The organism is Bacteroides ovatus (assembly GCF_001314995.1).
GTDB lineage: Bacteria > Bacteroidota > Bacteroidia > Bacteroidales > Bacteroidaceae > Bacteroides > Bacteroides ovatus.
This window is the reverse complement of sequence record NZ_CP012938.1, coordinates 1,038,086-1,095,756: the sequence shown is the minus strand read 5'-3', so window position 1 is coordinate 1,095,756 and position 57,671 is coordinate 1,038,086. Positions and strand designations below refer to the sequence as shown.

General features: G+C 40.6%; 50 protein-coding genes and 1 tRNA gene (2 of these 51 running past the window's edge). 36 read left to right on the top strand and 15 right to left on the bottom strand.

The features are described from left to right. From Bovatus_RS04310 to Bovatus_RS04270, 10 genes are all read left to right on the top strand, one after another. A protein-coding gene (locus Bovatus_RS04310) for a polysaccharide biosynthesis/export family protein (protein WP_004308893.1) crosses the window boundary here: on the top strand, positions 1-210 show its final stretch. It extends 615 nt beyond the left edge of the window; only the last 210 of its 825 coding nucleotides appear in the window; its start codon lies off the left edge, out of view; the stop codon is at positions 208-210. A 9-nt stretch (positions 211-219) separates the two neighbouring features. Next, positions 220-2,661 carry a GumC family protein gene (locus Bovatus_RS04305; protein ID WP_004295816.1) on the top strand — a complete coding sequence of 814 codons (2,442 nt, stop codon included), beginning with the start codon at positions 220-222 and terminating at the stop codon, positions 2,659-2,661. A 246-nt stretch (positions 2,662-2,907) separates the two neighbouring features. Continuing rightward, positions 2,908-4,482 carry an ATP-binding protein gene (locus Bovatus_RS04300; protein WP_004295817.1) on the top strand — a complete coding sequence of 525 codons (1,575 nt, stop codon included), beginning with the start codon at positions 2,908-2,910 and terminating at the stop codon, positions 4,480-4,482. Between the two features lie 162 nt (positions 4,483-4,644). Beyond that, positions 4,645-5,169 (top strand): HU family DNA-binding protein, encoded by a 525-nt coding sequence (locus Bovatus_RS04295; RefSeq protein ID WP_004295818.1) that lies wholly within the window; start codon positions 4,645-4,647, stop codon positions 5,167-5,169. A gap of 68 nt (positions 5,170-5,237) precedes the next feature. Continuing rightward, positions 5,238-5,330, top strand: a complete 93-nt coding sequence (locus Bovatus_RS25440) for a smalltalk protein (protein WP_004295819.1) — start codon at positions 5,238-5,240, stop codon at positions 5,328-5,330. 253 nt (positions 5,331-5,583) lie between these two features. Further along, positions 5,584-7,911, top strand: coding sequence for a transglycosylase domain-containing protein (locus Bovatus_RS04290; protein ID WP_004295820.1), 2,328 nt, complete (start codon positions 5,584-5,586; stop codon positions 7,909-7,911). A 4-nt stretch (positions 7,912-7,915) separates the two neighbouring features. Continuing rightward, the gene (locus Bovatus_RS04285; RefSeq protein ID WP_004295821.1) at positions 7,916-8,302 is read left to right on the top strand and encodes a 2-amino-4-hydroxy-6-hydroxymethyldihydropteridine diphosphokinase; all 387 of its coding nucleotides are present in this window, start codon (positions 7,916-7,918) and stop codon (positions 8,300-8,302) included. Next, a complete protein-coding gene (gene kdsB, locus Bovatus_RS04280; RefSeq protein WP_004295822.1) occupies positions 8,303-9,055 on the top strand; it encodes a 3-deoxy-manno-octulosonate cytidylyltransferase in 753 nt (250 codons plus the stop codon). A gap of 4 nt (positions 9,056-9,059) precedes the next feature. Next, a complete protein-coding gene (locus tag Bovatus_RS04275; RefSeq protein WP_004295823.1) occupies positions 9,060-10,343 on the top strand; it encodes a M16 family metallopeptidase in 1,284 nt (427 codons plus the stop codon). 85 nt (positions 10,344-10,428) lie between these two features. Continuing rightward, the gene (locus Bovatus_RS04270) at positions 10,429-11,598 is read left to right on the top strand and encodes an MORN repeat-containing protein (RefSeq protein ID WP_004295824.1); all 1,170 of its coding nucleotides are present in this window, start codon (positions 10,429-10,431) and stop codon (positions 11,596-11,598) included. 197 nt (positions 11,599-11,795) lie between these two features. On the opposite strand, the gene Bovatus_RS04265 is transcribed toward Bovatus_RS04270, so the two are convergent. Beyond that, positions 11,796-12,734, bottom strand: a complete 939-nt coding sequence (locus Bovatus_RS04265) for a ribose-phosphate pyrophosphokinase (protein ID WP_004295826.1) — start codon at positions 12,732-12,734, stop codon at positions 11,796-11,798. A 153-nt stretch (positions 12,735-12,887) separates the two neighbouring features. Here Bovatus_RS04265 and Bovatus_RS04260 point away from each other — a divergent pair, with 153 nt between their 5' ends. The 9 genes from Bovatus_RS04260 to lacZ4 all read left to right on the top strand — a co-directional run bounded on the left by Bovatus_RS04260 (position 12,888) and on the right by lacZ4 (position 30,176). Beyond that, the gene (locus Bovatus_RS04260) at positions 12,888-17,207 is read left to right on the top strand and encodes a DUF5113 domain-containing protein (protein ID WP_081015844.1); all 4,320 of its coding nucleotides are present in this window, start codon (positions 12,888-12,890) and stop codon (positions 17,205-17,207) included. A 34-nt stretch (positions 17,208-17,241) separates the two neighbouring features. Then, positions 17,242-17,970: a DUF5932 domain-containing protein gene (locus tag Bovatus_RS04255; protein WP_004295828.1), complete on the top strand. Its 729-nt coding sequence runs from the start codon at positions 17,242-17,244 to the stop codon at positions 17,968-17,970. A gap of 35 nt (positions 17,971-18,005) precedes the next feature. Then, a complete protein-coding gene (locus tag Bovatus_RS04250; protein WP_004325842.1) occupies positions 18,006-19,460 on the top strand; it encodes an AbgT family transporter in 1,455 nt (484 codons plus the stop codon). A 99-nt stretch (positions 19,461-19,559) separates the two neighbouring features. Continuing rightward, positions 19,560-20,147, top strand: coding sequence for an RNA polymerase sigma-70 factor (locus Bovatus_RS04245; RefSeq protein WP_059365507.1), 588 nt, complete (start codon positions 19,560-19,562; stop codon positions 20,145-20,147). Positions 20,148-20,224: 77 nt separating this feature from the next. Next, positions 20,225-21,253, top strand: coding sequence for a FecR domain-containing protein (locus tag Bovatus_RS04240; protein WP_004295831.1), 1,029 nt, complete (start codon positions 20,225-20,227; stop codon positions 21,251-21,253). Positions 21,254-21,380: 127 nt separating this feature from the next. Next, a complete protein-coding gene (locus Bovatus_RS04235; protein WP_052587799.1) occupies positions 21,381-24,770 on the top strand; it encodes a TonB-dependent receptor in 3,390 nt (1,129 codons plus the stop codon). A 28-nt stretch (positions 24,771-24,798) separates the two neighbouring features. Then, positions 24,799-26,613: a RagB/SusD family nutrient uptake outer membrane protein gene (locus Bovatus_RS04230; RefSeq protein ID WP_052587800.1), complete on the top strand. Its 1,815-nt coding sequence runs from the start codon at positions 24,799-24,801 to the stop codon at positions 26,611-26,613. A gap of 73 nt (positions 26,614-26,686) precedes the next feature. After that, entirely contained in the window at positions 26,687-28,126 is a 1,440-nt protein-coding gene (locus tag Bovatus_RS04225; RefSeq protein ID WP_004295834.1) for a sulfatase, read from the top strand. A 52-nt stretch (positions 28,127-28,178) separates the two neighbouring features. Next, a complete protein-coding gene (lacZ4, locus tag Bovatus_RS04220) occupies positions 28,179-30,176 on the top strand; it encodes a beta-glucuronidase LacZ4 (protein WP_004295835.1) in 1,998 nt (665 codons plus the stop codon). A gap of 63 nt (positions 30,177-30,239) precedes the next feature. Here the strand turns inward: lacZ4 and Bovatus_RS24555 are convergent, their stop codons facing one another. Next, on the bottom strand, positions 30,240-30,638 hold the full coding sequence (locus Bovatus_RS24555) for a ribosomal maturation YjgA family protein (RefSeq protein WP_004295836.1): 399 nt from the start codon (positions 30,636-30,638) through the stop codon (positions 30,240-30,242). A 241-nt stretch (positions 30,639-30,879) separates the two neighbouring features. Between Bovatus_RS24555 and Bovatus_RS04215 the strand changes: the two genes are divergently transcribed. Beyond that, a complete protein-coding gene (locus tag Bovatus_RS04215) occupies positions 30,880-31,773 on the top strand; it encodes an OmpA/MotB family protein (RefSeq protein WP_004295837.1) in 894 nt (297 codons plus the stop codon). 199 nt (positions 31,774-31,972) lie between these two features. On the opposite strand, the gene Bovatus_RS04210 is transcribed toward Bovatus_RS04215, so the two are convergent. Together Bovatus_RS04210 and Bovatus_RS04205 are read right to left on the bottom strand one after the other, a co-directional pair. Then, complete coding sequence (locus Bovatus_RS04210) at positions 31,973-32,821, bottom strand: Arm DNA-binding domain-containing protein (RefSeq protein WP_004295838.1); 849 nt, start codon at positions 32,819-32,821, stop codon at positions 31,973-31,975. A gap of 152 nt (positions 32,822-32,973) precedes the next feature. Next, positions 32,974-33,047 (bottom strand) — tRNA-Arg (locus Bovatus_RS04205). A gap of 286 nt (positions 33,048-33,333) precedes the next feature. Between Bovatus_RS04205 and Bovatus_RS04200 the strand changes: the two genes are divergently transcribed. The 6 genes from Bovatus_RS04200 to Bovatus_RS04175 all read left to right on the top strand — a co-directional run bounded on the left by Bovatus_RS04200 (position 33,334) and on the right by Bovatus_RS04175 (position 39,252). After that, a complete protein-coding gene (locus tag Bovatus_RS04200; protein ID WP_004295839.1) occupies positions 33,334-34,068 on the top strand; it encodes a tetratricopeptide repeat protein in 735 nt (244 codons plus the stop codon). 129 nt (positions 34,069-34,197) lie between these two features. Continuing rightward, a complete protein-coding gene (locus Bovatus_RS04195; protein WP_004295840.1) occupies positions 34,198-35,205 on the top strand; it encodes an aminodeoxychorismate synthase component I in 1,008 nt (335 codons plus the stop codon). Then, complete coding sequence (locus Bovatus_RS04190; protein ID WP_004295841.1) at positions 35,189-35,785, top strand: aminotransferase class IV family protein; 597 nt, start codon at positions 35,189-35,191, stop codon at positions 35,783-35,785. Before Bovatus_RS04195 ends, Bovatus_RS04190 begins: the two co-directional genes overlap by 17 nt. Before the next feature lie 277 nt (positions 35,786-36,062). Next, positions 36,063-36,737: a DUF2461 domain-containing protein gene (locus tag Bovatus_RS04185; protein ID WP_004295842.1), complete on the top strand. Its 675-nt coding sequence runs from the start codon at positions 36,063-36,065 to the stop codon at positions 36,735-36,737. A 37-nt stretch (positions 36,738-36,774) separates the two neighbouring features. Continuing rightward, entirely contained in the window at positions 36,775-37,221 is a 447-nt protein-coding gene (locus Bovatus_RS04180) for a YhcH/YjgK/YiaL family protein (protein ID WP_004295843.1), read from the top strand. Positions 37,222-37,239: 18 nt separating this feature from the next. Continuing rightward, positions 37,240-39,252: an alpha amylase C-terminal domain-containing protein gene (locus Bovatus_RS04175; RefSeq protein WP_004295844.1), complete on the top strand. Its 2,013-nt coding sequence runs from the start codon at positions 37,240-37,242 to the stop codon at positions 39,250-39,252. A gap of 89 nt (positions 39,253-39,341) precedes the next feature. Here Bovatus_RS04175 and Bovatus_RS04170 read toward each other — a convergent pair whose 3' ends face one another. The 8 genes from Bovatus_RS04170 to Bovatus_RS04135 form a co-directional block, all read right to left on the bottom strand. Continuing rightward, positions 39,342-39,830: a PepSY-like domain-containing protein gene (locus Bovatus_RS04170; protein ID WP_004295845.1), complete on the bottom strand. Its 489-nt coding sequence runs from the start codon at positions 39,828-39,830 to the stop codon at positions 39,342-39,344. A gap of 138 nt (positions 39,831-39,968) precedes the next feature. After that, positions 39,969-41,666 carry an alpha-amylase family protein gene (locus Bovatus_RS04165; protein ID WP_052587817.1) on the bottom strand — a complete coding sequence of 566 codons (1,698 nt, stop codon included), beginning with the start codon at positions 41,664-41,666 and terminating at the stop codon, positions 39,969-39,971. A 53-nt stretch (positions 41,667-41,719) separates the two neighbouring features. Then, entirely contained in the window at positions 41,720-42,526 is an 807-nt protein-coding gene (locus Bovatus_RS04160) for a patatin-like phospholipase family protein (protein ID WP_004295848.1), read from the bottom strand. 166 nt (positions 42,527-42,692) lie between these two features. Beyond that, positions 42,693-44,237 carry a 4Fe-4S binding protein gene (locus Bovatus_RS04155; RefSeq protein ID WP_052587803.1) on the bottom strand — a complete coding sequence of 515 codons (1,545 nt, stop codon included), beginning with the start codon at positions 44,235-44,237 and terminating at the stop codon, positions 42,693-42,695. Positions 44,238-44,244: 7 nt separating this feature from the next. Continuing rightward, positions 44,245-45,180, bottom strand: a complete 936-nt coding sequence (locus tag Bovatus_RS04150; RefSeq protein ID WP_004295850.1) for a DUF362 domain-containing protein — start codon at positions 45,178-45,180, stop codon at positions 44,245-44,247. 14 nt (positions 45,181-45,194) lie between these two features. Next, positions 45,195-45,704, bottom strand: a complete 510-nt coding sequence (locus tag Bovatus_RS04145) for a hypothetical protein (protein WP_004295851.1) — start codon at positions 45,702-45,704, stop codon at positions 45,195-45,197. A gap of 349 nt (positions 45,705-46,053) precedes the next feature. Further along, on the bottom strand, positions 46,054-46,764 hold the full coding sequence (locus tag Bovatus_RS04140; RefSeq protein WP_004295853.1) for a DUF169 domain-containing protein: 711 nt from the start codon (positions 46,762-46,764) through the stop codon (positions 46,054-46,056). A 73-nt stretch (positions 46,765-46,837) separates the two neighbouring features. Then, positions 46,838-47,725: a polyphosphate kinase 2 family protein gene (locus Bovatus_RS04135; protein ID WP_004295854.1), complete on the bottom strand. Its 888-nt coding sequence runs from the start codon at positions 47,723-47,725 to the stop codon at positions 46,838-46,840. 202 nt (positions 47,726-47,927) lie between these two features. Between Bovatus_RS04135 and Bovatus_RS25435 the strand changes: the two genes are divergently transcribed. Continuing rightward, a complete protein-coding gene (locus Bovatus_RS25435) occupies positions 47,928-48,092 on the top strand; it encodes a hypothetical protein (protein WP_004295856.1) in 165 nt (54 codons plus the stop codon). Next, positions 48,089-48,376 (top strand): aldo/keto reductase, encoded by a 288-nt coding sequence (locus Bovatus_RS24550; protein WP_074726660.1) that lies wholly within the window; start codon positions 48,089-48,091, stop codon positions 48,374-48,376. The genes Bovatus_RS25435 and Bovatus_RS24550 overlap by 4 nt, the downstream gene beginning before the upstream one ends. Here the strand turns inward: Bovatus_RS24550 and Bovatus_RS04125 are convergent. Then, positions 48,306-48,881: a hypothetical protein gene (locus Bovatus_RS04125; protein ID WP_004295857.1), complete on the bottom strand. Its 576-nt coding sequence runs from the start codon at positions 48,879-48,881 to the stop codon at positions 48,306-48,308. The two genes, Bovatus_RS24550 and Bovatus_RS04125, sit on opposite strands and share 71 nt — an antisense overlap. A 206-nt stretch (positions 48,882-49,087) precedes the next feature. Here Bovatus_RS04125 and Bovatus_RS04120 point away from each other — a divergent pair, with 206 nt between their 5' ends. From Bovatus_RS04120 to Bovatus_RS04090, 7 genes are all read left to right on the top strand, one after another. Further along, positions 49,088-49,891, top strand: a complete 804-nt coding sequence (locus Bovatus_RS04120) for a DUF4846 domain-containing protein (RefSeq protein ID WP_004295858.1) — start codon at positions 49,088-49,090, stop codon at positions 49,889-49,891. Between the two features lie 128 nt (positions 49,892-50,019). After that, entirely contained in the window at positions 50,020-51,522 is a 1,503-nt protein-coding gene (locus Bovatus_RS04115; protein ID WP_004295859.1) for a glutamine synthetase family protein, read from the top strand. Between the two features lie 198 nt (positions 51,523-51,720). Then, positions 51,721-52,608: a DUF6268 family outer membrane beta-barrel protein gene (locus Bovatus_RS04110; protein WP_008998276.1), complete on the top strand. Its 888-nt coding sequence runs from the start codon at positions 51,721-51,723 to the stop codon at positions 52,606-52,608. A gap of 341 nt (positions 52,609-52,949) precedes the next feature. Then, positions 52,950-53,666, top strand: a complete 717-nt coding sequence (locus tag Bovatus_RS04105) for a histidine kinase (RefSeq protein WP_224440793.1) — start codon at positions 52,950-52,952, stop codon at positions 53,664-53,666. Beyond that, positions 53,663-54,724: a sensor histidine kinase gene (locus Bovatus_RS04100; RefSeq protein WP_004295862.1), complete on the top strand. Its 1,062-nt coding sequence runs from the start codon at positions 53,663-53,665 to the stop codon at positions 54,722-54,724. The genes Bovatus_RS04105 and Bovatus_RS04100 overlap by 4 nt, the downstream gene beginning before the upstream one ends. Beyond that, positions 54,721-55,443 carry a LytR/AlgR family response regulator transcription factor gene (locus Bovatus_RS04095; RefSeq protein WP_004295863.1) on the top strand — a complete coding sequence of 241 codons (723 nt, stop codon included), beginning with the start codon at positions 54,721-54,723 and terminating at the stop codon, positions 55,441-55,443. Before Bovatus_RS04100 ends, Bovatus_RS04095 begins: the two co-directional genes overlap by 4 nt. A 276-nt stretch (positions 55,444-55,719) precedes the next feature. After that, positions 55,720-55,965, top strand: coding sequence for an RNA recognition motif domain-containing protein (locus tag Bovatus_RS04090; protein WP_004295865.1), 246 nt, complete (start codon positions 55,720-55,722; stop codon positions 55,963-55,965). 62 nt (positions 55,966-56,027) lie between these two features. On the opposite strand, the gene Bovatus_RS25430 is transcribed toward Bovatus_RS04090, so the two are convergent. Beyond that, the gene (locus Bovatus_RS25430; protein WP_004303314.1) at positions 56,028-56,201 is read right to left on the bottom strand and encodes a hypothetical protein; all 174 of its coding nucleotides are present in this window, start codon (positions 56,199-56,201) and stop codon (positions 56,028-56,030) included. A 136-nt stretch (positions 56,202-56,337) separates the two neighbouring features. Here Bovatus_RS25430 and Bovatus_RS04085 point away from each other — a divergent pair, with 136 nt between their 5' ends. Beyond that, the gene (locus tag Bovatus_RS04085) at positions 56,338-57,117 is read left to right on the top strand and encodes a DUF4396 domain-containing protein (protein ID WP_004303313.1); all 780 of its coding nucleotides are present in this window, start codon (positions 56,338-56,340) and stop codon (positions 57,115-57,117) included. 110 nt (positions 57,118-57,227) lie between these two features. On the opposite strand, the gene sucD is transcribed toward Bovatus_RS04085, so the two are convergent. Further along, a protein-coding gene (sucD, locus tag Bovatus_RS04080; RefSeq protein ID WP_004295868.1) for a succinate--CoA ligase subunit alpha crosses the window boundary here: on the bottom strand, positions 57,228-57,671 show its 3' portion. The gene runs 417 nt beyond the window's last position; 444 of the gene's 861 nt are visible here — the last part of the coding sequence; the start codon falls outside the window, past its right edge; it ends in the stop codon at positions 57,228-57,230.

Sequence of the window (57,671 nt, the reverse complement as noted above, 5' to 3'; positions counted from 1 at the left end):
GGCAAACAGCAAATTGTAACCTTGGATTTGAATAAGGCCGAAACCATTCTTTCACCTTACTATTGGTTACAGCAGAATGATATTGTTTATGTAACCCCTAATAAAGCAAAGGCTCGAAATTCGGATGTGGGCAACAGTACCAGTCTTTGGTTCTCTGCTACTTCTATTTTGGTATCTATCGTCAGCCTATTAGTAAATATTTTAAAATAATGATTTGCAATGAAAGAAACAGATTTCAACGAAGCACAAGAATCTAAGGAAGAAAATATAGACGTTAAGGAACTACTGTTTAAGTATTTGATCCACTGGCCTTGGTTTGTGGGTGCGGTTGTGGCGTGTTTGATTGCGGCATGGGTCTATCTTTATATATCCACTCCCGTATATAATATTTCCGCTACGGTTTTAATAAAGGATGATAAGAAAGGTGGTAGTGCCGGAATGCTTTCCGGGTTGGAGAGTCTGGGATTGGATGGTATGGTCTCTTCTTCGCAGAATATTGATAACGAGATTGAAGTTCTCCGTTCCAAGACTATCGTTAAAGAGGTGGTTGAAGATTTGGGGCTTTATATTTCCTATACGGATGAAGATGAATTCCCTTCCAGAAACACGTATAAGACTTCACCGGTACAAGTGAGTCTGACTCCGCAGGAAGCTGATTTGTTGGAGGAACCGATGATTGTGGAGATGGCATTGCAACCACAGGGAAGTATGGATGTGAATGTGAAGATTGCCGGTAATAAATATCAGAAACATTTCGAAAAATTGCCGGCTGTTTTTCCTACCGGCAAAGGGACATTGGCTTTTTTCCTGACGCCGGACTCGGTATTATCTTCTAAAAGGACATTGGAAGAAATTACAGATCCGGAAAAGACTACACGTAATATTACAGCAACAATTAATAGGCCTTTGGCTGTAGCGAAATGGTGTTGTAAGAATATGACTATCGAACCTACTTCCAAAACCACTTCTGTAGCTGTCATATCATTGAAAAATTCAAATGTACAGCGCGGCAAGGATTTTATCAATAAGCTGTTGGAGATGTATAATATCAATACGAATAATGATAAGAACGAGGTGGCGCAGAAAACAGCAGAATTTATCAATGAACGTATTAGTATTATTTCGAAAGAACTCGGTAGTACGGAAAAGGATCTGGAAAGTTTTAAGCGTGGAGCGGGTATTACAGATTTAACCAGTGATGCACAGATAGCTTTGACGGGTAGTGCTGAATATGAAAAGAAACGTGTGGAGAATCAAACCCAGATTAATTTGCTGCAGGATTTGCAGAAATATATGCAAAATGAAGGTTATGAGGTTTTACCTAGTAATATCGGGTTGCAGGATTTGAATCTTGCTGCTGCCATCAATCGATATAATGATGTGCTTGTTGAGAGAAAACGTTTGCTGCGTACATCAACGGAGAATAATCCTACTATTATAAATCTGGATACAAGCATTAGTGCAATGAAAGAGAATGTACAAGTCTCTTTAGATAGGGTGTTGCGTGGATTGTATATCACAAAAGCGGATCTGGATCGTGAAGCGAATCGTTATTCCCGTCGCATCAGTGAGGCGCCTGGACAGGAACGTGAGTTTGTGAGTATTGCTCGTCAACAGGAGATAAAAGCCGGGCTTTATCTGATGTTACTTCAGAAGCGTGAAGAGAATGCTATAACTTTGGCTGCTACTGCCAATAATGCAAAGATAATAGATGACGCTATAGCGGATGATGCTCCTGTGTCTCCTAGAAGTAAGATTACTTATTTGATCGCTTTGATATTAGGTCTTGGAATTCCGGTAGGGGTTATTTATTTACTCGAATTAGCTAAATTTAAGATTGAAGGTCGTGCAGATGTAGAGAAACTTACCAGTGCACCTATTGTCGGTGATATCCCATTGACTGATGAAAAACAAGGAGCTATTGCTGTATTTGAGAATCAAAACAACCTGATGAGTGAAACCTTCCGCAATGTCCGAACGAATCTTCAGTTTATGCTTGGAAATGACAAGAAGGTGATTTTGGTTACTTCCACAGTCAGTGGTGAAGGTAAATCCTTTATCTCTGGTAATCTTGCTATCAGTCTTTCTTTATTGGGCAAGAAAGTAGTAATCGTTGGTCTTGATATCCGCAAGCCAGGTTTGAATAAGGTATTCAATATATCAAAAAGAGAACAAGGTATAACTCAATATTTGGCCAATCCGGAAAAGAACTTGATGGATTTGGTACAGCTTTCCGATGTCAGTAAGAATCTCTATATTCTTCCTGGTGGAACAGTTCCTCCTAATCCGACTGAATTGTTGGCCCGTGATGGATTGGATAAAGCGATTGAGACTCTTAAGAAGAATTTTGAATATGTAATTCTGGATACAGCTCCTGTTGGTATGGTTACCGATACTTTATTGATAGGACGTGTGGCTGATTTATCTGTTTATGTATGTCGCGCGGATTATACTCGTAAGAATGAGTATACTTTGATTAATGAACTTATTGATGGAAATAAGTTACCTAACCTATGTACTGTAATCAATGGTTTGGATTTGAAGAAAAGAAAATATGGTTATTATTACGGTTATGGTAAATATGGTAAGTACTATGGTTATGGTAAACGATATGGCTATGGTTACGGATATGGAGAAACTAGCGATAATAAAGAGAAATAGAGTGCTTCAAAGTACTTTTAGAAAAAGTGAGATGAAGAATGTGTAGGTCCCTAACTTCATGCTACACACATGAAGATCCCTACATTTTGTGGTCAGGAAATACACAGCGGTGTATTCCTGATCAACGCCCTCATGTCGGTGTAAATCCGATGTGATTTCTATAATATCAACTGTCTGTGAAGATAGTTGATATTTTTTTTGTAATGCAATGACTGATGGATAATTTTTAGTAGCTTTGTGAAAAATATGATTGATATGGAAGATTTGCAAAGATTATATCCTATCGGGATTCAGACATTCTCGAAGATACGGGAGGGGAATTACCTCTATATTGATAAAACAGCATATGTTTATCGGATGACTCATTCGGCTTCCAGTTATATGTTCTTGAGCCGTCCACGACGTTTTGGGAAATCATTACTTACTTCTACGCTGCATAGCTATTTTTCCGGACGCAAGGACCTGTTTCACGGATTGGCTATGGAGAAACTGGAGAAGGAGTGGACGGAATATCCGGTACTTCACTTCGATATGAGTATGGCGAAACATGTGGATAAAGGAGGATTGGAACGTCTTCTTGATTTTATGCTTGCTGAATATGAACGTACGTTTGCTATTAACACAGTAGAGGGGGATGCCAATCTACGCTTAGTCAATCTTATTAAGCGTGCTTATGAGCAAACAGGTAAGAAGGTGGTTGTGCTTATTGATGAATATGATGCTCCTTTGCTTGATGTAGTACATGAACGGGAAAATCTGGATGTATTGCGTAACATCATGCGTAACTTCTACAGTCCGTTAAAAGCTTGTGATCCTTATTTGCGTTATGTATTTCTGACTGGTATTACTAAATTCTCACAACTAAGTATTTTTAGTGAGTTGAATAATATAAAGAATATTAGTATGGATGAGCCATACGCTGTTATCTGTGGAATTAGTGAAGATGAGATACGTTTGCAAATGAAGGATGATTTGGAAGGATTGGCAAAGAAATTGGGGATAACACCTGAAGAGGCTTTGATGAAATTGAAAGAAAATTATGATGGTTATCATTTCACTTCTCCTTCGCCCGATATATATAATCCTTTCAGTTTGCTAAATGCTTTTGCAGATGGAAAATTTGGATCTTACTGGTTTGGTAGTGGTACGCCTACGTATCTGATAAATATGTTGAAGAAGTTTGGCGTAGAACCTTCCGAAATTGGAAATAATAAGGTTTCGGTCGAGGATTTTGATGCACCAACAGAAAGGATGACAAGTATTATCCCTCTGTTATATCAAAGTGGCTGTATCACTATTAAGAATTATGATGAGGAATTAGACTTGTATACATTGAATATTCCTAATAAGGAAGTGAGAATAGGCCTAATGAAAAGTCTTCTTCCACATTATGTCGGTAGTAAAGCTCCGGAAACCACGACAATGGTGGCTTATCTTTCCCGCGATATCCGTAATTGTGATATGGATACTGCATTACGCCGTTTGCAAACGTTCCTGTCCACTATACCGCAATGCGATAATACGAAATATGAAGGACACTATCAGCAGGTCTTTTATATCATATTTAGTTTATTAGGGCATTATGTGGATGTGGAAGTTCGTACTCCTCGTGGACGGGTAGATATAGTACTTCGTACGAAGACTACATTGTATGTGATGGAACTGAAACTGGATAAAAGTGCGGGTGAAGCGATGGAGCAAATTGATTTGAAAAATTATCCGGAACGCTTTGCTTTATGTGGATTGCCTGTCGTAAAGGTGGCTGTCAGTTTTGATAGCGAACGGTGTACGATTGGGGACTGGGAGATTATAAATGCTTGATTATATCATTGATTTATAAGTCGCTATATACTTGATTGAATATAAAGAGTTCCGCAAGGAGCTTTTTTCTTTTCTATCCGGAATAAAAGCTTCACCTTTGCATTGTTGATCAACAAAACGTGAATAAATAAACTTGAATTTAAATCTTTAAAAAAACGTAGTATGAGTGTAATTTACAAAGTCATTACGCGGCCAACAGATCCGCGTGTTCCCAATTCTCCTAAGAGATATTATCCGCATCTGATCACTTTAGGTCAGTCCGTCAACCTGAAATATATTGCACAGAAAATGCAGGATCGTTCTTCGCTGTCTATCGGTGACATCAAGAGTGTAATCCAGAATTTTGTGGAAAAAATGAAGGAGCAGTTATTGGAAGGTAAGTCTGTGAATATCGAAGGTTTGGGTGTGTTTATGTTGACTGCCCGTTCGAAAGGTGCGGAGTTGGCGAAGGATATTAATGCTAAGAGTGTGGATAGTGTTCGTATCTTTTTCCAAGCCAATAAAGAGTTGCGTGTCACCAAAACTGCTACCCGTGCAGATGAGAAGTTAGATCTGATCAGTCTGGATGAATATCTGAAGAAAATTAGCGTTACTGTATCTCCGGAAGATCCCGAGAAACCGGATGAAGGCGAAGGTGGCGGAGATGAAGGTGGCGGTAGCGGAGAGGCACCGGATCCCGCAGCTTAATGTCTCGTTGATTAATAGCTGACGGTTAGAGTGTTCATTTAGTGTTTAATTTAAAAAGAGAAATGTCTATGAAAAAAACGTGGAGTATTATTTTGAAAGTGATTATTGCTGTTGCCGGTGCGATTGCCGGAGTGGTAGGTGTGCAGGCAGCAACCTTGTAATTGATTATCTTATAAATAGGTATATTTATGAATGAATAACAGGCGGGATTTTTCCCGCCTGTTTGTGTTTAGATATAATAAGAGGGTTGCTTTCTTGAAAAATGCTCTTTTTTGTTTTGTTTCATGCTATTTGTTAGGAGTATCGCTCTATATTTTAACAAAATAGAAATTATAATCAAACTCGTTGGCTGAATAGCGGATTTTATCTACCTTTGCATCTTAATTAAATGCGTCATTTTAAGCGAGAAAAAACATGATTCGAAAAATAATAAAAGCTCTTTGGATATTCTTGGCAGTCATAGTATTGGCTATTGTTATAGTCTTTGTCTCCATTTCAAAGGGTTGGATTGGCTATATGCCTCCTGTAGAGGAACTCGAGAACCCGAGCTATAAATTTGCAACAGAGATTTTTTCTGAAGATGAGAAAGTGCTTGGTACATGGTCTTACAGCAAGGAAAACCGGGTGTACACGGCTTACAAGGATTTGTCACCCAGTATTATCAATGCTCTTATTGCAACGGAAGATGTTCGTTTTGTCGAGCATTCGGGTATTGATGCCAAAGCGTTGTTCCGTGCGTTTGTGAAACGTGGTTTGATGTTTCAGAAAAATGCAGGTGGGGGTAGTACCTTGTCACAACAGCTAGCTAAACAGTTGTTTACGGAAAATGTGGCGAGAAATACACTTCAACGTCTTTTCCAAAAACCGATTGAATGGGTGATTGCGGTGAAACTTGAACGTTACTACACCAAAGAGGAAATATTGAGTATGTATCTCAATAAATTTGATTTTCTGAATAATGCTGTTGGTATCAAAACTGCTGCATATACCTATTTTGGCTGTGAACCGAAGGACTTGAAGATTGAAGAAGCAGCTACATTGGTGGGTATGTGTAAGAATCCGTCACTTTACAATCCGGTTCGTTTCAACGAACGTTCCCGTGGTCGTCGTAATGTGGTGCTCGAGCAGATGCGTAAAGCCGGATATATCACAGATGCAGAATGTGATTCTTTGCAGGCTCTTCCGTTGAAACTGACTTACAATCGTGTTGACCATAAAGAGGGGCTGGCTACTTATTTCCGTGAATATCTCCGCGGCGTCATGACAGCACCGAAACCGGTAAGAAGTGATTATCGTGGTTGGCAAATGCAGAAATTCTACGAAGATTCCATCGCTTGGGAAACTAACCCGTTATATGGCTGGTGTGCGAAAAACAAGAAGAAAGACGGTACAAATTATAACATCTATACAGATGGATTGAAGATTTATACAACTATCAATTCACGTATGCAGCAGTATGCCGAAGATGCTGTAAAAGAGCATTTGGGTGATTATCTGCAACCTATATTCTTCAAAGAAAAAGAGGGAAGTAAGAATGCTCCGTATGCACGATCACTACCGGAAAAACGAGTGGAAGAGTTGTTGACGAAAGCAATGAAACAAACGGAACGTTATCGCCTCATGAAAGAGGCGGGAGCTTCGGAACAACAGATTCGTAAGGCGTTCGATACACCGGAAGAAATGACTGTCTTTTCCTGGAAGGGTGATAAAGATACGATTATGACACCGATGGATTCCATCCGCTACTACAAATCTTTCTTGCGGACGGGATTTATGTCAATGGATCCGGCAAACGGACACGTGAAGGCTTATGTGGGCGGACCGAATTATGTATATTTCCAGTATGATATGGCGATGGTGGGACGTCGTCAGGTAGGTTCTACTATTAAGCCGTATTTATATACATTGGCAATGGAGAACGGATTTTCTCCTTGCGATCAGGCACGCCACGTAGAGCAAACTTTGATTGATGAGAATGGAACTCCCTGGACACCACGTAATGCAAATGATAAGCGTTATGGAGAAATGGTAACTCTGAAATGGGGATTGGCAAACTCCGATAACTGGATTTCTGCATATCTGATGGGTAAGCTGAATCCGTATGATTTGGTACGTCTGATCCATAGTTTCGGTGTACGTAATAAAGCAATTGATCCGGTGGTTTCACTTTGTCTGGGACCTTGTGAAATTTCTGTCGGTGAAATGGTCAGCGCATACACGGCTTTTGCCAATAAAGGAATCCGGGTGGCTCCATTGTTCGTTACCCGCATTGAGGATAGTGATGGCAATGTCATTTCTACTTTTGCACCGCAAATGGAAGAAGTGATAAGCGCCTCGAGTACTTACAAAATGTTGGTTATGCTGCGTGCCGTTATCAACGAGGGAACGGGTGGACGTGTTCGTCGATATGGAATTACCGCTGATATGGGTGGAAAAACAGGAACGACCAATGATAACTCCGATGCCTGGTTTATGGGGTTCACTCCTTCACTGGTATCCGGTTGTTGGGTAGGAGGGGACGAACGTGATATTCACTTCGGTAGAATGACCTATGGACAGGGTGCTGCTGCAGCTTTGCCTATCTGGGCAATGTATATGAAGAAAGTGTATGACGATCCGACCTTGGGATATGACCAACAGGAGAGATTCAAACTCCCTGAAGGGTTTGACCCGTGTGCCGGTTCGGAAACTCCTGATGGCGAAGTGATAGAAGAAGGGGGATTGGACGATCTTTTCAATTAAAGAAGTGCACAAGTATATTGTTTGCATAGGGAGTAATTACAATAGGAAAGAGAACTTGACTTTTGCCAGGCAGAAGCTGACAGAATCGTTCTCTTCTATATGTTTTGCTCCCGAACTGGAAACTAAACCTTTGTTTTTTAAGAATCCGGCCTTGTTTTCCAACCAAGTGGTTCTGTTCTTTTCCGATAAGGATGAAGAGGTGGTGAGGAAAACGCTGAAAGATATAGAACGGAGGTCCGGACGTCGTCCGGAGGATAAGAAAGAGGAGAAGGTTTGTCTGGATATTGACATGCTTTTATATGATAACAAAATATTAAAACCGGAGGATTGGCAAAGGGGATATATACAACAGTCATTATCTGCTTTCCATTCTTCATTATTTATTAAGTAGATGAAATTTCTTGGAATTATACCTGCCCGCTATGCATCCACTCGTTTTCCTGCGAAACCGTTGGCTATGTTGGGCGGAAAAACAGTCATACAACGTGTATACGAACAAGTGGCAGGCGTTCTGGATGACGCTTATGTAGCTACGGATGATGAACGCATTGAAGCTGCCGTTAAGGCGTTCGGGGGAAAGGTTGTGATGACTTCCGTTGACCACAAAAGTGGTACGGATCGTTGTTATGAAGCCTGTACCAAGATTGGAGGTGATTTTGACGTCGTAGTGAATATACAAGGAGATGAACCTTTTATTCAGCCTTCACAACTGGATGCGGTAAAGGCTTGTTTCGATGATGCAACCACGCAGATTGCTACGCTGGTGAAACCTTTTACTGCTGATGAAGCGTTTGCCGTACTGGAAAACGTGAATTCACCGAAAGTGGTAGTCAACAAGAACTGGAATGCACTTTATTTCAGCCGTTCTATCATTCCTTATCAGCGGAATGCCGAGAAACAGGACTGGTTGAAGGGACATACCTACTACAAGCACATCGGATTGTATGCTTATCGTACAGAAGTGCTGAAAGAGATTACCATGCTTCCACAGTCTTCTTTGGAACTGGCCGAATCTTTGGAGCAGCTTCGCTGGCTGGAGAACGGATACAAAATAAAGGTCGGCATCAGTGAGGTGGAAACTATTGGAATCGATACTCCACAAGACTTGGAACGGGCAGAAGAATTTTTGAAGAATAGAATCTAATCTTATGGATCGTACGATACAACCTGAAATACAAACCCTGAAAAACTTTCGTATACTTCCTCCCGTTCGAATGACGTTGCCAAACGGTATTCCGTTGACGGTTATTAATGCGGGTGAACAGGAAGTGGTACGCATAGATGTGCTTTTTGCCGGGGGACGCTGGCAACAGTCGCAGAAACTGCAAGCTCTGTTTACGAACCGGATGCTGCGTGAAGGTACAAAAAAATATACGGCTGCCACCATTGCCGAAAAACTGGATTACTACGGCTCATGGCTCGAATTGTCCAGTTCGTCGGAATATGCATATATCACTGTTTATTCGCTGAATAAGTATTTGGCGAAAACACTGGAGGTGGTGGAATCTATGATTAAAGAACCGCTTTTCCCGGAGAAGGAATTGCATACTATCCTTGATACCAATATCCAACAATATCTGGTCAATACTTCTAAAGTTGATTTTCTGGCACACCGCAGTCTGTTACAGTCGCTTTATGGCGAACAGCATCCATGTGGCAGAATAGTGGTGGAGGAAGATTATCATGCCATCACTCCGGAAGTGCTCCGTGAATTTTATGAACGGTATTACCATTCGGGTAATTGTTCTATATTCTTGTCCGGCAAGGTGACAGAGGATATTATCAGCCGGGTGACAGATACATTCGGCACTTCTTTCGGACAACATCAACAGCAGGTGTCGAAATTAAATTTTCCTTTTACTGCTGTTCCCGAAAAGAGAATTTTTACAGAGCGTGGGGATGCTATGCAGAGTGCTGTAAAGATGGGGTATACAACCATTACCCGTGATCATCCTGATTATCTGAAACTCCGGGTCCTGATGACTTTATTCGGAGGTTATTTTGGCAGTCGGCTGATGTCTAATATCCGTGAAGAGAAGGGATATACTTATGGTATTTCGGCAGGAATCATGTTTTATCCGGATAGCGGACTGTTGGCTATCTCGACAGAAACGGATAATGAATATGTGGAACCGTTGATACAGGAAGTGTATCATGAAATAGACCGTCTGCATCAGGAACCTGTGTCGGCGGAAGAACTGACTATCGTGCGCAACTATATGTTGGGAGAAATGTGTCGTAGTTATGAGTCTCCTTTCTCACTTTCGGATGCGTGGATCTTTATTGCTACTTCCGGTCTGGATGATGACTACTTTTCACGTTCTCTGCTGGCTGTGAATGAGGTTACTCCGATGGAAATACAGGATTTGGCACAGCGCTATTTGTGCAAAGAGACATTAAAAGAGGTCATTGCAGGTAAAAAGTTGTCATAAATTGCTTTCCGAAAGTGGGCTGTTTGGGATAGAAATTGTATCTTTGTCCAAATTGTAATTCTAAAATGAGTAACGACTAAAACCAATGAGGAAATATCTATATACTACACTTTTATTGGCTCTTCTTGCACAAGAGGGAGTGATGGCACAAGAAAATGAAGGAAAAAAAGGCGGATTTTTCGGAAAAATTAAAGATACATTCTCCACTGAAATAAAGATTGGCAACTATACTTTTAAGGATGGCAGTGTCTATACAGGAGAAATGAAAGGGCGAAAACCGAACGGAAAAGGAAAAACGGTTTTCAAAAACGGCGATGTCTTTGAAGGTGAATATGTGAAGGGGAAACGTGAAGGATATGGTATTTATATGTTTCCTGACGGAGAAAAGTACGAAGGACAGTGGTTCCAGGATCAGCAGCATGGAAAAGGTATCTATTATTTTATGAATAACAACCGTTACGACGGTATGTGGTATCAGGATTATCAGCATGGTGAAGGAACAATGTATTATCATAACGGTGATTTATATGTAGGTCATTGGGTGAATGATAAACGTGAAGGCGAAGGTACATACACTTGGGCAAACGGTGCTAAATATACCGGTCACTGGAAAAATGACAAAAAGAACGGCAAAGGTACCATGAACTGGGACGACGGCTGTAAGTATGAAGGAGACTGGAAAGATGATGTCCGTCACGGAAAAGGGGTATTTGAATATACCAATGGAGATAAATACGATGGTGATTGGGCGGATGATATTCAACACGGAAGAGGTACTTACTACTTTCACACGGGCGATCGTTATGAAGGTTCTTATCTCTTAGGTGAACGCACCGGTGAAGGAGTTTATTATCATGCTAACGGCGACAAGTATGTAGGTAATTTCAAAAATGGCATGCAAGACGGAAAAGGTACTTTTACCTGGGCGAATGGTGCCGTGTACGAAGGAAGCTGGAAAAACAATAAACGTGATGGCAGAGGAGTCTATAAATGGAGCAATGGCGATGTTTATGACGGTGACTGGAAAGACAACCGTCCCAATGGACAGGGTACTCTGAAAACCGTTGCTGGGATGCAATATAAAGGTGGCTTTGTTGACGGATTGGAAGACGGACAGGGCGTACAAATCGATAAAGATGGTAATCGCTTCGACGGATTTTTCAAACAAGGAAAGAAGAATGGTCCTTTTGTAGAAACAGATAAAGATGGAAAAGTAATCAAAAAAGGAACCTATAAATTCGGAAGACTTCAATAGATGATAGGTGATAAATGATAGTGGGCTGCGCATTGCGTGGCCTATTTTTTTGCATGTATGTACCAGGTGATGGAATAATGATAAATGGTATGGTACAAAGAAAAATGGATAATAACCCAAAGCGGTCATTATCCATTTTATAATTTCCTGTTGAAAGTAACTTCAACTATCAACTATCATTTATCACCTATCATCTATTAAATGATGTATTGTGAACTGATAGATTCGTTATTCATCACTCGTTTGATTGTTTCTGCAAACATATCAGCAATGCTTAACTGTTTTACTTTCGGGCATTTCTTTGCGTAAGGGATGCTGTCGGTAAATACCATTTCGGTTAGGGCAGACTCTTGTACACGGAAAGAAGCCGGATCAGACATTACGCAGTGGCTGGCGATGGCCCGTACAGATTTGGCACCGGCATCCAGCATGATGTTGGCTGCTTTGGTGATTGTTCCTGCTGTGTCTACGATATCGTCGATCAATACGACGTTTTTACCTTCTACGTCACCGATGATTTGCATAGATGCTACTTCATTGGCTTTTTCACGTGATTTGTTACAGAGTACCAATGGTACACCGAGGTATTTGGAGAAAGTGCTGGCACGTTTTGAACCTCCTACGTCCGGTGTAGCAATAACCAGATTTTCCAGTTGCAATGACTGGATGTAAGGGAGGAATACAGCTGATGCGTACAGGTGATCTACCGGGATATTGAAGAATCCCTGAATCTGGTCTGCATGCAAGTCCATCGTAATCAGGCGGTCGATACCTGCAACAGACAGCAGGTCGGCTACCAACTTAGCGCCGATAGATACACGGGGTTTGTCTTTTCTATCCTGACGTGCCCATCCGAAATAGGGGACTACAGCTACAACGCTCTTTGCAGACGCGCGTTTTGCAGCATCGATCATCAGGAGAAGTTCCATTAAGTTGTCTGAGTTAGGGAAAGTGGATTGAACCAGGAATACGTGTGCGCCACGAATTGACTCCTCATATGAAACTGCAAATTCGCCATCGGCAAAATGGGTAATGTTCATATTTCCCAGAGGACAATCCAGGCTTGCGCAGATTTTTTCTGCCAGATATCTCGAGTTCGTTCCCGAGAATACCATAAAGGGTGCTTTTTCGCTCATTTTGTAATAGATGTTACCTATTTGTTAATTTGCCTGCAAAGGTAGGAATTTCTCTTATTATTTAGAAGGACTTATTGTATAAAAAATATTTTTCTCTCCAACTTATCGGAAATATTTGTAGATTTGCTTTCTGAAAACAGTTAATAGTCAAAAATGAGTTCACGCTTTCCTTTATATATAATAGGTATAGTGTTGTTTGCCTCTTTTTTTTCGTGCACTGATATGGTGCCGACCAAAGAGGTGCGCCTGATTGATTCATTAAACGGGAAAGCGTATGCTTATCGTTATCGAAGCCTGGATTCTTCTTATAAATATGCCAATGAAGCCTATAGACAGGTGAATTTCTACAAGTCGGGGAAAGCGGAAGCATCCAACAACCTGGGGTTCTGTGCTTTTATGGCTATGGACTTTGACCGGGCGGAAGCGTTGCATAAGGAAGTATATAAACTGACTAAAAATGAACTCGAACTGTTGATTGCCGACATCGGACTGATGAAAATCTGTCAGCGGACGGCTATGAACAAAGAATTTTATGATTATCGTAATAGTGCGCTCAAGCGCATGAAACGTATTCGTGAAGAGAGTGATTTGTTTGCCGACCGTCACGAGGCACTACGGCTGGATTATGCATTCACCGAATTTTTCATCGTTTCTTCTATTTATTATTACTATCTGCAGCAACGGCAGGAGGCCATCACATCTCTTAACCGGATTCCGGAAGATGAAGCTTTGACAGATACTAATCAGTTGCTTTATTATCATTATATTAAAGGTTCGGCCTCGTTGGTGGAAGCAACCAAGCCGGAAGACCGGAAAATGCGTGAGTTCGACCAACTTTATATTACCTGGCGGACAGCTGTTCAGACTAATCATCCTTATTTCGAAGGAAATGGTCTGCAAGGATTGGCTAATCTGATGGTTTCACCTAATAATTTCGAACTTTTTCGGACGAGAAGGGGATATGCGCTGGATCAGTTTGGGTTTCCCGTAGATTCGCTTTTGCCTTTGCGAATGGCACAGCGTGCGCTTGAAAAATTTCGTGAGTACAATGATTTGTATCAGATTGCTGGTGCGTATGTGTCTATCGGTAAATATATGAATGAGCACGGACGTTATACGGAGGCATTGGATACGCTTGCAAAAGCGTTAGATTGTGTGAATCAACATCACATGCTCTATTATCACCATGCGGCGGATACATTGGATAAACTACATGTTTTTGTAGAAGGAGATACGACTTATACCGGGGTTCCATGGATCATGCAGGAAGATGTGAGAACGGTACCTGAATGGATCTCAAGGATTCGGGAGCAATTGAGCGTGTCGTATGCGGGGCTCGGGATGAAGTATGCTTCTGATTACAACCGGAATATATATTTGGATATTTTAAATTATACCCGTCAGGATAAGGAGTTGGAGAGCCGCTATCTTTCATTGGAAGCCGATTCACGACAAATGACGCTTGTACTTTCTTTGGTTATTGTCGGACTTGTATTGGTGGTTATTCTTTGGTGGTTTTTCAATAAACGGTCTAAAATAAGGAATCAGGTAGACGTGGAGCGTCTGCAACGGATTCTGACTCTTTGCCGGGATATAACTTCGTCCATTCCGATGAATGTTCCATTAATTCAACAAGGTATCGATCAATTATTTGGGAAAGGACGTCTTCAACTGGAAATTCCGGAGGAAGGAAAAGCGGCACTGGTTCCTCTGCATCGGTTGAACCGTGATGAAAAAGCATTGGTGCATGTGCTTGAACCGTATATTGTTTGGGCTGCGGACAATGAGCAGATGGTGGAAGCGTTGAGTGACGAGCGGATGCAGTTGGAAAAGCAACGGTATGTTTACGAACAACATATTGCGGGAAATAAACGTCAGAATCTTATAAAGAAGGCTTGTCTGGGCATTGTCAATGGTATTAATCCTTATATTGACCGTATCTTGAACGAAGTGCATAAGTTGACGGAGCGGGGGTATATTGATAATGCGAAGATTAAGAAAGAGAAGTATCAATACATTGATGAGCTGGTAACTACGATTAATGAGTACAACGATATTCTGGCTCTTTGGATTAAGATGAAGCAAGGAACGCTTAGCCTGAATATTGAAACTTTCAGTCTCAATGAACTGTTTGAGCTGCTAGGCAAGGGAAGACGTGCTTTTGAAATGAAAAATCAGAAGTTGGAAATTGAACCGACTACGGTTATGGTGAAGGCCGACCGGGCACTAACTTTGTTTATGATTAATACGCTGGCGGAAAATGCCCGTAAATATACTCCGGAAGGAGGAACAATTAAAGTGTATGCCCGTATTACGGAGGATGCGTATGTCGAGATCTCTGTGGAGGATAACGGAAGAGGTATTTCCGAAGAGGATGTGGCGCATATCATTGGTGAGAAGGTGTATGATTCCCGCGTGATCGGAATGAAGAATGCAGCCGATCCGGAAGTGTTGAAAGAAAACAAAGGTAGTGGTTTCGGATTGATGAATTGTAAGGGAATCATTGAGAAGTATAAGAAAACGAATGATTTATTCCGGGGATGCGTTTTTGATGTGGAGAGTGAACTGGGGAAGGGAAGCCGTTTTTATTTTCGTTTGCCTTCGGGAGTGCGTAAAGCAATGGGGGTATTGTTGCTTTGCTTGTTGCTTCCGTTGGGGATGGTTTCTTGTCTGCATGATCCGATTCCTCCCATGTTGCAGGATGGCGATTCGATTGTAGTAGTTATGGATTCTGCGTATGAGGATTTGCTGGATGTAGCGTCGGATTATGCGAATGCTGCCTATTTTGCTAATGTGGATGAAAATTATGAGTTGGCTTTGCAATATATAGATTCTGCAATGCTTTTTCTGAATGAGCATTATGAAAAATATGCGCGTCCGGATCGTCCACATCGGTATATGAAGCTGGTAGGTGAGGGAACGCCTGCTGAAATCAGTTGGTGGAACGAATTGTTTGATTCGGATTATCATGTAATTTTGGATATCAGGAATGAGGCAGCGGTTGCTTTTCTGGCTTTGAAACAGTTGGATGCATATAGTTATAATAATTCGGCATTTACGGATTTGTATAAGTTGCAGGGAGAGGATCAAACTCTCGAAGCATATTGCCGGCAGTTGGAGCGTTCGAATACCAATAAGACGGTAGGGATTATTTTATGCTTTGTTTTATTGATTGTTTCGTTGGTTGGATATTATTTTCTGTACATGAGAAAACGTTTGCAGAATCGTTTGAATCTCGAACAGGTACTTGAGATTAACCAGAAGGTGTTTGCTGCATCTTTGGTGAGACCGCAGGAACAGGAAAATGCAGAGGCACTTCAACGGGAAGAGAGTACGCTTAAAGAAATTCCGCAGCGGATTGTGGATGAAGCATTTGGTTCGGTAAATGAATTACTGACGATTGACCGGATGGGAATTGCCGTTTATAATGAAACGACACACCGGCTGGAATATGCTTCTCGTCCCGGACAGGAAATGCCGGAAATGGTAGAGCAGTGTTTTAGTTCCGGGAAATATCTTTCTGAACAGCATCTTCAGGCAATTCCGCTGATGGTGGAAGCAGGGGGCGAGCATCAATGTGTCGGTGTGCTTTATCTGGAGCGCAGAGAAGGAACGGAACAGGAGACGGATCGACTGCTTTTTGAACTGGTAGCTCGTTATGTGGCTATTGTCGTGTTTAACGCAGTGGTGAAACTGGCTACAAAATATCGGGATATCGAGTCGGCACACGAAGAAACACGTCGGGCTTCCTGGGAAGACAGCATGTTGCATGTTCAGAATATGGTGCTTGACAACTGTCTGTCGACTATTAAACATGAGACGATTTATTATCCGAATAAAATCAAGCAGATTGTAGGGCGGTTGAATGCGCAGAATCTTTCGGAAACGGAGGAGCGTGAAGCGGTGGAGACTATGACGGAATTGATTGAATACTATAAGGGAATCTTTACGATTTTGAGCTCGTGTGCTTCCCGTCAATTGGAGGAGGTCACTTTCCGGCGTACGGTGATTCCGGTACAGGAACTTTTGGATGCTGCCGGAAAATATTTCAAGAAGTTGATAAAGAATCGGCCGGAGAGGATAGAATTGGAAATAGAGCCGATGGAGGCGAAGGTGATAGGAGACGTGAATCAGTTGCGTTTTCTATTGGAGAATTTGATTGATGAAGCATTGACTGTACGTGAAGATGGAGTGATACGTTTGCAAGCGCGCAAGGATAATGAATATGTTCGTTTCCTCTTTACGGATACGAGACGCGAGAAGAGTGTGGAAGAGTTGAATCAACTATTTTATCCGAATCTGGCACGTATGACTTCCGGTGAAAAAGGGGAGTTGAGGGGAACGGAATATCTGGTATGTAAGCAGATTATCCGTGACCACGACGAATTTGCGGGGCGTAGGGGATGCCGTATCAATGCCGAGCCGGCTGAAGGCGGCGGGTTTACGGTTTATTTCACTATTCCGCGCCGATAAAAGGAAAACACATAAAAGTTATTAGATAAGGAACATGGAAGAACAGAAGTTTAAAGTTATTATTGTAGAGGATGTAAAACTGGAGTTGAAAGGGACAGAAGAAATATTCCGTCATGAAATACCGAATGCAGAAGTGATCGGCACGGCAATGACGGAAAGTGAGTTTTGGCCGTTGATGGAGGCCCAGCTTCCCGATCTGGTATTGTTGGACTTAGGACTGGGAGGTTCTACGACCATTGGTGTTGATATTTGCAAGAATATATTCAAACGTTACAAAGGAGTTCGGGTATTGATCTTCACGGGTGAGATTCTGAACGAAAAGTTGTGGGTGGACGTATTGAATGCCGGTGCCGATGGAATCATCCTCAAAACGGGTGAGCTACTGACGAAAACAGATGTACAGGCTGTGATGGATGGAAAGAAATTGGTATTTAACTATCCGATTCTGGAAAAGATTGTAGATCGTTTCAAGAAATCGGTAGCCAATGATGCCAAGCGTCAGGAGGCTGTCATCAGTTATGATATTGATGAATACGATGAACGTTTTCTCCGTCATCTGGCTTTGGGTTATACGAAAGAGATGATTGCCAATCTGAAAGGAATGCCTTTTGGTGTGAAATCATTGGAGAAACGGCAGAATGATCTTATCGGACGTCTTTTTCCGAATGGAGAACGAGTGGGAGTGAATGCTACCCGGTTGGCAGTACGTGCATTGGAATTGCGTATTATTGATCTGGATAATCTGGAGCCTGACGAGGAGTAGTTGCTAAAGCAAACGAAAAATAATCCCGGAAAATGATGAAGAATAAATGGCGTATGCCCCATCCCGCTACGATGTTCCTTCTGCTAACAATGGCAGTGGTCTTTCTTTCATGGATATGCGATATCTATGGGTTGAAAGTGACATTGCCACAAACAGGTGAGGACATCCGTGTACAAAGCCTGTTGAGTCCCGAAGGAATCCGTTGGTGGTTGCGGAACGCTATTAAGAATTTCACGGGCTTTGCTCCGTTAGGTATGGTGATAATTGCTATGTTTGGATTGGGAGTGGCACAACATTCCGGTTTTATTGATGCATGTATCCGCATGGGGGTGGGAAACCGACAGGAAAAGAGGAAGATCGTCTTGTGGGTGATTGTACTTGGCTTGTTGTCGAATGCCATTGGTGATGGTGGATATATCATTTTATTGCCTATTGCTGCTATGCTGTTTCAATGGGTGGGGCTTCATCCGATTGCAGGGATTGTTACGGCTTATGTTTCCGTTGCATGCGGGTATAGTGCTAATATTGTATTGAGTACGATGGACCCGTTGTTGGCGCATACCACGCAAGAGGCTGCACTGGCACAAACGGGTTATCAGGGGAATACAGAACCTCTTTGCAATTACTTTTTTATGAGTGCTTCAACGGTGGCCATTACGGCTATTGTGTATTGGATTACTCAAAAATGGCTTCTTCCTACGTTAGGTAAGTATGAAGGCAGTATGAAGGTGGTGGCTTACCATCCTCTGTCTCGTAAAGAGCGGCGTGCCATTATGATTTCCATTGTTGTGGCAGCTATCTATGTGGCTCTTATCTTGTGGCTTACTTTTTCTTCTTATGGAATTTTGCGGGGTGTGAATGGTGGTTTGATGCATTCGCCTTTTATTGCCGGTATTTTGTTTTTGCTTTCTTTGGGAGCAGGTATTACGGGAATGGCTTATGGATTCAGTTCCGGACGGTATCGCACTGACAATGATGTGATTGAAGGACTTACGCAGCCAATGAAGCTTCTTGGAGTGTATTTCGTTATCGCTTTCTTCGCTGCGCAGATGTTTGCCTGTTTTGAATATTCCCATCTGGATAAATGTCTGGCGATTATGGGGGCTGACTTACTTTCTTCGTTTGAACCGGCTCCTTTGTCTGCTCTTGTTCTGTTTATTCTGTTTACGGCATTGATAAATCTGATTATGGTATCTGCTACCTCCAAATGGGCTTTTATGTCTTTTATCTTTATCCCGATGTTTGCACAGATGGGAATTGCTCCGGATATAGCACAATGTGCTTTCCGTATCGGAGATAGTTCGACGAATGCCATTACTCCTTTCTTATTCTATATGCCTCTGGTGCTTACCTATATGCGGCAATATGATAAGCAGATTACGTATGGTTCATTGCTGAAATATACTTGGAGATATTCATTAGGCATCCTGGTTGTCTGGACATTGCTGTTTATCGTTTGGTATTTGTTGAAAATACCGATGGGATTGTAGGGTTAAGGAATGATTGCCGGGCTCCGGTTTATCTGATTGGAATTTTGTTTTTCTGAATTAATCGCTATATTTGCACCGTTCCTTAAAGAAAGACAACGAATGAATCTACCAGAAATCTCTGAAAATCTAATTGAACAGTTAAATCACGGTAATACAAAAGCATTTGATAAAATCTATCATACCTACTACCTTTATTTGTGTGCGATAGCTGTTTATTATGTGCATGACAAGAGGGTGGCAGGGGAGATTGTGAATGATGTCTTTGTCGCTTTTTGGCAGAATCGCCACCATATCACTCACCCGGCTCTTCCGTACTTGCGGCGTGCTATTCAAAACGCAAGTATTAGTTATCTGCGTTCTTCCTACTTCAACGAAAAACAGATGACGGAACAGATGGAAGAAATCTGGGCTTTTCTCGAAAATCATATTCTTTCTTCCGATAATCCTTTGCAGGCATTGGAGCATAGCGAAATGAATACCATCATCATGAAGAAGGTGGAGGAATTGCCAGCCAAATGCCGTGCCATATTTAAAGCAAGTTTGTATGAGGGTAAGACATACAGTGAAATTGCCAAGGAGCAGAATATTAATGTGACCACTGTAAGAGTACAGATGAAAATAGCATTGACTAAGCTACGCGAATCACTGGGTACACCTTATATGATAGCTATTTTGATGTTTCTCTAAAAAAAATCGCTTTTCTTTTAAACGTTTCTTTTTTTATTGCGTATCTAGTTATATACACCCATAGAAAAAGTACGTTTATGAATGACTCTTATCATATAGAAGAATTGGAAATCCGGATAAGCAACTATCTGTCCGGTAACTGCACCGAAGAAGAGAAAGAAGCTCTGTTCGCTTATCTGGCTTCCAATGAAGATGCAGCTAAAATTTTCCGGGAGATGTCCGCAGTATGGGCTGTTTCTTCTGTGCCTGCATTTGCCAAAGTAGAGGATGCTAATTTATCACAGATAAAAGAAAAAATAGCCGCTGCTGAGATGAAACCTGTCCGTTCGCGGAAGATAGTTCCTGTGTGGCTGAAGGTAGCTGCTGCAATTATTTTGTTGTTGGGCTGTAATTACTTCTGGTACACTTATACTGAAAATCTTACGGAAGTATATACGAATGCGGATTCTCCTTATGAAATTAAAGTGCCAGCTGGTTCGCGGACGAATATTGTGCTTCCAGATGGAACAGAGGTTTCATTGAATGCGGGTTCTGTGTTACGTTATTGCCGTGGGTTCGGTATTCGTGAACGTGATGTAACACTTGATGGCGAAGGATATTTCAAGGTGGCGAAAAATGAGAAGATTCCTTTCTTTGTAAATACGAATGGTGTACAGGTAAAGGTGGTAGGGACTGTTTTTAATGTACGCGCTTATGATGACGATAATTATGTAATGGTATCTTTGTTGGAAGGTCGTGTCAATTTAGCCACTTTGTCCGGTTCGGTAATGAAACTATTCCCTAGCGAACAGGCTTTTTACGATAAGAATACGGGCCGCATGGAGAAAATGAAATCAAATGCTAGTTCTGCCTGTGACTGGTTGGATGGTGGCCTGACATTTGAAGATGCTCCGTTTGCCGACATCGCACACCGTCTGGAGCGCAAATTCCAGGTGAAGATCAGTTTAGAGAGTGAACGTCTGAAAGCGGAACGCTTTTCCGGATGTTTCAATAGTAATCAAAGTATCAATGATATATTGGGAGAAATCAACGTTGAGAAGCAATATACATGGAAAGTTAGTGGAGACACTATCTTTATAACTGACAAGAAAAAGGAGGTAAAATAAGAAAAAGTAAAGTATGATTGGGAACTTAGTCGATAGATATATCGGCGGTTCAGCGTTGTATAGAAAGATATTATGTTAACCTTTAATAGTGAAAAATATGAGATTAATAGTAAAAAGAATATTATTAATGCTTCTGCTTTTGTCTGTAGGAAACGTTTTGACTGGTGGTTTCCAGCTATCGGCACAGGAACAAAGTAAGCGATTCAGTGTGAAAGTAGATAATATTACTTTGAAAGAAGCCATTGAAGTAATAAAGAAGCAAGGCAATTACTCTTTCCTGATTCGTAATAATGACATTGATTTGAATAGGAAAGTCTCTGTGAATATAAATAACGGTACTATTAATGATGTGATGGGACAATTGCTGGCCGGTACGGACGTCAGTTATGAAGTGAACGGACCCCGGGTGATTATGTTCCATGCAGTGACGCCGCAGAAAGAACAGGAAAAAGCGTTTGTCTTAAAAGGTAGAATCACTGATCCTACAGGTGAAGGGGTGATTGGGGCAAATGTGAAAGTGGTCGATTCTACGGAAGGTACCATTACGGATATGGATGGCAATTTTTCTTTGATGGTTACTCCGAATGCCCGTTTATCCATATCGTATATCGGCTATGCCACACAGGAAGTGGTGGTGAAAGATCAACGTCCTCTCAATGTAACTTTGAAAGAAGATACTCGGTTAATAGACGAAGTAGTAGTTGTTGGTTACGGCGTACAAAAGAAAGCGAACCTGACAGGTGCGGTGAGCAGTGTGAAGATGGATGATGTTTTAGGTGACCGTCCGGTGGTGTCTGTGAGTGACGCTTTGAAAGGGGCAATGCCCGGCTTGCAGATTACAGGTAATTCAGGAAGACCCGGTGAAGAAATGAGTTTCAACATTCGTGGTGTCAACAGTTTGGATAAGAATGGGAAACCGCTGGTGCTGGTAGATAACGTGGAGATGGATATTAATATGCTCGATCCGAACGATATTGAATCGGTGACTGTTTTGAAGGATGCGGCATCTTCTGCTATTTACGGAGCACGGGCAGCTTTCGGTGTGATTTTGATTACTACAAAGAAAGGCTCGGATGCAACTAAACTCTCTATTAATTATTCAAATAACTTCTCTTTTAGCAGACCTGCCAATATGCCTCATAAGGCTACTCCGCTCCAAACGGTACAGGCTTATAAGGACATGGGGACAATCAATTATCAAAGTGGTCAGAACGTAGATACCTGGTTGGGACTTTTGAAGGAATATAATGCTAATCCGTCTGCATATCCGGATGGTTATGCAATGGTGGACGGGCTGCGTTATAGCTTGGCAGAAACTGATCTTTTCGATGATATGATGGAGACTGGTTTCCAGCAAACTCATAATATCTCGGTAGGTGGCGGTACGAAAGATATTTCTTATCGTTTCTCCTTCGGTATGGTGAATGAAAATGGGGTACTGGCTTCGGATAAAGATACGTACAAGCGTTACAACGTGTCTTCTTATCTCCGCTCGGATGTGTTTTCATGGATTACTCCGGAATTGGATATTAAATATACGAACTCGAACTCTTCATTGCCGGAAACTTCCGGAGGATATGGTATATGGGGAGCAGCAGTCGCATTCCCTTCTTATTTCCCTACTGGAACAATGAATATTGACGGCGAAGAATTACCGATCAATACTCCTCGTAACTTGATTGATCTGGCATATCCGACAACTATTCAAAAGAATAATCTTCGTATTTTCGGAAAGGTTACGATCAGTCCTTTGAAGAATGTGAAGTTGATTGGTGAGTATACATTCAATCATCTAAGTAACGAGAAAACGAAATTTGAGAAGAAGTTCTATTATGCACATGGAGGTAACTTTGTGAAAGAGGTTTCCACTGCCAATTCCAAGTATGAATATTCCAATGGTATTACGGATTATAATGCATTGAACTTCTATGCTAACTATAACAACTCATGGGGCAAACATGATGTAACGGTGATGGGAGGTTTCAATCAGGAGAGTAGTGATTATCGTTATGCTGAGATGTCGCGTATGAATATGATTAATGAAGATCTGCCGTCTATTTCGCAGTCGACAGGTGATTATTTTGCTAAAGACAAATTTGAACGTTATACGGTAAGAGGGTTATTCTATCGCATTAACTATTCGTTTGCCGGCAAGTATTTGCTTGAAACGAACGGACGTTATGACGGTTCTTCCAAATTCCCGAAGAATAGCCGTTTCGGTTTCTTCCCTTCGGTTTCCGCCGGATGGCGTATCAGCGAGGAAGCGTTTATGAAACCTTTGAACTCTGTTCTTTCGAACTTGAAATTGCGTGGTTCTTGGGGTAATATTGGAAATCAGAGCATCACTCCTTACGCATATATTCCCGGTATGGATGCGGAACAGGCTTATTGGACTGTTTCCGGTATTAAAGTTACTACTTTGAAACCAGCTGCTTTGGTTAGCAATAGCTTTACTTGGGAAAAAGTAACGACAATTGATGTCGGATTCGATCTTGGGCTATTGGATAACAGATTGAATATGGTGTTCGACTGGTATCGTAGAGATACTAAGGGTATGCTTGCTCCGGGCTCTGAACTTCCGGGTGTATTAGGTGCAAGTGCCCCTTTACAGAACACGGCTGACCTTCGTTCTAAAGGTTGGGAAATCTCGGTTGACTGGAACGATCAGATCGGAAAAGTGAAATATAGCATAGGCTTTAATCTTTACGATGCGAAAACAAAGATTACTAAATACAACAACGAAACAGGACTGTTTGGCAAGGACAAGAACGATAATGAAACATTTCGCGTAGGAATGGAACTGGGTGAAATTTGGGGGTATGTGACCGATCGTTTGTACACAGTGGATGATTTCGATGCAGATGGCAAACTGAAACCGGGTATTGCTAAAGTGGAAGGTTATAATCCGAATCCGGGAGATATATTATATAAGGACTTGGATGGTAATGATATTATCAACAGTGGTACCAGTACAACGAAAGATCCGGGAGACCGTAAAATCATTGGTAATAATACCCGGCGTTATCAGTATGGTATTCATGGTAGTGCAAGTTGGAACGGTTTTTCTCTGTCATTCTTGCTGCAAGGAGTTGGTAAACGAGATTTGTGGGTGATGAACGATCTGTTTTATCCGCATTATGATGCTTGGACTACCGTTTATGATTCACAGTTGAATTATTGGACTCCGGAAAATACGAATAGTTATTTCCCCCGTATTTATGAGAAAGCGGCCGGAAATACAGATGCCAATACACGTGTACAGACTCGTTATCTACAGGATGGATCGTACTTAAGTATTCGTAATATAACGCTTTCTTATAATTTCCCGTCTAAGTGGATGAGTAAGATTGGAGTTAATAATCTGGCTGTGTTCTTCAGTGGTGAGAATCTTTATACGTTCGACCACTTGCCGAAGGGACTTGATCCGGAACGTTCTGTCACGGATGATTTAGGACAACGTGGTTTTACCTATCCGTATATGAGACAGTATTCGTTCGGTATAAACCTTTCATTCTGATTGTTTCACAATTTAAAGAGTAATTATTATGAATAAATATATACTATGTGTAAGCGTTAGTCTTTGTTTGTTGATGTCGTCTTGTCTAAATGACGAATTTCTGGAGGTTTATCCCAAAGGACAGCAAACAGAAGCATCGGTCTTTACTACCTATGACAACTTTAAAACGTATACATGGGGATTGTATAACGTGTTCTTCGGATATACGTATGATACAGGGCAAACGGATGAAATTTTCCGTGGTGATTTTGAATCGGATAACATGATAAAAGGATTGGATGGATATGAAGGTCAGTGGGCATATCGCAAAGCAAAGGCTACGGATGAGTCTAAAGATTGGGATTATGATTATATCCGTCGTGTTAACCTGATGCTCGATAATATTGATCATTCGGAAATGAGTGAAACCGAGAGGGAGCATTGGAGAAGTGTGGGATATTTCTTCCGTTCTTATAAATACTTTCAGATGCTTTCTAAATTTGGTGATATTCCTTGGGTAGAGCATGCTTTGACTGAGGAAAGTCCCGAGCTTTATGGAAAACGTGATAGTCGTGACTTGGTGGCTTCCAATATTCTGTCTAATTTGAAATATGCGGAAACACATATTGGCAGTAATATCGAAGCGGATGGGAAAAATACAATTAATATGTATGTGGTGAAAGCTCTTATTTCCCGTTTTGCTTTATTTGAAGGAACTTGGAGAAAATATCATGGTTTGTCGGGAGTGGATACTTATCTGGAAGAATGTGCCCGTGCTTCTGAAGAGGTGATTAAGCAATATCCGAATGTGCATCCTAAATATGATGAGTTGTTTAATTCGGAAACACTGGATGGGGTGACAGGTATTCTTTTGTATAAGGCTTATGAAACCGGACAGTTAATGCATGGTTTGACCCGTATGGTGCGTACAGGTGAATCTTATATTGAGGCAACGAAAGACGCGGTAGACAGTTATCTTTGTACGGATGGACGACCGGTTAGCACGACGACTAGCCGTTATGGGGGTGATAAGAATATGTATGGACAATTCCGTGATCGTGATTACCGGTTGTATTTGACGATCTGTCCTCCATATATGGTGAAGAAAGAAAACGGACCCAGTACGGCTGATTGGAAATATACGGATAATGCACAGGACAGGGAATTTATAGATTTAATGGCTACGATTTCCGGTGAAACTTATCATCGTTTGCCGTCTTCCAACTTTAAAGGATTCACCGTGCAAGGACAACCTCACTTTAAGAATATGAACTGGGGACAGGGCTGGAACGCTTCCCAAATGGGCTTCTGGGTATGGAAATATTATAATACACATACTGTAGCTACCAACGCGAATGGGGTGAATACAACAGATGCCCCGCTGTTCCGTATAGGTGAGGTGATGGTAAACTATGCCGAAGCGATGTGCGAATTGAACAAATTCGACCAGGCTGCTGCGGATAAGTCTATTAACAAACTTCGGGCAAGAGCTAATGTGGCGAAAATGGTGGTGAATGATATTAATGATGCTTTTGATCCGAAGCGTGATCCTTCCGTTCCTGCTCTTTTGTGGGAAGTGCGTAGAGAGAGACGAGTTGAATTGATGGGCGAAGGTTTCCGTTTGGATGATTTGCGCAGGTGGAAGAAAGGAGACTATGTTAACAAACAACCGCTGGGTGCCTATGTGACAGGGGCTTCGGCCAAGAATTTGAAAGTAACGGGTGGTGCAGGTGCTGATGAAGGATATGTTTATTTCTTTGATACCCCGCTTGGATGGCAGGAACATTATTATCTGTATCCGTTGCCTTTGAAGCAATTGGCGTTAAATACGAATTTGGAACAAAATCCGGTATGGACAAAGTAATTTTAAATTGAAATGATGCACAAGACCTGTAATATTTTAGTATATTGCAGGTCTTGAAAATTTAAGGTAGAAAATGAAAAATAGAATATCAATAAAATATGCGTTTTTTTGTGGAACAGCTTGCTGCATCTCATCTATACTACGTGCACAACAGGATGCATCCCAAATGAATGTGCTTTTTATAATGGCTGATGATATGCGCCCCGAACTGGGGTGTTACGGGGTAGATGTAGTGAAAACTCCTAATATGGACCGTTTGGCGGCAAGTGGCGTCTTGTTTCAGAATGCGTATTGTAATATTCCTGTGAGTGGGGCATCCCGGGCTAGTTTATTGACGGGTGTATATCCTCATTACCCCGATCGCTTTATTAGTTTTTCCGCCTATGCCAGCAAAGATTGTCCCGAAGCAATACCTATTTCGGGATGGTTCACCCGGAATGGTTATCATACTATTTCGGACGGCAAGGTGTTTCATCATATCAGCGATCATGCGGATTCGTGGAGTGAGCCTCCTTACCGGAATCATCCGGATGGATATGATGTATATTGGGCGGAATATAATAAATGGGAACTTTGGATGAATTCGGAATCGGGAAAAACGGTTAATCCGAAAACGATGAGGGGACCTTTTTGTGAATCTGCTGATGTTCCTGATACTGCCTATGATGATGGGAAACTTGCAAACCGAGCTATTCGTGACTTGAAAAGGATGAAGGAGGCTGGCAAACCTTTCTTCTTGGCTTGTGGTTTCTGGAAACCTCATTTGCCGTTCAATGCCCCAAAGAAATATTGGGATTTATATAAACGGGAGGAAATACCTTTGGCTACCAATCGTTTCCGACCTGAAGGATTGCCGGAGCAGGTTCGTAATTCAAGCGAGATATATGCGTATGCACGGGTTGCGGATACGAGTGATATTGACTTCCAGCGGGAGGTAAAACATGGATATTATGCTTGTTTGAGTTATGTGGATGCGCAGATCGGCAAGGTATTGGATGCATTGGATGAACTGGGATTATCGGATAATACAATTGTGGTTTTGTTGGGGGATCATGGCTGGAATCTGGGAGAACATGATTTTATAGGTAAACATAATCTGATGAATACTTCTACTCATGTACCGTTGATTGTCCGTGTGCCGGGAATGAAAAAAGGAAAAACAAAATCGATGGTGGAATTTGTTGATTTGTACCCGACTTTATGTGAACTTTGTAAACTGCCTGTTCCCGCTGAACAGTTAAGCGGGCAAAGCTTTGCCGGGGTATTCAAGAATCTGAAAGCTAAGACGAAAGGTGAAGTCTATATTCAGTGGGAAGGAGGAGATAATGCCGTTGACCGGCGTTATAGTTATGCGGAATGGATGAAAGGCGACGTGAAGAAAGCCAGTATGTTGTTTGACCATCGGATTGACGGGAAGGAAAACAAGAATCGGGTCGATGAAAAAAAATATAAGAATAAGGTTGAATCATTATCTTCTTTTATCAGAATAAAGAAGTCATCATTAAAGAAATAATATGAAAACAGTTTTATTACAGTCCAGCCGTTTGGTATCGGTTGTTTTATTCATGCTTTACGGAATGTCGATGTTTGCCCAGCGACAGGATATCTTGCTAAATAATGATTGGAATTTCCGGTTTTCGCATCAGGTACAGAAGGGAACAGGGGTAAGAGTTGATTTGCCTCATACTTGGAATGCGCAGGATGCTTTGTCCGGTAAGATAGACTATAAACGGGGAATTGGTAATTATGAGAAGAATTTATTTATTCGTCCCGAATGGAAAGGAAAACGTCTTTTTATTCGTTTCGAAGGAGTGAATAACATTGCAGATGTGTTTATAAATCGTCGTCATATAGGTGAGCATCGTGGGGGATATGGAGCTTTTATCTTTGAGATCACAGGAAAGGTGGAATATGGAAAAGAAAACTCTATATTAGTACGGGTGAATAATGGTGAACAGTTGGATATTATGCCTCTGGTCGGTGACTTTAATTTTTACGGAGGTATTTATCGTGATGTACATTTGTTGATTACTGATGAGACGTGTATTTCTCCTTTGGATTATGCTTCCCCCGGAGTACGTCTGATACAGGATAGTGTGAGCCATCGGTATGCTAAGGTACGGGCTATTGTTGATTTATCAAACGGGAGTAGTGGTAATCAGGAAGTGGAGCTTAACGTACGCCTGTTAGATGGTCAAAGGGTGGTGAAAGAAGGAACAAAGAATGTGAATCTTTCTGGAAACGAAGTAATGCAGCAGGAACTTACATTTGAAATCGATCAGCCTCATTTGTGGAATGGTCGTCAGGATCCTTTCCTTTATCAGGCGGAAGTGACTCTTTTCCGGAATGGTCAGATGGTAGATCGTGTTACACAACCGTTGGGACTTCGTTTTTACCGGATCGACCCTGATAAAGGTTTTTTCCTGAATGGAAAACATTTGCCTCTTCAAGGCGTTTGCCGTCATCAGGATAGGAGTGAGGTGGGCAATGCGCTGCGCCCGCAACACCATGAGGAAGATGTGGCATTGATGTTGGAGATGGGAGTGAATGCTGTTCGTTTGGCGCATTATCCGCAGGCTACTTATTTTTATGATCTGATGGATAAAAATGGTATTATTGTATGGGCTGAAATACCTTTTGTGGGTCCTGGTGGATATAATGATAAAGGTTTTGTGGATTTACCTGCTTTCCGTGCCAACGGAAAAGAGCAGCTCAAAGAACTGATTCGTCAACATTATAATCATCCTTCTATTTGTGTATGGGGGCTGTTTAATGAGTTGACGGAGTTGGGAGATAATCCGGTTGAGTACATCAAAAAATTAAATGTGCTGGCACATCAGGAAGATACTACCCGGCCTACGACCTCCGCAAGTAATCAAATGGGAGATTTGAATTTCATAACGGATGCTATTGCTTGGAACCGTTATGATGGATGGTATGGTGGCACTCCCGCTGATTTGGGGAAATGGTTGGATCGAATGCATAAGGATCATCCGGAAATATGTATTGCTATCAGTGAATATGGTGCCGGTGCAAGTATTTACCATCAACAAGATTCGTTGGTTAAAACTGTACCAACCAGTTGGTGGCATCCTGAAAACTGGCAGACGTATTATCACATTGAAAACTGGAAAACAATCTCTTCCCGTCCTTATGTATGGGGGAGCTTTGTCTGGAATATGTTTGATTTTGGCGCTGCACATCGCACTGAAGGAGACCGTCCCGGAATTAATGATAAAGGTTTGGTTACCTTCGACCGGAAAGTTCGTAAAGATGCTTTCTACTTCTATAAGGCCAACTGGAATAGGGAAGAACCAATGCTTTATTTAACAGGCAAACGTAACACAGTACGTACACAACATTTGCAAACAATTACTGCTTTCACGAATCTGTCAGGAGCCGAATTGTTTGTAAACGGTAAGAGTTATGGTAAAGCAATACCGGATTCGTATGCTATTCTGGAATGGAAAAATGTGGAACTAGAACCTGGTGAAAATGAAATAAAGGTTGTTTCCACTAATAAGAAGTTACCTTTGAGCGATAGTTTTCATTGTAGATTGTGATAGGTAGTTTAAATGCTAATCGGAAAGAGCACTGTAAACAAAGTAGGTTTGCAGTGCTTTTTTCTAGGGGTTTCTCTTTTGGGAGATAATAATCCTTCCTGAATCTATAACAGCGGATAATGATACTCCAACAGTATAACAGATCATATCTGACCATAGAAAACCATGTCCAAAGATTAATGCTCCAAGTGTGGTGTTTCGTACAGTATTTGCCCAGTCTGCTTGGTATAGTTGGCTAATTTCTATACAATAAGAAAATAATAAGGAAATAACAATGGTCTTGAGTATAGATAATGACGGGAAAAGAAAGCGTATTCCACAATACACCATGGCTGCCCAAAGCGTATCGCCTGAATACTCTGCGATAAATTCGGGCAATATATCACCATGTTTTCGGGAAGCCAATCCTAACACTATAATTGCGGAAGTAATTGCTAAATAAATCCAACGTTTGTTTTTCACGCAGTAATGTTTTAGTATGGTGCAAATTTATAAAATTAAGTTGGATAACTTGGCAGGATGGATCAAACTCTGATAAAAACAGATTTTATTTACATACTAAACTTTTCGTTCTTTTGAAATGTTATAAGGTCGTTCGAGCTTTATCTCGATAAATGTGTTCATAACCAACCGATTTACGCAATTGTTGTGGAAACGGCTGCAGTTGGTCACTTAAAAAATTAGTAATTAAAATAATAGAGTTATGAAGAATCTTTTTCGACCGTTGTTAGTACTGACAGGATGTATAGTATTGGCGAGTTGTGTAAGTCAGAAGCAATTTAAAGGTTTAAAAACTGATTATACAAAGTTGCAAAAAGAATATCAGGAAAGTCAATTGCAGCTAAGAGAAAATCAGGCACGTTCAACAAGTCTTGAGGAGAGACTTGCCGAAGCGCAGCGGAATAATAGTGAGTTACGCAAGAGCTTGTCCGATATGCAAAGCATCTTGAATAAGAGTCTTACACAGAGCTCTCAAGGGAATATGAATATGGGTAAGTTAATAGATGAGATCAATGCTTCAAACCGTTTCATCCAGCATTTGGTTAAAGAAAAGAATAGATCAGACTCTTTGAATCTCGTAATGGTCAATAAACTTACCCGTTCGCTTACCCGTGAAGAGATGCGTGACTTGGATATTAAGGTATTGAAAGGTGTTGTATATATTTCCTTAGCAGATAACATGCTTTATAAATCAGGAAGTTATGAAATTAGCAATAAAGCAGAGGCTGTGCTTAGTAAAATAGCCAAAATCATTCAGGACTACAAAGATTATGATGTTCTGGTAGAAGGAAATACAGATACCGATCCGATATCTCGTACGAATATACGTAATAATTGGGATTTGAGTGCGTTGCGTGCTTCATCTGTTGTTCAGGCATTACAGAATATTTATGGTATAAATCCCAAACGCCTGACTGCTGCCGGTCGAGGTGAATTTAATCCGGTAGCCGGTAATGATACGGCAGAAGGAAAAGCTCGTAACCGCCGGACCGAGATTATTATAACTCCTAAACTGGATCAGTTTATGGATTTGATAGATCAGGCTCCTGATAATTCTTCATCAGGTATAATGGGGGATGAGAATACAAAAGAGTAAAGGAAATATTTCCATCTAGGGCTAATAATAAAGCGATGAATTTGAATTCATCGCTTTATTATTAGCAATTTGAAACAGATACAGTAAAGTGTTAGAGGTATCTATATTTTATTTTCAGAGCTTGAGAAATTGCTCTATTTTATAGAGAGTCCGATTTGAAATGAGTATTGCTGATTTTAAATGTTTTCGGCAGATGGACCTATTTTGAAAATTCAAACTCATATGGATAAGGAGTTTGATTCCATGAAACCCATTCTATCTTTCCATAATTATGCAAATCACATGGGAAAACCACAGAATAGTCCCATGGATTATATCGATATGGTATGTCAACATATTGACAAGCATATTTATTTGAATATAGCCAATGATATCCTGTTTTAGAGTCGCTATATATTGCTACCATAAAATATTTACCAATCTTTACTTTAGCGGAAGTATATGTTTCCTTTATTGACGAGGCAAATATAGAATAAGTAGCATCAACTATGCTACCATCTTTCTTTTTAATTTTTGATTTTGACAGCAAATTCCAAGTTTCATCTTGTATTTTTTGATAATCAAGTATATTCCCTGAAAAAGTTTGCTTTTTCACATCAAATTCCTCATTGTTGTCAGCCTTAAATAATAAAAATGTGGTGGAAATATTTTCGTAATCAGACTCTGGAGTAAGAGCTTTGTATCCATTTAGCCAAATTTCCTGAATGTCACTTTTTTCTTCATCACTTTTACTACATCCAACTACTATCAGTGCAGTCATAATTAAAAATAGAAGTTTTTTCGGGCTGACCCCAAAGGAACCCTGAATGCATTTGATGCTGTCAAGTTTCTCTTGGTATTCATTGAGTATATTACGTAGTTTGGTATTGATTAGTGCTGCGTCTGGACGTTTGACTACTTGCCCGTTTTTGAATTGTGAAAGACTGTCGACTTTGAATCGAGTGACAATGTACTTTGTTTCTTCTTTGTGATGGATGGCTATACAAATTTTGTGAGATCCATCACTTAACACCTTTGCTGGGATTAGAGCTAATCTGATTGTTGCCATAGTTTCAAAATTTAGAGAAAACACTCGGACAAGATTTCGACAAGGTAAATTGCTCAAAAGTGAGAGTTTTCTCGTTTTTTTTTAATCAATAGCAGCTAATTAGAAAAGTAAAAAGGCTGATTAACCATTTGATAATCAGCCTTTCTGCTAAGTGATTCCGCTGCGATTCGAACGCAGGACCCACGCCTTAGAAGGGCGTTGCTCTATCCAGCTGAGCTACGGAACCAGCCTTATTTGCGGATGCAAAGGTAGTGCTTTTTATGAAAACTCAAAAACTTTCCGGCACTTTTTTATTCATATTTTTCTTTATGGCTATGAATCAGTAATTTATAAAAGAGAAATATTTTGTTTACTTATATGATTGGGGAGGAATGAATAGGAAAACGTCATTTTTACGAAGAATAACGAACGTTATATAGGTTTCAAAAAGGTCAAAAAAATAAAATACGGTTGTGTTTTTCTATTATAACTTCTACTTTTGAACGATAAACAACTAAAAAACACATAAAGTTATGAAGAAATTGATTTTTTTATTTGCATTTTGTATTGTAGTGACTAATGTTTTTGCACAAACCGCCCCAGAGCAATTGAAAAAAGAAGGAAATGATGCATTTAATGCTAAAAATTATCCAGTAGCGTATGCGAAGTTCAGCGAATATCTGAAACAGACTAATAATCAGGATTCTGCAACAGCTTACTATTGTGGTATAGCAGCAGACGAAGTGAAAAAGTATGCGGAAGCCGTGACCTTTTTCGATATTGCTATTCAGAAAAAATTTAATATAGGAAATGCGTATGCTCGTAAAGCTTTGGCTTTAGATGCACAAAAGAAGACTGCTGAATATGTAGCTACATTAGAAGAAGGGCTGAAAGTCGATCCTAAGAATAAGACAATGGTGAAGAATTATGGTCTTCATTATCTAAAAGCAGGACTTGCAGCACAGAAAGCAGGAAAAGCAGAAGAAGCTGAAGATTGTTTTAAGAAAGTAATTCCTTTGGATCACAAGCAATATAAAACAAATGCATTGTACAGTTTAGGAGTTCTGTGCTATAATGATGGCGCTAATATCCTGAAGAAAGCTGCTCCTTTGGCAAATTCTGATGCAGATAAATATGCTGCAGAAAAAGAAAAAGCTGATGGTAGATTTAAAGAAGCATTAGACTATCTGGAAGAAGCTGCTAAGATCTCTCCGGAAAATGAAAATGTGAAGAAGATGCTTCCTCAAGTGAAAGCTGTTATGAAGTAATTTGACCAATTTTATAAATGATAAAGGGTTGCCGATATGACACGTCGGACAACCCTTTTTTATTGCTATCTTTTTCTAATCTATACTTTTTGTGTACATTTGCCTTCCCTAAACGTAGAAGTATTTTATATGCACTTATATAATAAGGAACAGGCTATTAAACGAATGAACCAGTTGGGACAACTCCACCGTCCTTTCATTTTCATTATAAATTATCTACAAGATGTATCTTATATAGAGGAGGTTGCCGCTGTTGATTCCGCTGAAGTTTTGTATAATTTGAATGGATTTACCAATCAGATTATATCGGCTGAAGATGATATAGCTACTTACTCCGCAAAAACAGTGCCTTCACTACATTGGCAGCCTTTCGCAGAATCTTTCTCTTCTTATCAACGTTCGTTTAATATCGTGCGACGGAACATCCTGGCAGGAAATAGTTTCCTTACGAATTTGACGTGTCGCACTCCGGTAGAAACCAATCTCACTCTGAAAGATATTTATTTTCATTCAAAAGCGATTTATAAGCTGTGGATTAAAGATCGTTTTACGGTTTTCTCTCCTGAAATATTTGTTAGAATTCATCAAGGAAAAATTAGCTCATATCCGATGAAGGGAACCATTGATGCTTCAATTCCCTCTGCTGCTCAATTATTGATGAATGATCCGAAAGAGACTGCCGAACATGCTACCATTGTAGATCTGATTCGTAATGATTTAAGTATGGTTGCCAACCGGGTGTCAGTTTCCCAGTATCGGTATATGGACAGGTTACAGACTAATCGGGGAGTCATTTTCCAGACGAGTTCTGAAATTCAGGGTATATTGCCTGAAAATTATCAGGAGCATTTGGGAGATATTATTTTCAGGCTATTACCAGCCGGTTCTATTACCGGTGCTCCAAAGAGAAAAACGATGCAGATTATTCAGGAAGCTGAAACCTACGACAGAGGATTTTATACGGGAGTTATGGGATATTCTGATGGCATTGATTTAGATAGTGCCGTTATGATACGATTTGTAGAACAGGAAGGAGAGAAGATGTATTTTAAAAGTGGAGGTGGGATCACCTGCCAGAGTGATGTGGAAAGCGAGTATAATGAAATGAAACAAAAAGTATATGTACCCATTTATTGAGACTATCCGGATAGAGGATGGACAGATTTATAATCTTGATTATCACACAGAACGCTTTAATAAAACCCGTGCAGCTTTTTGGAAAGACAGCACTCCGCTGGATTTACGGGAATTTATATCTCCGCCAACTTTAAATGGAATTCATAAATGCCGGATTGTATATGGAAAAGAAGTGGAAGAAGTTACGTATGCGCCCTATCAGATGCGACAGGTATCTTCTTTGCATTTGGTTGTGTCTGATACCATTGATTATACTTATAAAAGTGCGTATCGGGAAGAACTGAATGCCTTGTACGCTCAAAGAGGAATGGCGGATGATATTTTAATTGTGAGAAATGGCTATCTGACAGATACCTCTATAGCTAATGTTGCTCTCTATGACGGACATACCTGGTTCACACCGGCTCATCCGTTACTCCGTGGGACGAAACGAAGCGAATTTCTGGACAGGCAGCTCATTGTTGAGAAAGACATTCCGCAAATATGTCTGAAAGACTATTCCCATATCATGTTATTCAACGCAATGATTGACTGGAAACGCATTATATTGCCTATAAATGAGAAACATTTAATTCTATAAACTATAATTAACTGAAATATACAGAGAACTGCTGAACAAAAGTCTCTTTTGTACTGTTATATTTATGTGTTTTTCATAGTATTAGATATAAGATTAATTAAAGAGATTGTACTTCACTTGTGAAAGCTAAAGTACGTCAGAGACAGAAGAGTCTGTTTTTTTGATAAATGTGTTAGAGCATCGGTTTTACCAGGCCGATGCTTTTTTTATGTCCTTTTACCCCCTTTTGTAGTTTATATGAAATAAAATTTGTACGTTTGTAGAGTAATAATAGAAAATGATAAAGATGAACATACCCGTTATCTTTCAGTTTTTAAAAGATCTTTCCGCGAATAATAATCGTGAGTGGTTTAATGAGCATAAGGCAGAATATGAAACAGCCCGTGCCGAGTTCGACAACTTCTTGGCAACAGTGATTGCCCGTATTTCCCTGTTTGATGAAACTATCCGGGGGATTCAGCCCAAAGACTGTACTTATCGCATTTACCGGGATACCCGCTTCTCTGCGGATAAAACACCTTATAAAATACATTTCGGAGGTTATATCAATGCCAAAGGAAAGAAGTCTGATCATTGTGGATATTATGTACACTTGCAGCCGGATGGTTCTATGCTTGCCGGAGGAAGCCTGTGTCTGCCTACCAATATCCTGAAAGCCGTGAGACAATCTATCTATGATAATATCGAAGAGTTTGTTGCGATCGTAGAAGATCCGGAGTTTAAGAAATACTTTCCGGTGATAGGGGAGGATTTTCTGAAAACAGCTCCGAAAGGTTTTCCGAAAGATTTCAAGTACATTGATTATTTGAAATGTAAAGAATACGTTTGCTCTTATAATGTTCCCGATAACTTCTTCACCCGACCGGATATGTTGGAACAGATCGACAAAGTGTTCCGGCAATTCAAACGGTTTGCCGATTTTATAAACTATACGATTGATGATTTTGAATAAATAATGCCTAGAATATAAACTTTAAAATTTAACTTATATGGTAGTAGATACTTTAGAAAATCTGGAGAAATATGCGTCTTTAAACCCTCTGTTTGCACAAGCTATTGAATTCTTGAAGTCTCATGACCTCCAAGCCATGGAAGTTGGTAAGACAGAATTGAAAGGAAAAGATCTGTTGGTGAATATTGCACAAACCAAACCTAAAACAAAAGAGGAAGCCAAACTGGAAACTCATAACGAATTTATAGATATTCAAATCCCATTGTCGGGAACAGAAATAATGGGGTATACTGCTGCTAAAGACTGTGTTCCGGCAGATGCACCTTATAACGCGGAAAAAGATATTACTTTCTTCGAAGGATTAGCAGAAACATACGTTGCCGTAAAACCGGGAATGTTTGCTATCTTTTTCCCACAAGACGGTCATGCTCCCGGTATCACTCCAGATGGTGTGAAGAAAGTAATCGTAAAAGTAAAAGCATAATCCTAATTCAATTCTGATATGGAAAAGACACTTAATCTCGTAAAAAACGATCCCTGGCTGGAGCCTTTTGCCGGTGCTATCACCGGACGCCATCAGCATGTATTAGACAAAGAAGCTGAATTGACGAATAAGGGAAAACAAACCCTTTCAGATTTTGCATCAGGGTATCTTTATTTTGGATTGCATCGCACCGATAAGGGGTGGACTTTCCGTGAATGGGCTCCTAATGCTACTCATATTTATATGGTGGGTACATTTAATAATTGGGAGGAAAAAGCCGCCTACAAGCTGAAAAAGCAAGAGAATGGCAATTGGGAAATCAACCTCCCGGCGGATGCCATTCATCATGGCGACCTTTATAAACTGAATGTATATTGGGAAGGCGGACAAGGCGAACGTATTCCTGCATGGGCTACACGTGTGGTACAGGATGAACAGACCAAAATATTCAGTGCACAAGTCTGGGCTCCGGAGAAACCCTATAAATTCAAGAAGAAAACATTTAAGCCTGACACGAATCCACTGTTGATTTATGAATGTCATATCGGAATGGCACAGCAGGAGGAAAAAGTGGGCACATATAATGAATTCCGCGAGAAAATCCTTCCTCGTATTGCTGAAGAAGGATATAATTGTATCCAGATTATGGCTATTCAGGAACATCCATATTATGGAAGCTTCGGCTATCATGTATCCAGTTTCTTTGCTGCCTCTTCGCGTTTTGGTACTCCCGATGAATTAAAAGCACTGATTGATGCTGCTCATGAGATGGGTATTGCTGTGATTATGGACATCGTTCATTCACATGCAGTGAAGAATGAAGTAGAAGGACTAGGAAACTTTGCCGGTGATCCGAATCAATATTTTTATCCGGGCGCTCGTCGCGAACATCCCGCTTGGGACTCTCTCTGCTTCGATTATGGCAAGAACGAAGTGATCCACTTCCTATTGTCAAACTGCAAGTACTGGCTGGAAGAATATAAATTTGACGGATTCCGTTTTGATGGAGTAACTTCTATGTTATATTACAGCCATGGACTGGGTGAAGCTTTCTGTAACTACGGAGATTATTTCAACGGTCATCAGGATGATAATGCAATTTGTTACCTGACACTGGCTAATGAAGTGATTCATCAGGTAAATCCGAAGGCGATAACCATTGCCGAAGAAGTTTCCGGTATGCCGGGACTGGCTGCCAAAGTAGAAGATGGCGGTTACGGCTTCGATTATCGTATGGCCATGAATATTCCGGACTACTGGATCAAGACAATCAAAGAAAAGATCGATGAAGACTGGAAACCTTCCAGTATGTTCTGGGAAGTAACCAACCGTCGCCAGGATGAAAAGACCATTTCGTATGCAGAAAGTCATGACCAGGCATTGGTAGGAGACAAGACGATTATCTTCCGCCTGATTGATGCCGATATGTACTGGCACATGCAGAAGGGAGACGAAAATTATGTTGTCAACCGTGGTATTGCTTTGCATAAAATGATCCGCTTGCTGACCTCTTCGACTATCAACGGAGGTTATCTGAACTTTATGGGAAATGAATTCGGGCATCCCGAATGGATTGACTTCCCACGTGAAGGTAACGGATGGTCGTGCAAATATGCCCGCCGCCAATGGGATTTGGTGGACAACAAAAATCTGACCTATCACTATATGGGTGATTTTGATAAAGAAATGCTGAAAGTTCTCAAGAGTGTGAAAGATTTCCAGGCAACACCAGTTCAGGAAATATGGCATAATGATGGCGATCAGGTACTGGCATACGAACGGAAAGACCTTATATTTGTCTTTAACTTTAATCCGAAGCAGTCATTCACTGATTATGGATTCCTGGTAACTCCGGGAGCTTATGAAGTGATACTGAACACTGACGATGTAGCATTTGGAGGAAATGGTTTGACAGACGACTCTGTCGTGCACTTCACTATTACCGATCCGCTGTACAAGAAGGAAAAGAAAGAGTGGCTGAAACTCTATATTCCTGCCCGTACTGCCGTAGTACTTAGAAAGAAAAAATAATTTTATCTTTAAACCAATAAGCCCCCGCAGATATTCAATAATATTTGTGGGGGCTTTTTGGTTTATTACCCTATTCTATGATTCAGTTCCTAGTTTGCCAGAAAGGTACTTGGCCCGAGAATATCATACATATCACTAACATTGCGCGTTTTGAGCAATATCCCTTGTGGAGTATAGAATAACTGATATTTGATGTCGACATTATCTTGCCCTACCTTAATTACTATAATAGCCTGCCATTTGGGAAACTCCACCATTGTCACATTATCTACCACCCAATTTGCGTATGGCCCGGATACAAAGGCATTATAGACTGTTGGGGTCAGTCGGTCGAGACTGACAAGATCAGTCAGTGTCATCACCCATTGTCCCCGGACGTTGAACCACACATTTTTAGTAAATCCGTTCATTGCAAAGTTGGCACAATAATATCCATCGTCTTGTGACCAGGCGACGCCATTTGCTTTAGGATACATTTTCTTGAAAGTTGACTGTACATTGCCGGGAGGGGTATCTCCAAAGACAGATGTAGATAATAGCAGAAACAATGCGATTGCACAAATCATAAATTTCTTCATAAGCTTTGAGTTTAGAGGATTATTTATCTACCTAAACAGCCTTTGAGAATATTTGTTTGAGTGATGTGCATAAAATAATCCCCCGGTCATTCATAAGTGGCCGAGGGATGAAGAGTATACAGATCTTAGGCTTTTTACTTAAAAAGTAATCTTTAGAATCTTTCCGTTATAACCTCCGACTGAAACATCCGTGGGTTTATAAGGTAATAGGCTGATTTCTTCTTTAGCGCCCGTCATCAAATCAGTGGCCTGATAAGACTCCATTTGAGGAATCTGTAAAAAGTCGAAAGCATGCGAAGGTACATTGACGGCAACATCTACCAGTTGACTGTCGAAATTAATAACGAAAAACAGAATCTCATTTTTATATTTTCGCATAAAGGTATATTGTTTATGCTCATTGAAACGCCATCCGTTTATATTGGCATACATTAAGTCAAAAAATACTCCCTTGCTGATTGCCTGCTCTTCGTTACAAATCGTCAGTACTTTTTGGTAGACAGAGTAGAGGTGTTTATGTTCTTCAGTAAGCATCTTCCCGTCAAATTTACCTCCGTTGCGCCAGCGTCGTATGGTGTCTACACTCCAATAATCGAATATGGTAGTTCGTCCGTCCCTTCCGCTGAATCCTTCACTATCCATGCCCAGTTCTCCAAACTCCTGACCGAAGTAGATCATCATAGGATTAGTGTTCATACAGGCGGAAACGATCAGTGCGGGAATTCCTTTACGCGGGTTTCCGGCAAAGAAATCAGAAGCGATACGTTGCTCGTCGTGGTTCTCCAGGAAGTTGAGCATCTTTTTCTCTATTCCATTCAGGCTTTGCCAGCAATGAGTGATAGCGGATGCAGATTCATATCCACAAGCTACATTACGTAACGTGTCATACAGGCCTACCTTATCATACAAGTAATCAAACTTGCCACGGAACAGATAGCTACGGTATTCACCTGGATTGTAAACCTCTGCGATGAAAAGTATTTCAGGATAAGCCTCTTTTACTTGAGGAATAGCCCATTCCCAGAATTCAACAGGAACCATTTCGGCCATGTCGCAGCGGAAACCGTCAATGTCTTTTGATGCCCAGAAAAGAAGAATGTCCAGCATCTTTATCCAAGTATCCGGAGTCGGGGAAAAGTGGCAGGTACCTCCATTCTGATAATCCACTCCATAGTTTAATTTCACTGTTTCATACCAGTCGGTGATATTGGGAGTAGCATCAAAACGATTGTTACCGGTAGCTTTCGCCGGGAATTCCCGGTAAGGCTCTGCTGCACCGTCTTTCATGTCGAACTGGGCATGGAGTTCCGCTTGCGGAATATAATAGAAATTATTATATGGGCTGAAAGATTGGCTGGAGTCATCGTTAGCTCCCAATTCGGTCGTACCGTCCGGTTGTGCATCCGAGTGATATTGGCGTGCTACGTGATTAGGTACAAAATCAATAATTACTTTCAGACCTGTGCGATGTGTGCGATGTACCAGATTCTCAAATTCTTTCATACGTCCTTGCACGTCGTTAGCCAAGTCAGGATCTACATCATAATAATCCTTGATAGCATACGGAGAACCAGCTTTTCCTTTCACAATAGCAGGATGATCCGGACTGATATTATAACGGCGATAGTCCGTTTGAGTGGCATGCTCGATGATGCCTGTATACCATATATGTGTAGCACCTAATTTCTTGATTTCACCAAGTGCTTTGAGCGTGAAATCAGCCATTTTCCCGCAACCATTGGTGGCAATGTCTCCATTGTAGACACAGTGGTTGTTGTTATTTCCAAACAGGCGGGTGAATACTTGGTAGATAATTATTTTATTTTCGTCATTCATATAGAGTAGATTATTAATATTCGTATTCATTCTTGTTTCTGATGGATAGGAGATTATTTCCATATTTTCCCCTTTTCTTCCAACAGTTGACTAAGTACTTCGTTAGCTGTATTATAGCCTTGCCCGAAGATTTCTTCAGCTTTTTCCAGTTCGGTGTTACTGTACCCGTATAGGTTGTATGGTTCGATTAATAAATCGCATTTTTCTCTTTCGGGAAAGGTATTGGCGCGGAACATGAAATGGAATGAGCGCATAGCAATGCTTACAATATTCATTTTGTAATCCTGTGCCATGATGGGACTTACGTTGACAGCTACCACTTTATTGCAAACCCTGCGCAGGGTAGAGACCGGAAGATTCATCATCAATCCTCCATCCACATAGTTAGTGCCGTCTATGTTGACCGGAGAAAACATGACAGGCATACAGCAGGAAGCGGCGACCCGTTCCGCTATGCTTCCCCGATGAAAGTGAACCATGCGACCGTGATCGAGGTCAGTTGCTGTGATAATCAGGGGAAGTTGTAGCTCTTCCAGATTTTTTGCTTTTAAGTTAGTCCGGAGAAAATCAATAAATTCACAGAGGTCAAATAGTCCCTTCTTGGGAATCACCAGTTTGGTTAAATCCTGGAATTTATGTCCGGAGAAATAATCAAGTACTTTGTGCGGCTCGTTGCCGTCCGCGTAAAAGACACCTGCAAGTGCCCCTGCACTTACTCCAGAGATGATTTCCGGTTTAATATCATGTTCCAAAAGAGCTTGCATGACTCCCAAATGGGCAAATCCTTTAATAAATCCTCCGCTTAGTGCATAGCCAATCTGATATTTCCGGCTATTCCAGTTATTTGTGAATACCTCCATGAATTGCTTTCTTTAGTTCGCCACGAATTTAGTGAATTTATTGAAAGTAGGAGGAATATAATGGATAGTTTTTTTTAAATCCATACCATCTGTCTTGTTCACATTTGAAATAAACCGTCATAGAACATAAAACACGGATGGAAACTCTGCTCCGGCACCATGCCGGTCAGAATCCGAAATCGTCTATCTCAACTTTGTGCTCTTCGCTTTCTTTGAATGGTTTTGCTTCTTTTTGTACGGGATTTCCTTCGATATAGATGGCACGGAATGGACGGGCTGGGCAAACATATTCACATCCTCCACAACCTACACATATTTCTTTATTTACATGAGGAATCGTCAATCCGTCCTTATACGGCACCATCGCTACTGCTTGTGTGGGACAGTGTTCGGAGCAGGCTCCGCAACTGGTTCCATCAGTATAAACAATGCAATTTTCCTCGATGAAAACAACATATCCCATTTGTGTAAGATGTTTTTGCTCTACATTTATGGGAAGAATTGCTCCATTGGGACAGACATCTCCACAGACAGTACAGTCAAAGTTACAAAATCCTTTCTCAAAGCTAACAGTAGGTTGCATCATGCCTGCCAAGCCATATTCCATAAAAGCCGGTTTCAAGATATGAGAAGGGCATTTGCTGACACAAAGATGACAGGATGTGCATTGCTGTTGGAAGTGTTCCCGACTGATAGACCCCGGAGGAGTGATCGGATTTTCCTTTTTGTATGCCTTCTTACCTTCCAAGCTTGCTACAGATTCCTTGGCTTGGGAGATGAGTTTGGGGGTTGCTCCGGCAGTAACAAGACCGGCAACCAAAAAACGGCGTTTGGATGAATCCAAATCCGGTGATGATGGTGCAGGAGTTTCTACATCAGACTGTTTTTTTAAAGAAGGGGCGTAAACTAATGCTTTTTGTTTGCATACTCCCAAACAGTTGAAACAATCTACACAACGACTATAATCAATAGCGTGTTCTTTACTATTGATGCAAGCTGCTTTGCATTTGGTGGCACAAAGCCCGCATCCATTACATTTGGCAGTATCAATACGGACTTTGAATAATGAAAATCGGCTCAATAACCCCAATATTGTTCCTACGGGACAAATCGTATTGCACCATGTCCGTCCATGTTTCCATGCCATTACAAAGATGACTGCAAGAGTAATAATAGCGATGAGAAGGGAAGAAATGCTCAAGATGGAGGTGTCTACCTGATAAAATGTATAATTGTCAAATCTGGCAAAGAGTGATTCCAGCAGATTATTCCCCAGCATATAGATAGGTTTGAATATGTGCACTACCACACGTCCATACGCACTGTACGGATCGAGCAAACCAACAATAAATGTAAATCCACATAGAAACCCGACCACTGTCAGTCCGAGCACACCCCAGCGCAATTTGTTTTTTGCAGGACTGTAACTATATCTTTTTTTCTTTTTTCCCGTTGCTTTGGAAATTCGTGCAATCACATCCTGCAAGATACCCATAGGGCAGATTGTAGAACAATATACACGCCCGAATAAAAGCGTTAACACAATGAGAAATAATAAGATACCTATACTTAGTGAAAAGATGGCTGGAATAAATTGCAAATGTGCCAGCCGATGAAAACTGTTCGGTAATATTTCTGCGAAATCGAGAAAAAAGAAAGAAATCAGCACAAATAAAAGTGCTGAGATTCCAATACGTAGCCTTCTTAACATGGTTGTTTTACATCTTAATTCGCTTGACATTCAATTTGTCAATGTTCATGGTTCCTATTTTCAATGCTTCCCCATTGGCGAGATGTCCTACTGTATCCAGTGGCATCTCACGTACTTGATTGAAGAACTTGGCAGCAGCCGTATCCACGGCTACAATATCCGGTGAGATAAACAATCCTTTTGCCAGTACAACATCGGATGCAGAGCGTCCCCGGGGACCGTTTGTTTTCATGATCCGGTAGGCGTCTACTACGTTGAGTACAGCTTTCTTCTGTAATGTACAGATATCTGCGATGCATTGTTGCAAATCGTTCTGGTGGAAGAATCCGCGATCCCACACAATCCCCATGTGATTTTTCATGGAGATAGTCAGATTGGCACCTCCGTGATTCTTCAGAATAGGAACATTGATCCATACATCACAATCCAGAATCGCTTCGTGCACTTTGGCTTTCTTCATCTTTTTGCCTTTTGGCAGATCAATTGGTTTGTAATACGACTCCAGATGTGCAGGCATTACTTTGGCTCCGGCTTTTTTGGCAGCAGCTTCAATACCACTGTTTTTGTAGCATTTCTGCCAATCGTCACAAGTATGGTCGAACACGACCACTTCTTTAGCTCCGGCGGCAAAACATTGTCTGACGATTTCTTCAATCAGTTTCGGATTCGTATTTCCTGCCAGTTCCGGCACTTTATCCCAACCGATATTAGGTTTTACAACCACTTTCTGTCCCGGTTTCACGAATTGCTTCATACCCCCCAGTTCGCTTATGGCACGGCGGAACATCTCTTCGGGTTCTCCGCCCATAACGGCCACCAGATCAGGATTGCTTCCGTTTGCTTTATTGATTGTTTGAGTTAACACCTCCATAGCCTCCGAACGCTGTATAGTCAAGGCGGCTCCGGTGATAGCTACTGTTTTTAAAAAATCCCTTCTGTCCATCTTTCTATATTAGTTTAGAGTTTGGCAATTGCTTTCAGGAGGGCGTATCCGCCGAACCATTGCAGTAACATTCCCGGAATACCGATACGGAAGTCCTGTACTGCTTCGTAGAAACTTCCGACGATGGCCCATTCAAATGCAACGCCTATGACCTGATAAGTGAGTACGACACCAAGAATGGCCAGTAATGAAACCGATTTTATAGTACGTGCTGCAAGAGCTGAAGCTCCGGCGAGTAAGGACGATTTGATTAATAGGATGGGAAGTACCGCTTCCGAGGGCATGGCAAACAATAAATGATTGATGACTGGTGAAAGAATAGCAGTCAATAATCCTACAAGAAAACCATATTTATAAGCCGCAATCAGCGTGAAAAAATAAATAGGTAACAGGGTAGGACCACCATAAGGTACAAGATGGCATAATTGTGGAAGTGCAATGTTACCCGCTACAAATAGTAAGGCGAACAGGTAGGTTTTCACATTGCTGTGTTTCAGCGAATAGAGTTTGACGGATGTTTCCATTTTCGTTGATACTTTAATGTTGAATAGAACGATAATATATTAATAATAAGACTTTTCTCCAGATAAAAGGTTTAATCCGACTGATATATTATTTTAATCCTGTAGGAAAAGAAAGTTTCAGGCGCTTGAAACTTTTAGTTTCCCGGCATGAAACTATAAGTTCCACACTGGGAAACAAAATAGGACAGGCAGGGATTGATATTCAGAAAATATCTGTCTTGATAATGAATTGTCAGTATCAAGTGGCAGTTTCTTCCTATAACAACGAAAGAGAAGCCTTGTATGTTCGGAATAAGCATACCTAATGTCCCGATAATTGTATAATGATATGCAATTTCGTTATGGGAGATTATCCGTTCATTCTTTCTTTAATCTTTCCCCATGCATGCGTATCGAATAGACAACTTTGGCGCATCGTCTCATACATCTCTTTAAATCTGGACATAGGTATGGTATAGCTTAGTTTGTCAGCTTCGAAATGAGGGCGAACCGATGGGTCGAAGAAACCGAGGAAAGTGCGTTTGCCTCCTTTACGATTCTCTATCGTGGCTTGCGTCACTACAGCACTACAGCCGGAACCAAAGGTAGAAACGACGCAATCTGCTGCGTTATTATCATAAAAAGCCCAAGTGGTCAAGCCCGAAAGCATATCCGGATTTGCCAGAAATACGACACCTTCTATTTCTTCAAGGCTTTCTACCTTATCTATACGTGCAAAATGAAGATACTTGTTTTCTGTTCGGGGAACTCCGATTTGCTGTATAAAGTCGATGACCATTTCAGGAGTCTGTTTGTATTTCTCTTTGAGCGAAACGAAAGTCGGTACACGTTCTGGCATTTCGGTGAAGCCAGTATAGAATTTACCGCCGCCACAACCGATGTTTTCAGCATTCAGGCTGATAATACCACCATCTCTTACCGTCTTCATACCTTTGAAGAAGCAACCGTTTATCTTTTCTGTTTCTCCTTTTTGCTCGTCCGAGTACCAGAAAACAAGAGGCAATTCAGCATTTTCTCCGAATGCCTCTTTGAAATTTTGAATAAAAGTTTGGATGTCCATAAGCTTATCAATTTTGGTTCTTTATGTAGGTCTTTCTACAAAGTTAGAATAAAAAAGGATAAGTGCAAGTGATTTAAAAGTTAATGTTTGATACACTTTTCTTACACTCTTCCAGCTTCTCCAATCCCTCTTTCGACAGTTTGGGGTAATGTAAATCCAATTGCTGCATCCGGTCACAAATAATTCGTCCTACTGCGTAACGCATGAACCATTTATTATCGGCAGGGATTATATACCATGGAGCCAGTTCCGTTGATGTCTCCGTCAGTACATCGGCATAAGCATTCATATAGTCCTCCCAGAATTGACGCTCTTTGATGTCCGCCGAAGAGAATTTCCAGTTTTTAGATGCATCGTCCAGTCGCTCCATGAATCGATTTTTCTGTTCGGCTTTCGATACATTGAGAAAGAATTTCAGGACAATCGTTCCATTCTCCGTCAGATAGCGTTCAAAATCGTTGATCTGTCGATAACGACGCTTCCAGAAGTCGGGATCAATGTCATTTATGGTTTCGACACCTGGTAACTTGTTGGATAGAATAATTTCCGGATGCACTTTGGCAATCAGCACATCTTCGTAGTGCGAACGGTTGAAAATGCCGATTCGTCCTCTTTCCGGGAGAGAGCGATTGATACGCCAGAGATAATCATGGTCCAGTTCTTCAGCAGACGGTTGTTTGAACGAATACACTTGGCATCCCTGTGGGTTAATGCCGGACATCACATGCTTGATAGTCCCGTCTTTTCCTGCAGCATCCATCGCCTGAAAGATAATCAGGATTGAATACCGGTCTTGCGCATAAAGCATACTTTGCAGCTCCGAAAGCTTCTCAATATCCTTTGCCAGTTGTTCTTTAGCGTCTTGCTTGGATAAATCGCCAGTGAATGACGAGTCAAAATCCGATACCAACTGTTTCTTTCCGGGCTTTGCCAGCAGGTCTTTTAGAATATCCTTTTTCATGTGACGGTAGTTTTAATAGTTCTATTTAAATTAAACAGTTGAGGCAGTCAATTGGTTTTTATAATCAGTATGTTTGAGACATTTCATGAGAAAGAGGCTTCTTGACGGATAATGACCAAAAATGAACGGATATTGCTCTGGTATCATGAAGGAATTTATCCGAAATTTGCAATCGAATTAGTACTATATAATAAAAGAAACAATGAAGTATTTGAATAAAGAAATCAATGGTATCACCCTTTCGCGTATCGGACTGGGTGCCATGAGAATGGCTGACGTTCAGCAGGGAGTCGACACGATACATGCCGCGCTAGACAGTGGAATTACGTATCTGACTTTTATGGTCACGGAGAAAGTGAACTGGTGATCCGCGAGGCTTTGAAAACCCGGGAGCGCGGAGACATTTTTATTGCCGTCAAGTTTGGTGGAATGCTCACTTCAGATGATCGGTTCTATGGTATTGACGTCCGTCCGCAGAACGTACAAAATTATCTGGTTTACACTTTGAAACGATTAGGCACAGATTACGTTGAACTCTATCAGCCAGCACGCATCAATCCGCACATCCCGGTGGAAGATACTATTGGTGCCGTTCTCCGTCGCCATACCTATGCCAGCGGCAGTTATCAAGGTCAAAGAATAGATTTATAATCTGATTCTTGATGACATAAGAGTGGTAGACGTGTTCTTTATCAGGAATATAACTTTTAATGAGTTCAACCTGTTTTCTCAAACGCAGGCTTTCTTCCTCACTCAACTCTTGCCTGGTATGTAATTTCTTCAACTGACCCGCCTGTTGCAGACGGATGCCGGATGTCATAGCCATTATTTCCTTTTTCAATTCAGCAGAATGAATGATGAGATAGCCCTTGAAATCGGCTGAATAAGCTGTGTGCTCTATAATATCATCCGGATACACCTGCATCACCATGTTCTTTTTCAGTGTATGCGATAAATAGTTTATTCCTATTGTAATTTCTCCGGAAAGAACAAAGATGAGGGAATAGCCTTTTAAGCGTATCGGATAGTTTTTGACTTGAACCGGCGAACGACGGGAGTTATCTATATCTATGACGGACAATTGCTCCTGAAAGGTAGCTTCTGCGGATATTCTTTCAAAGTATTCTGGCAAAGCTAAATCTACCACCTGTTCCATAAAAACACTATTATAATTTGTAGAAAACAAAGTTCGCACTATTCTTACAGAAAAAAGAGAGTATAGGCCACTTTGTTTTAGTCAGAATCCGATATTACATATTTTTAAGACGATAGCGTCTTCAATCGGGAGAAAAACAGACATTCAACTTCGTTTTCAATAATAATTACTTATATTTGTCCGGATATGGAATAAGAAAAACCGATATGAAGTATTTGTTAATATGTGCAGGCTTGCTTCTCATAGTCTTTCACTCATGGGGACAGGAGAGGCTTGCGGATAGAATCGCTCCTCCGTCAGGATATGTTAGAGAGACCTGCTCCGATAATTCGTTTACAACTTATTTGCGCAATTTGCCATTATTGCCTAAAGGCAGTAAAGTGTTACTTTACAATGGAAAAGAAAAAGCCAATCAGGCAGCCGCATTTGCAGTCGTAGATATGGAGATAGGCAATCGTGATTTGCAGCAGTGTGCCGATGCAGTGATACGCTTGCGGGCGGAATATCTGTGGAAACATAAACGGTATGCAGACATAAAATTCAACTTCACAAGTGGATTTACTGCCGAATATAAGAAATGGGCGGAGGGAAATCGAATAAAAGTCAACGATAATCAGGTTCAATGGTATGCTTCGGGCAAGGGAGTGGATTATTCCTATAAAACTTTCCGTAACTATCTCGATATGGTTTTTATGTATGCCGGAACTGCCTCTTTATCTCGTGAACTCCCAGCTGTGCTTTATACTTCCTTGCAACCCGGGGATGTCTTTATTAAAGGTGGTTCACCCGGTCATGCTGTGATTGTTATGGATGTTGCCATTCATCCGAATACCGGGAAGAAAGTATTTCTCCTGGCACAAAGCTATATGCCTGCCCAACAGATTCATATCCTGGTCAATCCAACCAGCCGCAACCTTTCTCCCTGGTACGAGCTGACGGAAACGGATGCAGGGAAACTATACACTCCGGAATGGATTTTTGAGAAGAAAGACCTGAAGCGTTTTAAATAGGATAATAGACATAAATGCAACATAGCAAAGAAATAATTAAATCTTTTCTTACTCGATTTTCCATCTTTTCCTTATCTTTGGCATTCAACAAACCGTTTTAATCATACAACAACGAAAAACAACCGATTATGAATTATGATTTATCAATGAATGCTAACCAGTTGGTGGCATTCCTTCAAAAAACAACTTCAGAGTTTACAAAAGCTGACATTATCTCATTTATCCAGCAAAAAGATATCCGCATGGTTAATTTTATGTATCCGGCGGGAGACGGGCGTCTGAAAACTCTGAACTTTGTCATCAACAATCAAGCTTATCTGGAAGCTATTCTCACATGTGGAGAACGGGTAGACGGTTCCAGTCTTTTCTCATTTATAGAAGCGGGCAGTAGTGACCTTTATGTAATTCCCCGTTTTTGCACAGCATTCGTTGATCCGTTTGCCGAGATTCCGACGCTGTCTATGCTGTGCTCTTTCTTCAATAAAGACGGCGAACCCCTCGAAAGTGCACCAGAACACACTCTTTACAAAGCAAGCAAAACTTTTACAGAAGTTACCGGAATGGAATTTCAGGCAATGGGCGAATTGGAATATTATGTAATAGCTCCGGATACTGGTATGTTTCAGGCAACCGACCAACGTGGTTATCACGAATCGGGTCCTTATGCTAAATTCAATGAGTTCCGTACTCAATGTATGTCTTACATCGCACAGACAGGCGGGCAAATAAAGTATGGACACTCCGAAGTGGGTAATTTTACGCTGGATGGTTATATCTATGAGCAGAATGAAATAGAATTCCTGCCGGTTCCCGTATCGCAGGCAGCAGATCAATTAATGATTGCCAAATGGGTGATTCGTAACCTGGGATTTAGATATGGATACAATGTAACCTTTGCTCCAAAGATTACGGCAGGTAAAGCAGGTTCGGGCTTGCATGTCCACATGCGTATCATGAAAGACGGAAAGAACCAGATGCTGAAAGACGGTGTTTTGTCGGAAACAGCACGCAAGGCAATTGCCGGAATGATGGTGCTTGCTCCGTCAATTACTGCTTTTGGAAATACCAACCCTACTTCTTATTTCCGTCTCGTTCCTCATCAGGAAGCACCTACCAATGTTTGTTGGGGAGATCGTAACCGCTCTGTATTAGTGCGTGTACCTCTGGGATGGGCTGCAAAAACAGATATGTGTACATTGGCAAATCCGTTGGAAGCTGAAAGTCATTTTGACACCAGCCAGAAGCAGACTGTAGAAATGCGTTCTCCGGATGGTTCGGCAGATTTGTATCAACTGTTGGCTGGTTTGGCTGTTGCCTGCCGTCATGGTTTTGAGATTGAAAATGCGCTGGACATTGCTGAAAAAACTTATGTAAATGTGAATATCCATCAGAAAGAAAACGAAGATAAGCTGAAATCACTGGCGCAACTGCCGGATAGCTGTGAAGCTTCTGCCGATTGCCTGCAACAACAACGGGCAATCTTTGAACAATATAATGTATTCAGCCCGGCAATGATTGATGGTATCATCCGCAGACTTCGTGGTTATGAAGATAAAACATTGCGTGCGGATTTGGAAGGAAAGCCGATGGAGATGTTAGATCTCGTACATAAGTATTTCCATTGTGGATAATTAAAAAATGATATACGGATAAAAGACTATCTTCGGTTGAAAGGTAGTCTTTTATTTTTTTATATAATACATTCAGACCAAACAGGCTACAAATTTACAGGTTTGGTCTACTTAATGCCGGGTTTGGTCTACAAACTCTCTACGCAGATCGGTAAAACTCTACTTTTGTCTCATTCAAACCCTAAAACAGATAAAAGAATGAGGATTATTTTGTTAAGTGCGTTCGCCTTGTTTCTATTACTTCCTGAAAATATACAGGCACAGGTTACTGTGAAAACCGGGTATATATCTTCTTCCCGATATAAAGATGAAAATGGACAGTATCCCGGGAAAGGGGATATGTGCTTTGTGGAAGGGAACGTCAATATTCCCGTATCACAGAAAATGAATGAAAGAAATCAGCCAACTCTTTGGATGATTTCGGCAGGAGGAAGCTATACGGCAATGAATAATAAGAATCTTCAATCTTACATAGATCAAATTATAAATATGCAGTTGAGCGTAACCAATATTCGCCCTATCAGCAAAAAATGGCTTTTGTTGACGACTGTCGGTGCAGGCGTCTATACCTCTTCTGATGTAAAACTGAAGAATGTTCTGGGACAGGGAGGAGTTATTTTCATCCGGCAGTTCAAGTCCAATTTATCTCTTGGGGCCGGATTGGCTGTGAACAACACATTTGGTTATCCGATGGTATTTCCTGCTATTTATTTTGATTGGAGCACTGAAGGACGTTATCAAATTAAAGTTTCGATGCTGAATGCCATGGAAGTATCGGCAGGAATGAAAATGAATAAATATCTGAATCTAAGGATCGTGGCAGAGATGAACGGGTCATTGGCATTGTTGGAAAGAGAAGGAAAAGATACTATGTTTTCCCAGCAATTCATTATTGTAGGTTTACAACCGGAAGTAAGTATGGGGAATTCTTTTTCAATCACTGCTACTGCCGGTGTGTCGTGTAGCAGAATAGCTTATTACACTACCCGCACTTTAAAGGCTTTCTTCGAAGATATGTCTAAAGATACTGATCCATATTTTAAACCGGCAATGTATGTTTCGGTGGGAATGAAGTATAAGTTCTAAAAAAATGGTAACTTTATCGCCTGATGTCAGTTAAGATACTATTATATACGTTACTGAAGCAAATTGGGATATTTCTTGTAGTCTCCTTTTTAGTGTTCAGAGGCACTTTTGTCGAAAGCGATAGTTTAGGGCTAAATCTTTCTACGGGAGTTAGTCTTTTACTTTCTGTCATTCTATGGGGAATCATAAATCTGCATACTTACTGGTTAATTCCCGGTTATCTGTTTCAGCGTAGATATAAAAAGTATATCATATATTTGAGTTGCCTTGTTGGATTTATGCTGACCGCCATGGTTGGTGCTATTTGTTTTCTAGGGCAATATTATGTTATACCCGAACAGATGCAAAGACTAAACAGTGATCTCCCTTTCTTTCTGTTGATAAATGCATTGGCACTGATACTCTATTTCCTGGCTTTTTCTTTTACTATTTTTCTGCATCGTTGGGTGGCCTATCAACAACGATTAAATGAATTGGAGAATATTAGCATACAGACTGATCTAAATCATTTGAAAGATCAACTCCAACCGGAGTTTTTTTCGAGAATATTGAATAAGGTACGAACCTTGCTGGGAGAAGATGGAGAAAAGGCGTCATTGCTTATCTTTAAATTAAGTCGGTTGCTTAGATACCAACTTTATGAAAGTGAACGGCAACAGGTATTGTTGGGAGATGATATCGATTTTATGACTGATTATATGAAGTTGGAGAAACTATGTAATCCGGAGTTTAATTTTGAAGTCAACATCCTGAATGAAGTGCGTTATATACAAGTTCCTCCTTTATTGTTTATGCCTGTGATAGAATATGTGATTCAGACAACTGTATGTGGAGAGAATGGAAAGGGAGAAAATATAAGGATCGATTTTCAAATGGAAGAGAATCAGCTTCGATTTATTTGTACATACTGTCTGCGAAAAAAGGAAAGTCTACAAGTAGCACCTGCTTTTGACAAGTTACGGCAACGATTGGACTTGTTATATCCGGGAGGTTATCAATTAAAAAGTGGCTATAATGATGAGGCACTGTGTACCATTGGTTTAATGTTGGAATTATGAAAGATACCTGGAATGTATACGATTGGGGGAAGAATCTGGTAAATGACCGTTTCAGGCTTATCAGTAATTTACTATTGCTATTTATTATACTCTTTTTGGGCTTTCAGAATGTATATGGAGATTTTACTAGAGAAGGTTTCCTATATGCATATCCGGTTAGTATATTGGTTTTTGCATTTCCTATCTATCTGAATATATATTGGTTAGTGCCCCGTTTCCTGTATAAAGCCAAGCGCAAGTTATGGTGTTATTGGATTTCGTTTCTCGGAGTCAATTTAGTGAGTGTATTATTAGGATTTATATTTCTGTCTCCATTATATCAACGATACGGTATTCGTGGGTTTTGTATACAGGATAACCATGCTGTTTCTTTTGATAGTATTGCTTATGGAGTATTAGTACTGCTATTAAGTGCAGGTGGCTGTACGAGCTTTGAACTATTTCGCCGTTGGGTTGTCTCCGATAAAAAGATTCTTGAATTGGAGAAGGCGACTAAACAGGCAGAATTGCAACAATTAAAGAAACAGATCAATCCGCATTTTCTTTTTAATATGCTGAATAATGCCAATATTTTGGTAAAGGATGCTCCGGATGAGGCTTCACAGATATTGGAGAAACTGGACAATCTACTTCGCTACCAGTTGAATGACAGTACAAGAAGAGAAGTATTTCTTACTGCAGATATACAGTTTCTCACCAGCTTTCTTGAATTGGAGAAGGTGAGAAGGGATCATTTTGAATATACAATCTTTCAAGAGGGAAATATGGAGAATATCTGTATTCCTCCGTTATTGTTTATCCCTTTTGTAGAGAATGCGGTGAAACATAATTTGGATAGCGACAATTTATCTTATGTTCACTTGTATTTTTCTGTGCATAATAAACAGTTGACGTTTCGTTGCGAAAATTCTAAGCCCCGTGTTCCTGTTAAGCGGGAAGGGGGAATAGGGTTGGCCAATGTGAAACGCAGACTGGATTTACTTTATGAATCACGGTATACGCTACAGATAGAAGATAAAGAAACAACTTATAATGTCAACTTACATCTAAACTTATGAATTGTATTATTGTTGATGACGAGCCGGTAGCTCGCAAAGGTATGAAGTCATTGGTGGAGCAGATTCCACAACTGACATTGGTGGGTAGCTTTAATAATGCTATCGCAGCGTCCGCTTATATAAATGAATATACGGTTGATCTGATTTTCCTTGATATTCAGATGCCGGGAATTACCGGAATAGAATTTGCGCAAAGCATTCCCGTGAATACGTTGATTGTCTTTACAACGGCGTATGCGGAATATGCACTCGATAGTTATGAAGTAAGTGCCATTGATTATCTGGTGAAGCCCATTGAAATGAACCGTTTTCTGAAAGCAGTCAATAAGGCAATAGCATATCATAAACTGTTATTGTCGGAAACAGCCGAAAGAGTGGAGGAGATACAGGAAGAATATATCTTCATCAAATCGGAACGACGCTATATCAAGATAAACTTCAGTGATATTCTTTTTATTGAAGGACTAAAGGATTATTCCATTCTCCAATTGGAAGGTCAGCGGGTGATTACTAAGATGAATCTGAAAAATATTCATGAGCAACTGCCCGCTAAACAGTTTCTCCGGATAAACAAGTCCTATATTGTCAATACTTCACGGATTGACTCTTTTGATACCAATGATATTTTTATTAAGTCTTATGAGATAGGAATAGGAGGTGGAAACTATAAGAAAACGTTTTTTGAGGAATTTGTAGCGAAGAATTTGCAGAAAGACTAATCCGGTAGTTTACATGGAATGGCTTGGTATAAAAAGAATAAGAACGTTAAGTATTGGCCTATTTTCATAAAAAAGATGTTTTGCAGAAAGAAAAAGGAGAGAATATAGTGCAATATCCCCAAATAATGCTTTCCTTTGTACCAACAACAATAAAGAGGTTTATTACGATTTGATTTTTTTACATGAATCTTCTCATTTATTTGAGCATATCCATCTCTAATTAAGATCTTCCTAAAACTTTCTTATTGAATTATTAATTTTTTATATTTGTATTTTATGAATTTGTACATTGGAAATCTTAGCTATAATGTTAAGGAATCAGATTTGAGACATGTAATGGAAGAGTATGGAACAGTTGCTTCAGTAAAGTTAATCACAGATCGTGAAACTAGAAGATCAAAAGGTTTTGCGTTTATCGAAATGCCGGATGATGCAGAAGCTGCTAAAGCTATCGAACAATTGAACGGTGCAGAATATGTAGGTCGTTCAATGGTAGTAAAAGAAGCATTGCCAAAGAATTAATACTGAATACATATACAGTAATAGAGAAAGGCGCACTAGGTAACTAGCGCGCCTTTCTTCTGTTAATCCTCATTGTTATCTTCTTCATCATCCACCATATTATTGAGTTCCAATTCCAGGTCTACCAGCTCTTGTTCCCATAATTTCAGGATATCCTTCGGTGTATCTTTTGCAGCTTTCTTTATTCTTTCTTGAGCAACAGATACTTCATGCTCTAATTGTCTACGTCTGCTCATAATTCTATTGTTTTGATTATAAAATGATAACAACTCGTGTAGGGAATAGTTCGACGGGATAAAATTAAAGTAATGGGGTGAACTATTCACAAATAAAGGATGTTTTGTAATCTGAATCTTTAAAAAACATACAGCCATGCTCAATTTAATAGCCGTTTTCTTAGTATGTTCAGGTATCGGAATTGCAGTACATATTGCCATAGACCTGACACATCGTCCGCAATCAATGAAGATAATGAATGCAGTCTGGATATTATCTGCATTATGGGGAAGTTATTTAGCTTTATGGGCGTATAATAAGTTTGGACGGAGTAGTCCGATGAAAGCTGAGGATGATGGGATGAAAATGGATATGTCTGGCATGAAAGATATGTCTGATATGAAGGGAATGGATATGTCCGGTATGAAAGATAATATGGAGATGGATATGGCCATGCAGGGAGAAATGTCGATGCAAGGAATGCAACGTCCTTATTGGCAATCGGTAGCTTTGTCGGCGCTTCATTGTGGTGCAGGATGTACATTGGCAGATATCATAGGAGAGTGGTTCACAAACTATGTTCCTGTAACTGTGGCAGGAAGTCAGCTCTTTGGTAATTGGGTACTTGACTTTATTCTGGCTTTGATGATTGGTGTTTATTTCCAATTCTATGCTATTCGGGAGATGGAAAAAATATCGGTAGGTAATGCCTTGGCTCGTGCTTTCAAAGCGGATTTCTTTTCTCTTTTATCCTGGCAGGTAGGAATGTATGGCTGGATGGCGATTGTCTATTTTGTATTGTTCATCAATGAACCATTACCCAAAGACACATGGATATTCTGGTTTATGATGCAGTTGGCTATGCTTTTCGGTTTCTTCTGTGCATATCCTATGAATGCTCTTCTTATAAAATTAGGTATAAAGAAAGGTATGTAAAATAAATGCAGATTTACTCTAAACGATAAGTATGTAATTACTTATTTGAGGGAGTGAATCTGCATCTGTTATGATATGACTACTTTTGTCTTTTCTTTCTCTTTGGGAGTTTATCTTTTCAATAATTTCGGTATATCCGAAGGTTTTTGTGCTACCCGGATACCGGCAGCTTCTAAAGATTCAATCTTCTCTTTTGCCGAACCGGAACTTCCCGAAATGATAGCTCCTGCATGTCCCATCTGCTTCCCCGGAGGAGCTGATTGTCCTGCAATAAATGCCACTACAGGTTTGGTTACATTATTGCGGATATATTCAGCCGCTTGTTCTTCTGCGTTTCCTCCAATCTCTCCAATCAGAACGATTGCTTCTGTTTCCGGATCATTTTGGAACATCTCCAGCAGTTGACGGAAATGAAGACCTACAACAGGATCGCCCCCGATGCCGATAGCGGTGGATTGTCCCATACCATTAGCTGTTAAGTGATACACAATCTCGTAAGTAAGTGTTCCGCTACGGCTGATAACTCCGACATTTCCTTCTAAAAAGACCTGTCC

Coding starts and splice junctions, on each gene's coding strand:
- Bovatus_RS04305 (WP_004295816.1), top strand. CDS start 220: ATGAAAGAAACAGATTTCAACGAAGCACAAGAATCTAAGGAAGAAAAT.
- Bovatus_RS04300 (WP_004295817.1), top strand. CDS start 2,908: ATGATTGATATGGAAGATTTGCAAAGATTATATCCTATCGGGATTCAG.
- Bovatus_RS04295 (WP_004295818.1), top strand. CDS start 4,645: ATGAGTGTAATTTACAAAGTCATTACGCGGCCAACAGATCCGCGTGTT.
- Bovatus_RS25440 (WP_004295819.1), top strand. CDS start 5,238: ATGAAAAAAACGTGGAGTATTATTTTGAAAGTGATTATTGCTGTTGCC.
- Bovatus_RS04290 (WP_004295820.1), top strand. CDS start 5,584: ATGATTCGAAAAATAATAAAAGCTCTTTGGATATTCTTGGCAGTCATA.
- kdsB (WP_004295822.1), top strand. CDS start 8,303: ATGAAATTTCTTGGAATTATACCTGCCCGCTATGCATCCACTCGTTTT.
- Bovatus_RS04275 (WP_004295823.1), top strand. CDS start 9,060: ATGGATCGTACGATACAACCTGAAATACAAACCCTGAAAAACTTTCGT.
- Bovatus_RS04270 (WP_004295824.1), top strand. CDS start 10,429: ATGAGGAAATATCTATATACTACACTTTTATTGGCTCTTCTTGCACAA.
- Bovatus_RS04265 (WP_004295826.1), bottom strand. CDS start 12,734: ATGAGCGAAAAAGCACCCTTTATGGTATTCTCGGGAACGAACTCGAGA.
- Bovatus_RS04260 (WP_081015844.1), top strand. CDS start 12,888: ATGAGTTCACGCTTTCCTTTATATATAATAGGTATAGTGTTGTTTGCC.
- Bovatus_RS04255 (WP_004295828.1), top strand. CDS start 17,242: ATGGAAGAACAGAAGTTTAAAGTTATTATTGTAGAGGATGTAAAACTG.
- Bovatus_RS04250 (WP_004325842.1), top strand. CDS start 18,006: ATGAAGAATAAATGGCGTATGCCCCATCCCGCTACGATGTTCCTTCTG.
- Bovatus_RS04245 (WP_059365507.1), top strand. CDS start 19,560: ATGAATCTACCAGAAATCTCTGAAAATCTAATTGAACAGTTAAATCAC.
- Bovatus_RS04240 (WP_004295831.1), top strand. CDS start 20,225: ATGAATGACTCTTATCATATAGAAGAATTGGAAATCCGGATAAGCAAC.
- Bovatus_RS04235 (WP_052587799.1), top strand. CDS start 21,381: ATGCTTCTGCTTTTGTCTGTAGGAAACGTTTTGACTGGTGGTTTCCAG.
- Bovatus_RS04230 (WP_052587800.1), top strand. CDS start 24,799: ATGAATAAATATATACTATGTGTAAGCGTTAGTCTTTGTTTGTTGATG.
- Bovatus_RS04225 (WP_004295834.1), top strand. CDS start 26,687: ATGAAAAATAGAATATCAATAAAATATGCGTTTTTTTGTGGAACAGCT.
- lacZ4 (WP_004295835.1), top strand. CDS start 28,179: ATGCTTTACGGAATGTCGATGTTTGCCCAGCGACAGGATATCTTGCTA.
- Bovatus_RS04215 (WP_004295837.1), top strand. CDS start 30,880: ATGAAGAATCTTTTTCGACCGTTGTTAGTACTGACAGGATGTATAGTA.
- Bovatus_RS04210 (WP_004295838.1), bottom strand. CDS start 32,821: ATGGCAACAATCAGATTAGCTCTAATCCCAGCAAAGGTGTTAAGTGAT.
- Bovatus_RS04200 (WP_004295839.1), top strand. CDS start 33,334: ATGAAGAAATTGATTTTTTTATTTGCATTTTGTATTGTAGTGACTAAT.
- Bovatus_RS04195 (WP_004295840.1), top strand. CDS start 34,198: ATGCACTTATATAATAAGGAACAGGCTATTAAACGAATGAACCAGTTG.
- Bovatus_RS04190 (WP_004295841.1), top strand. CDS start 35,189: ATGTACCCATTTATTGAGACTATCCGGATAGAGGATGGACAGATTTAT.
- Bovatus_RS04185 (WP_004295842.1), top strand. CDS start 36,063: ATGATAAAGATGAACATACCCGTTATCTTTCAGTTTTTAAAAGATCTT.
- Bovatus_RS04180 (WP_004295843.1), top strand. CDS start 36,775: ATGGTAGTAGATACTTTAGAAAATCTGGAGAAATATGCGTCTTTAAAC.
- Bovatus_RS04175 (WP_004295844.1), top strand. CDS start 37,240: ATGGAAAAGACACTTAATCTCGTAAAAAACGATCCCTGGCTGGAGCCT.
- Bovatus_RS04170 (WP_004295845.1), bottom strand. CDS start 39,830: ATGAAGAAATTTATGATTTGTGCAATCGCATTGTTTCTGCTATTATCT.
- Bovatus_RS04165 (WP_052587817.1), bottom strand. CDS start 41,666: ATGAATGACGAAAATAAAATAATTATCTACCAAGTATTCACCCGCCTG.
- Bovatus_RS04160 (WP_004295848.1), bottom strand. CDS start 42,526: ATGGAGGTATTCACAAATAACTGGAATAGCCGGAAATATCAGATTGGC.
- Bovatus_RS04155 (WP_052587803.1), bottom strand. CDS start 44,237: ATGTTAAGAAGGCTACGTATTGGAATCTCAGCACTTTTATTTGTGCTG.
- Bovatus_RS04150 (WP_004295850.1), bottom strand. CDS start 45,180: ATGGACAGAAGGGATTTTTTAAAAACAGTAGCTATCACCGGAGCCGCC.
- Bovatus_RS04145 (WP_004295851.1), bottom strand. CDS start 45,704: ATGGAAACATCCGTCAAACTCTATTCGCTGAAACACAGCAATGTGAAA.
- Bovatus_RS04140 (WP_004295853.1), bottom strand. CDS start 46,764: ATGGACATCCAAACTTTTATTCAAAATTTCAAAGAGGCATTCGGAGAA.
- Bovatus_RS04135 (WP_004295854.1), bottom strand. CDS start 47,725: ATGAAAAAGGATATTCTAAAAGACCTGCTGGCAAAGCCCGGAAAGAAA.
- Bovatus_RS25435 (WP_004295856.1), top strand. CDS start 47,928: ATGAAGTATTTGAATAAAGAAATCAATGGTATCACCCTTTCGCGTATC.
- Bovatus_RS04125 (WP_004295857.1), bottom strand. CDS start 48,881: ATGGAACAGGTGGTAGATTTAGCTTTGCCAGAATACTTTGAAAGAATA.
- Bovatus_RS04120 (WP_004295858.1), top strand. CDS start 49,088: ATGAAGTATTTGTTAATATGTGCAGGCTTGCTTCTCATAGTCTTTCAC.
- Bovatus_RS04115 (WP_004295859.1), top strand. CDS start 50,020: ATGAATTATGATTTATCAATGAATGCTAACCAGTTGGTGGCATTCCTT.
- Bovatus_RS04110 (WP_008998276.1), top strand. CDS start 51,721: ATGAGGATTATTTTGTTAAGTGCGTTCGCCTTGTTTCTATTACTTCCT.
- Bovatus_RS04105 (WP_224440793.1), top strand. CDS start 52,950: ATGCAAAGACTAAACAGTGATCTCCCTTTCTTTCTGTTGATAAATGCA.
- Bovatus_RS04100 (WP_004295862.1), top strand. CDS start 53,663: ATGAAAGATACCTGGAATGTATACGATTGGGGGAAGAATCTGGTAAAT.
- Bovatus_RS04095 (WP_004295863.1), top strand. CDS start 54,721: ATGAATTGTATTATTGTTGATGACGAGCCGGTAGCTCGCAAAGGTATG.
- Bovatus_RS04090 (WP_004295865.1), top strand. CDS start 55,720: ATGAATTTGTACATTGGAAATCTTAGCTATAATGTTAAGGAATCAGAT.
- Bovatus_RS25430 (WP_004303314.1), bottom strand. CDS start 56,201: ATGAGCAGACGTAGACAATTAGAGCATGAAGTATCTGTTGCTCAAGAA.
- Bovatus_RS04085 (WP_004303313.1), top strand. CDS start 56,338: ATGCTCAATTTAATAGCCGTTTTCTTAGTATGTTCAGGTATCGGAATT.